This is a genomic window from Lysinibacillus sp. K60 (genome assembly GCF_019731275.1).
Classification (GTDB): Bacteria; Bacillota; Bacilli; order Bacillales_A; family Planococcaceae; genus Lysinibacillus; species Lysinibacillus capsici.
Window position 1 is genome coordinate 633688 of record NZ_JAASJR010000002.1, and the last position, 57671, is coordinate 691358.

The 57671-nt window shown below is 37.3% G+C and carries 55 protein-coding genes and 4 pseudogenes (1 of these 59 running past the window's edge); 37 read left to right on the plus strand and 22 right to left on the minus strand.

Annotation, left to right across the window (positions count from 1 at the left end; genetic code table 11):
- On the plus strand, nt 1-1698 hold the 3' portion of the coding sequence (locus HCH28_RS06935; RefSeq protein WP_221680347.1) for a cation-translocating P-type ATPase. The gene continues 909 nt to the left of window position 1, outside the view; the window shows 1698 of its 2607 coding nt (coding positions 910-2607); its start codon lies beyond the left edge, outside the window; the stop codon is at nt 1696-1698.
- A gap of 46 nt (nt 1699-1744) precedes the next feature.
- On the opposite strand, the gene HCH28_RS06940 is transcribed toward HCH28_RS06935, so the two are convergent.
- Together HCH28_RS06940 and HCH28_RS06945 are read right to left on the minus strand one after the other, a co-directional pair.
- Nucleotides 1745-2227: a DUF3231 family protein gene (locus HCH28_RS06940; protein ID WP_255600825.1), complete on the minus strand. Its 483-nt coding sequence runs from the start codon at nt 2225-2227 to the stop codon at nt 1745-1747.
- 97 nt (nt 2228-2324) lie between these two features.
- Nucleotides 2325-2981: a cupin domain-containing protein gene (locus tag HCH28_RS06945; RefSeq protein ID WP_370635343.1), complete on the minus strand. Its 657-nt coding sequence runs from the start codon at nt 2979-2981 to the stop codon at nt 2325-2327.
- A 239-nt stretch (nt 2982-3220) separates the two neighbouring features.
- Between HCH28_RS06945 and HCH28_RS06950 the strand changes: the two genes are divergently transcribed.
- The 4 genes from HCH28_RS06950 to HCH28_RS06965 are packed head-to-tail and all read left to right on the plus strand — an operon-like array spanning nt 3221 to nt 5382.
- A complete protein-coding gene (locus HCH28_RS06950; RefSeq protein ID WP_221680349.1) occupies nt 3221-3442 on the plus strand; it encodes a WYL domain-containing protein in 222 nt (73 codons plus the stop codon).
- On the plus strand, nt 3439-4698 hold the full coding sequence (locus tag HCH28_RS06955; protein WP_221680350.1) for a Y-family DNA polymerase: 1260 nt from the start codon (nt 3439-3441) through the stop codon (nt 4696-4698). The genes HCH28_RS06950 and HCH28_RS06955 overlap by 4 nt, the downstream gene beginning before the upstream one ends.
- A gap of 11 nt (nt 4699-4709) precedes the next feature.
- The gene (locus tag HCH28_RS06960; protein ID WP_009370357.1) at nt 4710-5045 is read left to right on the plus strand and encodes a YolD-like family protein; all 336 of its coding nucleotides are present in this window, start codon (nt 4710-4712) and stop codon (nt 5043-5045) included.
- Nucleotides 5029-5382, plus strand: coding sequence for a YhjD family protein (locus HCH28_RS06965; RefSeq protein ID WP_221680351.1), 354 nt, complete (start codon nt 5029-5031; stop codon nt 5380-5382). Before HCH28_RS06960 ends, HCH28_RS06965 begins: the two co-directional genes overlap by 17 nt.
- 61 nt (nt 5383-5443) lie before the next feature.
- Here the strand turns inward: HCH28_RS06965 and HCH28_RS06970 are convergent, their stop codons facing one another.
- The 5 genes from HCH28_RS06970 to HCH28_RS06990 form a co-directional block, all read right to left on the minus strand.
- Nucleotides 5444-6178 carry a hypothetical protein gene (locus tag HCH28_RS06970; protein WP_221680352.1) on the minus strand — a complete coding sequence of 245 codons (735 nt, stop codon included), beginning with the start codon at nt 6176-6178 and terminating at the stop codon, nt 5444-5446.
- Between the two features lie 204 nt (nt 6179-6382).
- Nucleotides 6383-6859, minus strand: coding sequence for a GNAT family N-acetyltransferase (locus HCH28_RS06975; protein ID WP_221680353.1), 477 nt, complete (start codon nt 6857-6859; stop codon nt 6383-6385).
- An 87-nt stretch (nt 6860-6946) separates the two neighbouring features.
- Entirely contained in the window at nt 6947-7231 is a 285-nt protein-coding gene (locus tag HCH28_RS06980) for a hypothetical protein (RefSeq protein ID WP_221680354.1), read from the minus strand.
- Nucleotides 7232-7594: 363 nt separating this feature from the next.
- Nucleotides 7595-7720, minus strand: coding sequence for a YjcZ family sporulation protein (locus HCH28_RS06985; RefSeq protein ID WP_081011033.1), 126 nt, complete (start codon nt 7718-7720; stop codon nt 7595-7597).
- 276 nt (nt 7721-7996) lie between these two features.
- A complete protein-coding gene (locus HCH28_RS06990) occupies nt 7997-8221 on the minus strand; it encodes a hypothetical protein (protein ID WP_221680355.1) in 225 nt (74 codons plus the stop codon).
- Nucleotides 8222-8420: 199 nt separating this feature from the next.
- Between HCH28_RS06990 and HCH28_RS06995 the strand changes: the two genes are divergently transcribed.
- On the plus strand, nt 8421-9401 hold the full coding sequence (locus HCH28_RS06995) for a DUF2268 domain-containing putative Zn-dependent protease (RefSeq protein ID WP_221680356.1): 981 nt from the start codon (nt 8421-8423) through the stop codon (nt 9399-9401).
- A gap of 675 nt (nt 9402-10076) precedes the next feature.
- Here HCH28_RS06995 and HCH28_RS07000 read toward each other — a convergent pair.
- Nucleotides 10077-11633, minus strand: a complete 1557-nt coding sequence (locus HCH28_RS07000; protein ID WP_221680357.1) for an S-layer homology domain-containing protein — start codon at nt 11631-11633, stop codon at nt 10077-10079.
- 373 nt (nt 11634-12006) lie between these two features.
- Here HCH28_RS07000 and HCH28_RS07005 point away from each other — a divergent pair, with 373 nt between their 5' ends.
- The 8 genes from HCH28_RS07005 (at nt 12007) to HCH28_RS07040 (ending at nt 19426) form a co-directional block, all read left to right on the plus strand.
- Nucleotides 12007-12729, plus strand: a complete 723-nt coding sequence (locus HCH28_RS07005; protein WP_221680358.1) for an SDR family NAD(P)-dependent oxidoreductase — start codon at nt 12007-12009, stop codon at nt 12727-12729.
- A gap of 335 nt (nt 12730-13064) precedes the next feature.
- A complete protein-coding gene (locus HCH28_RS07010; protein ID WP_221680359.1) occupies nt 13065-13613 on the plus strand; it encodes a hypothetical protein in 549 nt (182 codons plus the stop codon).
- A gap of 380 nt (nt 13614-13993) precedes the next feature.
- A complete protein-coding gene (locus HCH28_RS07015) occupies nt 13994-15055 on the plus strand; it encodes a suppressor of fused domain protein (protein ID WP_221680360.1) in 1062 nt (353 codons plus the stop codon).
- 65 nt (nt 15056-15120) lie between these two features.
- Nucleotides 15121-16782, plus strand: coding sequence for a DUF6138 family protein (locus tag HCH28_RS07020; RefSeq protein WP_221680361.1), 1662 nt, complete (start codon nt 15121-15123; stop codon nt 16780-16782).
- Between the two features lie 13 nt (nt 16783-16795).
- Nucleotides 16796-17491, plus strand: a complete 696-nt coding sequence (locus HCH28_RS07025) for a DUF4274 domain-containing protein (RefSeq protein ID WP_221680362.1) — start codon at nt 16796-16798, stop codon at nt 17489-17491.
- Between the two features lie 17 nt (nt 17492-17508).
- Nucleotides 17509-18309 (plus strand): hypothetical protein, encoded by an 801-nt coding sequence (locus tag HCH28_RS07030; RefSeq protein ID WP_221680363.1) that lies wholly within the window; start codon nt 17509-17511, stop codon nt 18307-18309.
- A 160-nt stretch (nt 18310-18469) separates the two neighbouring features.
- Nucleotides 18470-18937, plus strand: coding sequence for a DUF4259 domain-containing protein (locus tag HCH28_RS07035; RefSeq protein WP_221680364.1), 468 nt, complete (start codon nt 18470-18472; stop codon nt 18935-18937).
- A gap of 21 nt (nt 18938-18958) precedes the next feature.
- Nucleotides 18959-19426, plus strand: a complete 468-nt coding sequence (locus HCH28_RS07040) for a hypothetical protein (RefSeq protein WP_221680365.1) — start codon at nt 18959-18961, stop codon at nt 19424-19426.
- 61 nt (nt 19427-19487) lie between these two features.
- Here HCH28_RS07040 and HCH28_RS07045 read toward each other — a convergent pair whose 3' ends face one another.
- Entirely contained in the window at nt 19488-20522 is a 1035-nt protein-coding gene (locus HCH28_RS07045; RefSeq protein ID WP_221680366.1) for a YdcF family protein, read from the minus strand.
- Nucleotides 20523-20637: 115 nt separating this feature from the next.
- Entirely contained in the window at nt 20638-21804 is a 1167-nt protein-coding gene (locus tag HCH28_RS07050; protein WP_221680367.1) for an immunity 26/phosphotriesterase HocA family protein, read from the minus strand.
- A gap of 183 nt (nt 21805-21987) precedes the next feature.
- Here HCH28_RS07050 and HCH28_RS07055 point away from each other — a divergent pair, with 183 nt between their 5' ends.
- From HCH28_RS07055 to HCH28_RS07070, 4 genes are all read left to right on the plus strand, one after another.
- The gene (locus tag HCH28_RS07055; RefSeq protein WP_221680368.1) at nt 21988-22422 is read left to right on the plus strand and encodes a GNAT family N-acetyltransferase; all 435 of its coding nucleotides are present in this window, start codon (nt 21988-21990) and stop codon (nt 22420-22422) included.
- 12 nt (nt 22423-22434) lie between these two features.
- On the plus strand, nt 22435-22926 hold the full coding sequence (locus tag HCH28_RS07060; protein ID WP_221680369.1) for a nucleoside 2-deoxyribosyltransferase: 492 nt from the start codon (nt 22435-22437) through the stop codon (nt 22924-22926).
- Entirely contained in the window at nt 22926-23240 is a 315-nt protein-coding gene (locus HCH28_RS07065; protein WP_221680370.1) for a YbjQ family protein, read from the plus strand. Before HCH28_RS07060 ends, HCH28_RS07065 begins: the two co-directional genes overlap by 1 nt.
- A 366-nt stretch (nt 23241-23606) precedes the next feature.
- Nucleotides 23607-24569 (plus strand): helix-turn-helix transcriptional regulator, encoded by a 963-nt coding sequence (locus tag HCH28_RS07070; RefSeq protein WP_221680371.1) that lies wholly within the window; start codon nt 23607-23609, stop codon nt 24567-24569.
- A gap of 31 nt (nt 24570-24600) precedes the next feature.
- On the opposite strand, the gene HCH28_RS07075 is transcribed toward HCH28_RS07070, so the two are convergent.
- On the minus strand, nt 24601-25032 hold the full coding sequence (locus tag HCH28_RS07075; protein WP_221680372.1) for a hypothetical protein: 432 nt from the start codon (nt 25030-25032) through the stop codon (nt 24601-24603).
- A gap of 93 nt (nt 25033-25125) precedes the next feature.
- On the opposite strand from HCH28_RS07075, the gene HCH28_RS07080 reads away from it, so the two are divergent.
- The 6 genes from HCH28_RS07080 (at nt 25126) to HCH28_RS07105 (ending at nt 31468) form a co-directional block, all read left to right on the plus strand.
- Nucleotides 25126-26814 carry an AAA family ATPase gene (locus tag HCH28_RS07080; RefSeq protein ID WP_221680373.1) on the plus strand — a complete coding sequence of 563 codons (1689 nt, stop codon included), beginning with the start codon at nt 25126-25128 and terminating at the stop codon, nt 26812-26814.
- A gap of 198 nt (nt 26815-27012) precedes the next feature.
- A complete protein-coding gene (locus HCH28_RS07085) occupies nt 27013-27522 on the plus strand; it encodes a TetR/AcrR family transcriptional regulator (RefSeq protein ID WP_054550387.1) in 510 nt (169 codons plus the stop codon).
- Between the two features lie 92 nt (nt 27523-27614).
- Complete coding sequence (locus HCH28_RS07090; RefSeq protein WP_221680374.1) at nt 27615-28034, plus strand: DUF3995 domain-containing protein; 420 nt, start codon at nt 27615-27617, stop codon at nt 28032-28034.
- Between the two features lie 45 nt (nt 28035-28079).
- The gene (locus tag HCH28_RS07095; protein WP_221680375.1) at nt 28080-28697 is read left to right on the plus strand and encodes a histidine phosphatase family protein; all 618 of its coding nucleotides are present in this window, start codon (nt 28080-28082) and stop codon (nt 28695-28697) included.
- Between the two features lie 78 nt (nt 28698-28775).
- On the plus strand, nt 28776-29612 hold the full coding sequence (locus tag HCH28_RS07100; protein ID WP_221680376.1) for a D-alanyl-D-alanine carboxypeptidase family protein: 837 nt from the start codon (nt 28776-28778) through the stop codon (nt 29610-29612).
- Nucleotides 29613-30205: 593 nt separating this feature from the next.
- Nucleotides 30206-31468, plus strand: a complete 1263-nt coding sequence (locus tag HCH28_RS07105; protein ID WP_221680377.1) for a polysaccharide deacetylase family protein — start codon at nt 30206-30208, stop codon at nt 31466-31468.
- 48 nt (nt 31469-31516) lie between these two features.
- Here the strand turns inward: HCH28_RS07105 and gltS are convergent, their stop codons facing one another.
- Nucleotides 31517-32701, minus strand: a complete 1185-nt coding sequence (gene gltS / locus HCH28_RS07110; protein WP_221680378.1) for a sodium/glutamate symporter — start codon at nt 32699-32701, stop codon at nt 31517-31519.
- Nucleotides 32698-33663, minus strand: coding sequence for a formimidoylglutamase (hutG, locus tag HCH28_RS07115; RefSeq protein ID WP_221680379.1), 966 nt, complete (start codon nt 33661-33663; stop codon nt 32698-32700). Before hutG ends, gltS begins: the two co-directional genes overlap by 4 nt.
- A 140-nt stretch (nt 33664-33803) precedes the next feature.
- On the opposite strand from hutG, the gene HCH28_RS07120 reads away from it, so the two are divergent.
- From HCH28_RS07120 to HCH28_RS24955, 6 genes and pseudogenes are all read left to right on the plus strand, one after another.
- Nucleotides 33804-34691, plus strand: a complete 888-nt coding sequence (locus tag HCH28_RS07120) for a LysR family transcriptional regulator (RefSeq protein ID WP_048392528.1) — start codon at nt 33804-33806, stop codon at nt 34689-34691.
- A 150-nt stretch (nt 34692-34841) separates the two neighbouring features.
- Nucleotides 34842-36077: an acyl-CoA dehydrogenase family protein gene (locus HCH28_RS07125; protein ID WP_221680380.1), complete on the plus strand. Its 1236-nt coding sequence runs from the start codon at nt 34842-34844 to the stop codon at nt 36075-36077.
- Entirely contained in the window at nt 36074-36850 is a 777-nt protein-coding gene (locus tag HCH28_RS07130) for an SDR family oxidoreductase (protein ID WP_221680381.1), read from the plus strand. Before HCH28_RS07125 ends, HCH28_RS07130 begins: the two co-directional genes overlap by 4 nt.
- Nucleotides 36851-36863: 13 nt before the next feature.
- Nucleotides 36864-37907, plus strand: a complete 1044-nt coding sequence (locus HCH28_RS07135) for a phosphotransferase family protein (protein ID WP_221680382.1) — start codon at nt 36864-36866, stop codon at nt 37905-37907.
- 275 nt (nt 37908-38182) lie between these two features.
- Nucleotides 38183-38416, plus strand: a complete 234-nt coding sequence (locus HCH28_RS07140; protein ID WP_221680383.1) for a DUF3955 domain-containing protein — start codon at nt 38183-38185, stop codon at nt 38414-38416.
- 237 nt (nt 38417-38653) lie between these two features.
- Nucleotides 38654-38803, plus strand: a pseudogene (locus tag HCH28_RS24955) (alpha/beta fold hydrolase); the annotation flags it as partial.
- 80 nt (nt 38804-38883) lie between these two features.
- Here the strand turns inward: HCH28_RS24955 and HCH28_RS07145 are convergent.
- The 3 genes from HCH28_RS07145 to HCH28_RS07155 all read right to left on the minus strand — a co-directional run bounded on the left by HCH28_RS07145 (nt 38884) and on the right by HCH28_RS07155 (nt 40907).
- Nucleotides 38884-39306, minus strand: coding sequence for a hypothetical protein (locus HCH28_RS07145; protein WP_221680384.1), 423 nt, complete (start codon nt 39304-39306; stop codon nt 38884-38886).
- Nucleotides 39307-39448: 142 nt separating this feature from the next.
- On the minus strand, nt 39449-40024 hold the full coding sequence (locus HCH28_RS07150) for a GNAT family N-acetyltransferase (protein ID WP_221680385.1): 576 nt from the start codon (nt 40022-40024) through the stop codon (nt 39449-39451).
- A gap of 16 nt (nt 40025-40040) precedes the next feature.
- Nucleotides 40041-40907, minus strand: a complete 867-nt coding sequence (locus HCH28_RS07155; protein WP_221680386.1) for an AraC family transcriptional regulator — start codon at nt 40905-40907, stop codon at nt 40041-40043.
- A gap of 267 nt (nt 40908-41174) precedes the next feature.
- Between HCH28_RS07155 and HCH28_RS07160 the strand changes: the two genes are divergently transcribed.
- Entirely contained in the window at nt 41175-41930 is a 756-nt protein-coding gene (locus HCH28_RS07160) for a class I SAM-dependent methyltransferase (protein WP_221680387.1), read from the plus strand.
- 47 nt (nt 41931-41977) lie between these two features.
- Here HCH28_RS07160 and HCH28_RS07165 read toward each other — a convergent pair.
- Nucleotides 41978-43171 (minus strand): annotated as a pseudogene (locus tag HCH28_RS07165) (Ger(x)C family spore germination protein).
- Nucleotides 43172-43312: 141 nt separating this feature from the next.
- Between HCH28_RS07165 and HCH28_RS07170 the strand changes: the two are divergent.
- Nucleotides 43313-43696, plus strand: a complete 384-nt coding sequence (locus HCH28_RS07170) for a VOC family protein (protein ID WP_221680388.1) — start codon at nt 43313-43315, stop codon at nt 43694-43696.
- Between the two features lie 161 nt (nt 43697-43857).
- Here HCH28_RS07170 and HCH28_RS07175 read toward each other — a convergent pair whose 3' ends face one another.
- Nucleotides 43858-44772, minus strand: coding sequence for a class I SAM-dependent methyltransferase (locus HCH28_RS07175; RefSeq protein WP_221680389.1), 915 nt, complete (start codon nt 44770-44772; stop codon nt 43858-43860).
- A 135-nt stretch (nt 44773-44907) separates the two neighbouring features.
- Here HCH28_RS07175 and HCH28_RS07180 point away from each other — a divergent pair, with 135 nt between their 5' ends.
- A complete protein-coding gene (locus HCH28_RS07180; protein WP_009370377.1) occupies nt 44908-45372 on the plus strand; it encodes a hypothetical protein in 465 nt (154 codons plus the stop codon).
- A 1369-nt stretch (nt 45373-46741) separates the two neighbouring features.
- Here HCH28_RS07180 and HCH28_RS24965 read toward each other — a convergent pair.
- Both HCH28_RS24965 and HCH28_RS07185 read right to left on the minus strand, forming a co-directional pair.
- Nucleotides 46742-47008: pseudogene (locus HCH28_RS24965) on the minus strand (class I SAM-dependent methyltransferase); the annotation flags it as partial.
- A gap of 38 nt (nt 47009-47046) precedes the next feature.
- On the minus strand, nt 47047-48471 hold the full coding sequence (locus tag HCH28_RS07185; RefSeq protein ID WP_221680390.1) for a VanZ family protein: 1425 nt from the start codon (nt 48469-48471) through the stop codon (nt 47047-47049).
- Nucleotides 48472-48896: 425 nt separating this feature from the next.
- On the opposite strand from HCH28_RS07185, the gene HCH28_RS07190 reads away from it, so the two are divergent.
- A complete protein-coding gene (locus HCH28_RS07190) occupies nt 48897-49058 on the plus strand; it encodes a hypothetical protein (protein WP_004225101.1) in 162 nt (53 codons plus the stop codon).
- A 468-nt stretch (nt 49059-49526) separates the two neighbouring features.
- Here the strand turns inward: HCH28_RS07190 and HCH28_RS07195 are convergent, their stop codons facing one another.
- Entirely contained in the window at nt 49527-49988 is a 462-nt protein-coding gene (locus HCH28_RS07195; protein ID WP_221680391.1) for a DinB family protein, read from the minus strand.
- Between the two features lie 162 nt (nt 49989-50150).
- A complete protein-coding gene (locus tag HCH28_RS07200; RefSeq protein ID WP_221680392.1) occupies nt 50151-50354 on the minus strand; it encodes an RNA polymerase subunit sigma in 204 nt (67 codons plus the stop codon).
- Nucleotides 50355-50588: 234 nt separating this feature from the next.
- Between HCH28_RS07200 and HCH28_RS07205 the strand changes: the two genes are divergently transcribed.
- The 3 genes and pseudogenes from HCH28_RS07205 to HCH28_RS24970 all read left to right on the plus strand — a co-directional run.
- Nucleotides 50589-51098, plus strand: a complete 510-nt coding sequence (locus HCH28_RS07205; protein ID WP_221680393.1) for a ClbS/DfsB family four-helix bundle protein — start codon at nt 50589-50591, stop codon at nt 51096-51098.
- 800 nt (nt 51099-51898) lie between these two features.
- Nucleotides 51899-56032 carry a chitobiase/beta-hexosaminidase C-terminal domain-containing protein gene (locus HCH28_RS07210; RefSeq protein WP_221680394.1) on the plus strand — a complete coding sequence of 1378 codons (4134 nt, stop codon included), beginning with the start codon at nt 51899-51901 and terminating at the stop codon, nt 56030-56032.
- A gap of 1022 nt (nt 56033-57054) precedes the next feature.
- Nucleotides 57055-57431 (plus strand): annotated as a pseudogene (locus HCH28_RS24970) (tyrosine-type recombinase/integrase); the annotation flags it as partial.
- Between the last annotated feature and the right edge of the window lie 240 nt (nt 57432-57671).

Sequence of the window (57671 nt, forward strand, 5' to 3'; positions counted from 1 at the left end):
GAAAATGCGATCATCCGCAAGCTTTATGCTGTGGAGAGCTTGGGGAGTGTATCGGTCATCTGTTCTGATAAAACAGGTACTTTAACAGAAAATAAAATGGTGGTACAGGAAGTTTTTGTGGACCAGAAGAAAATTCCTCATGATTGGCTCAATCCAATAAATCCAGTGGAAAAAGAGCTAATGGTAAAAGCGCTTTTATGTAGTGATGCTGTCGAGCGTGACCAGAAGGAGATTGGTGATCCTACAGAAATTGCGCTCGTGAAATTGGGGAAACAGTATGGTTTAGATGAATTGAAGATACGTGAGCAATATCCACGATTGGCTGAAATTCCATTTGATTCGACGAGGAAGCTTATGAGCACTGTCAATCAGATGGACAAGCAGCCCATCATGATTACCAAAGGGGCTCTGGATGTACTCTTACCAAAAGTGACGCGAATCAAAACATCAACAGGTATTTTTGAGATAACCCCGCAGCATCGCCAGAAAATCGAGGCGGTGAATCGCGATTTTTCTATGAATGGTTTAAGGGTGCTAGCCATTGCTTATAAGGAGGTATTGCCTCTACAAAAAGTCGATCCACAAGCAGAACGAGATTTAATCTTTGTCGGCTTAGTAGCGATGATGGACCCTCCAAGAAAAGAGTCGAAAGAGGCTGTGGAAAGCTGTATAAAGGCAGGTATTAAACCCGTCATGATTACAGGAGACCATAAAATTACAGCAACCGCGATTGCCGAACAAATTGGTATTTTGCAAAATCCAGCTGAAGCTATAGAGGGACATGCGCTCGAAGGCTTAACGGATCAAGAGCTGCAAGATAAAGTACAGGATTATTCTGTTTATGCCCGTGTTACACCCGCCCAAAAAATTCGAATTGTTAAAGCATGGCAGGATAAAGGACATGTGGTTGCCATGACAGGAGACGGTGTCAATGATGGACCTGCTTTGAAGCAAGCTGATATTGGGGTGGCTATGGGTGTAACAGGCACAGAGGTTGCAAAAGATGCCTCATCCATGATTTTAACGGATGATAATTTTTCAACAATTGTTAAAGCAATCGCCAATGGCCGTAGCATCTATACAAATATTAAAAATGCCATTCTGTTCTTATTATCTGGAAATGCAGGCGCTATTTTTGTCGTGTTATATGCAACGGTTCTGGGCTTACCTGTTCCTTTTGCACCTGTCCATCTTCTATTCATCAACTTATTAACAGATAGTCTGCCTGCTATTGCCATCGGTTTAGAGCCAAATAATAAGAAAACAATGAAGGACAAGCCTAGAAACATTCATACCCCTTTATTAAATAAAGCCTTTACCACACAAGTTGTGCTTGAAGGGATATTAATCGCCATTTCCACCATTATTGCGTTTCAAATCGGTTTATCGACAGGCGATACGTTAACAGCAAGCACGATGGCCTTTACAACACTATGCCTGTCAAGGTTAGTGCATGGCTTTAATTCTCGATCCAAACAATCTATCTTTGCGATTGGTGTATTTTCGAATAAATATACGTGGTTCGCCTTTATCATTGGTGTGCTAAGTTTACACATGGTCTTATTTATGCCGATGCTTACAACGGTCTTTGAGGTAGCTCCATTAACACCAGCACAGCTAGGCTTTATTTATAGCCTGTCGGTGTTACCATTCCTAGTCAATCAATGGTATAAGCTACTGTTCGTAAGAAATCGATAAAGATTAAAAAAAAGCTTCCGTTAGGTATTCAAACGGAGGCTTCTTTTTAGTGTGTAGAGGCTAATAACCAGCCTTTACTCTTACTTAGGTCAATCAATTTCGCTCCAAGTAGGGCATAACGCATATGGAGTTCACCATATTTGGTTAGATGTGTTTTCTTTACTGCTAGTTCTAAAGCTTGGCTTACGGCAATCAAAGAGGAGGCAATATTCATCGATAAAATAGCACTTATTTCGCCATCATTAATGAAAGATTTTCCACGAATATCCGTTATTTTCATTTTACTGTATTCTATCGATGCTGTTGGTGCCAGCACACCGTTTTCCTTTAATAGCAGGGTTAGCTGTTTATTTTCCTCTTTTAAACATTGAATAAATTCCAATGTAAGGATTTTTAAGTTTTTATCACGCGTATGCTTAAAAAAAGCATGACTGGAAGCAATATAGCCTTGATTGATCCCAAGCTGTGACCAAAGCTTGAAAATCTCCTTAAATTGTAGCGATGCTAGATTTTCATTTATCATTGTCATCCTGACACTTCCTAACTCTTAGTTTGATTTAAGATTAGGATGTAGCAGTAAATGATATTCTATTCATCTTTTACAATAAAAAATGAATAAGAGGTCGCTAATAGTAGGTACCATAAGGGTACAAAGGAGGGTAACGGTAGGGATAAGGGTATGGACATGGTTTCATATATTGCTGTGGCATGGTTGGTTTATAAGGGGCTTGATCCGTTGCTGACTCGATTCGATTACAGCTTTTTGCTGGTCCAATATAAGTCGTAGGAACAATCGGTGCAATCGTTTTCTTCCATTGTTCTTCATCTAAACAATACGTATGGGCCATCATATGGGCTGGTGTGAATTTTAAGATATCAGAGCCTAAAATGACCTCAGGCGTTGGCGCATCAAAAATAGCAAGTAGATGCGTGTCATCTTCTGTGGCTACTTCATAATGCCACCAGCCCTGTGGGACATTGGCAACCTGCCCAGGCTTGATAGGATAGTGTTGAATTTTCTTGGTAAATGGATTCAATAGAGAAACCGTTGCTGCTCCTGCAATACAATAGACAAGCTCTGCTGCATTTTGATGGTAATGTGGCTCGATGACATTGTCTTTACTTAAAAAAATATCAAGTAAAGATGTATTTTCTAATGTATTTAATTGTTCCACACCGAGAATATTAATGTAATTTCGGGAGTCTTTTTTAAAAAGCGTACTTTTATTGACATCAAAAGTGAACGCTGCAGAAGGGGAGCTATAATCGATGTTTGAGCTGATACTTACATCCTTTCTCATATAAATTGAGCTATTCATCATCATAGATTATGTTTTAGGTGCTCCTAGACTTACACAAATGCCTAGCTACAGCTAGCCTCTGTCTGGATAAAAATTAGCTAAAATTACCACTTCTATTTCAGAACATACGTGCGTATAATAAAAACACAAACGTTTGTTCTTGGTTGTTAAAAACTCTGTTCAACATGAATGAAAACAGAGTCAGTAAAGGAGCATTCAACATGAAAGAGCAGTTGAGAAAAGCCATGCATCGTCACCAAATCTTCCACATGATGTATATAGCGGAATCAGGTGCCATTACGAAAAGGCGCGTGAAAATCATCCACATTAAAGGTGATTCCTTTACCGCCTTTTGTTTTACAAGGCTAGCGAAGCGTACGTTTCGTATTAACAATGTTCTAGCCCTTCTGCCCATTCTCCAACGGGAGTCTGAGGTAATATGAATTACAACGATTTCCCACAGAAAGATATTTTTTGTATTGATATGAAGTGCTTTTATGCAAGTTGTATTGCCATGCTAGAAGGGCTAGATGTGCTGACAGATCCAATTGCCGTCATCGGTAATTTTGAACAACCTGGCAGTATTGTGCTGGCTGCATCACCAGTGATGAAAGAAAAATTTAACATTAAAACAGGGAATAGACGTTATGAAATTCCCAAACATCCAGATATTAAGTTGTTTGAACCAAAAATGTCCTTTTTTCTAGAGATGTCCATGGCCATTACGCGTCTGATTGCACAATATGTCCCTCCAGAGGCGATCCATGTTTATAGTGTGGATGAAAGCTTTATAGATCTAACAGGCACGGAGCAACTTTGGGGTTCGCCTGAGCAGGTAGCCAAATTGATTCAGGAAGACATCTATGAAAAGTTTCGCATTCCGTCCGCCATTGGCATGGGACCAAACATGTTGATGGCTAAATTAGCATTAGATTTAGAGGCAAAAAAAACAGGCTTTGCCAAATGGACCTATGCCGATGTGCCAACAAAGCTTTGGCCCGTGCGTCCTCTGTCTGATATGTGGGGGATTGGGAAACAGATGGCAGCCAATTTAAATGCGATGGGCATCCAAACAGTCGGTGGATTAGCCCATGCCGATTTAGCCGAATTAGAAAAGCGCTTTGGTATTATGGGTAATCAATACTATTACCATGCATGGGGCATTGATCTCTCCACATTAGGTGAGCCATTAGTGAACAATGCGGCATTAAGCTTTGGGAAGGGCCAAATGCTCATGAAGGATTATCACACACGAAGGGATATTGCGGTTGTACTCCTAGAAATGTGTGAGGATGTGATGCGACGTACACGGGAAGCAGGCTATGTCGGGCGGACTGTTAGCTTGGGGCTCTCTTACAGTCGCAATGCGATGACGAAAGGGTTCCATCGCTCAAGAACCATCGAAAGTCCAACCAATGAGACCATTGTTATGTATCAGGCTTGTCTGGCCTTACTAGATGAGCATTTTGCGGGTGAGCCAGCGCGTCAATTATCTGTTAGACTGACAAACTTAGAGCCAGAACGTAGCATTCAGCTTGATTTATTTGATGAGCGTAAGGACCAGCGGCAGGTCATTGGTCATGTCATGGATGCGATTCGTAGAAAATATGGAGTGGTGGCCTTATTACGAGCAGCCTCCTATACCAGCGCTGGTACGGCTATTTCACGGAATCGCTTAGTGGGCGGGCATTTAGCATAAGGAGTGGAAAAATGATAAGAGATAGAGGAACGATGAAATGGACAGCGATGATGCTACCAGAGCATTTAATGCTTTTGAAGGCATGGAAACAAGAGGTGTTGACAGAGTTGCCTCGGGAACATGCTGAATGGGAGCTTGAAGAATTACAGCAAATAATCACACAAGCATTCACACAGCATAACTATATTATGTTGACTATATGGGAACATGGTAACTATGTGCAATGGGGAGGTACCATTCAAGCGATGAACGAGGACCAGCTGCTACTAGAAACCATTACCACAACGAAGCACATCCCATTAAGATACATTTATGCTGCTCGTATAGAAGATGATGGATGTGATTAATGGAGAGCAACGACGATTATTACATCAATTTTTGCTGCTTGATTTAGCTGTGAAATCCTTGCAGCACGATCTAACAGTGGCGGAGCATTTTAAGATGAAGCGTGTATTTTTACCTGCTATGGATGCTTTATTAAAGCAGCTACACAATGATTATTTTCAATTAAAACGTCAGCTCGCTCAACAAAAAATACGATTAGTTGGCTGGCATCGAATTGATGATTACTTTAGTGATGTGCAGGTGGCTACCGCAGGCAATGATGAGGTACTACGCTATGCCAATCAAGCGTTAAAAACCCAAGTCGAAGAGCTAATGAATAAACATTTACACAATGCCTAGGCTTACGTCTACGACGAAAAAGCCAAAAGCTGATGACAGGAGTGGTCAGCTTTTGGCGGCTTTATTTCTCGATAGGTTTCACATCAATTTGCTCAACAAGAAATTCATTGTTAGTACGATTAAATTGATAGGTAATACGAACATCGGCTACATAAATAGGTGAGATGCCAATCGATCCAGGGATGTTTAACATTATTTTTTGATTTTCTACTGTATAAATGACCACACCACCGAAAGCAAGTTGCGCTTGATTGATATCTGGTGCTGGATCAAAGTCATAATCAAATGTAGATTCTTTTCCCTGTGCTTTCATAGTAATCGCTAATGTGCCATCATCTTTTTTAGTAATCGTTGATTCAATAGTATGTGCAACGATGTCTTCATAATGTTGGACATTCATCTCCGATAAATCCTTTCCATTTACAACATGGATCTCATAGTGATTGAGGCCTGTCCCTCGTCCAGTTTGGATAATCATAACAGCCTCTTCCTTATGATCATTCGTCAGATCTGTATAGAATAACTGAGGTTTAGTTCCTGTCTCAGGAATTGTCCAGTCAAAATTTTTTCGCTTACCATCAATATCTAAAGTTACCTCTGTAATTTCATTTTGTGCTTCATTCTGTGCAAATAATTTCACCTTCTCATCATCGGAAACGGCAATCAATGGAGCCTGTATATCCAGCTGTGATGAGACCTGTTCAGCAGGGGGGATTACTGTCTCGTTTGGAGCAGTAACACTACATCCAGCTAGTAGAGAAATTCCTAATAACCATAGCCACATCTCTTTTTTCAATGTCTAGAGCCACCTTTTCTATAGCTTATTGACTTTATTATACTGTACAAAAATGACCCATAGCAGTTGAATTCGTGAAGGAAAAGCTTATATGCCAGGGAGTGGAGGTGTAACAATGAAATTCTTAGAGATGGTAGGGGAAAATAGAATTCCGTTGTTTGTAAGGCGTCTCTCATTTTGAAAAGCAAATGAGTGACAATTTCTTTACAGCGGCAAATTCATAACGATCTGCTCACCAATAGGTCCCAATCTTCTTTCTCCATGATCCACAAAGCCTACTTTGATATATAAATTCTGTGCAGCTATATTTTTATGATTGACGACTAACACTACTTCATTACATTCTTTAAATTCCTGCTTCACAAAATCCGCAAGTGCAGACATAGCCTTTTTAGCATAGCCCCTACCTTGCTGCTGATGGTCGATGGACAGGGCAGTTAGTAACATTGCCTGAGGATTACTAGAATATTGTTGGACTCTGTCCGTTGCATGAAGAACAAAAAAGCCGACAGGTACGCCACCACTTAAAATCACAATTGGATACTGTCCGACCTTCTCGATTGAAATCTCTTGAGGAAGTGCTGTAAATTGGTGTTGTTCTTCAGGTAATTCAAAACGATTTAACTGCTCTACATAGCTTTCAGAGAAATGTACTAACTCAATATTCGTTGTTTTTTGCATAAAAAAGCCTCCTTTTCTAATAGTTTAACCATAGAACAAACGTTCGTCAAGGAGGCTTGTATTAAAATAATGTGGGGGTAGGTCATTTTAACTTAAAAGGGTACCAAAAAGTAAAATAAAAGAAATACTAATCATCACAATAAGTGTAATGACCATTGTTAAAATTCCTCGAAGCAAGGTCGTTAAATTTTTAACATTTTTCATACCGACCAGGCTTAGGTAGAAACAGACAATAGACAAGAGTAGTGTCAACAGTAGTGGATGGAAATGAAGATATGTGTCAAAGAAGTCTTTCATTGAACCTGATAGAAAAAATAATAGAATACAGCCCAAAGATAAGATAAATGACCAGAGATTTAAATTAATTCCCATTGTTTTCCTCCTTCCTATAAAAACGAATTTGTTGTAGGAATGTTCCGATGATTCCGCTTGATAGGGAAAAGGAGAAACTAAATGTGTAGTTGCTACAACAGGGTCACTCGGACGAAAGTGACCCCAAGTATCAAAAGGAGTGTAAAGTAAAGTTGAAAGAACCTTACACTACTATTATTATGTGAAGCTAGCGGTTTAAGATAGTTATCTATCTAAATTACTAGCTTTTAATTGTGAGTAAAAATAAATGAGCTAGAAAAAACGAAAAGGAAGGAGATTAGACAGAATAGCTGTGGTAGCGATTCATTGTAAAAAGGCTTTAGCTTCTGTAATGGAACAGAGGCTAAAGCCTGAGACGATCAATTAACACATGAAGCTAGCACCAACGATAATAAGAAGGATGAATAGTACAACAATAAGCACGAATGTAGAGCTATTGCCGCTTCCATTGTCCCCGCCACAGTAACTATTGAAATTACAGTAACTCATGAAACACACCTCCTTTCTTTCTTCTAAAGTATGTATAAGACAAAAAGGGGGGTAGCGAGCCAAGCTACAACTAGAGAAAAAATGAGTTGTCCCTTCATTCGGGAATAAAACGGTGAAAGCTTTACTTTATTATTATGATGGAATAGTAGCTTGAGCTAGTTGTTAGCCTGTATAGCACTAAAAATGTCAAATAGCATCAAGAATAATGAAACAAATTCTACTAATTGTTTTGATATTCAACACGATGTAAAAAAACATCCGTTCTAGGATGTTTTTTTAGTATAACGGCTGCTGCGTATGACAAGGGGGGAAGCCGTTCACATCATGAATCATTTGAAGGTCGTACTGCTTTAAGGCAAATTGACTTTGATACAAATATTCAAGAACAAGAAGTTTTCCTCCTGATACGCCACAGAGGACACCAGAAGTTCCTTGACCATTTGTAAAAGAAACACCAACAGGCTGACCGATTAAATACGGAATTTTATGTTGCCAAGGCACAATAGCCACTCCTTTCATTATAATATATGAAAGAAGTGGCTAGAGGTTCTTACCTTCACAAAATCGTACACTCTGTTGTTGGAGATGCTAACTAAATACTGACAAATCGATCATTCTTTCATTACTATTTATATGGTAATATAATCTATAAATGGGGTTATAAAGAATTGCTAGTTATTAACGATCGGGAGGAAAATGGATGAAATTTAAAAAGGGAATCACCTTTATTCTAGGCTTCTTACTACTCATGCTTACTGCCTGTACACCAACAGAAAAAAGTGAGAGCCAACTTCATGAGAAAAAGCAAATAACAGATGATGAAGAGATGGCGTTCTCATTTGAGCACCCTCAAACCAAACAAAACTACAAAATCATTCATGCCAATCAACTGTTTTATCCATATATGGAAAAGGTCAAAGAGAATCCGAATCTTTCAAGCTCGGAAACTCTGGAACTGTATAATAAGGAGGTTATTCAACCGATCTACAAGGATTGTTTTGAAAATGGGGAATATTATCATATGGCAGAAAACCTGCTTAATACGGTTCCTAGCAGGCTAACAGAAATACAAATGGTGAGTGAAAAAATGGAGACGCATAAAGCAGAAATCAATCAACTTATTCAAGAATCGCTATTGAAATCCGCAGACCTCTTACCCTCTCAAAGCGATGTAGCCGTTTGTGTATTCCCTTCCGCAACCAATAATAGAATACCCTTCGCAGTTGGAGCGGGCAAAATAATCCTCCCGCTTTATCTAAATGTTTTGGATGATGGTATAAAGTCAACTGTTGCCCACGAATACCATCACAGCGTTTGGGCGGAAAAATATTTTAATAAAGTTGTCGGAGCTTCGGTATTGGATAGTATCGTCTTTGAAGGAAAAGCGGTCATGTTTGAAAAAAATGTTTATCCCGACTACGGCTATACAGCAAAGAATGTAACTTACAACAAGGAATTATGGTCTAAAGTAGAACCTGATTTACATAAGTACGACAGTAATCTTACCTCAGACATCTTATATGGTGGAAAAGGGTTACCGAAAAATTATGGTTACAGTGAAGGCTATAAGATGGTTAAATCCTATCTTGACTTGCATCCTGATCAAACACCAGAGGATTGGACAGCCTTAAGTGCACAAGAAATTTTCGAACAAGGAAAATACTTGGAACACTATCAATAACTATTTTGAAGACACTTATTTGTGAGGGTTCAAAATTATAGACAGAGCACTTTTACTGATTACAATATGAACTCGTAAAACATCAACGTAATAATGATAGGACTTTCTCAATCGAAAAACGACAAACAATAAGTCACGACGGTTTTAAATCGCAGTGGCTTATGTAATGAGGAGAACCTTCCCAAGAATAATGCAACGGCTTATTAATGAATTAAATCTTGGGGAAATTTCCAACTAAACAGAGTATGTAAAAAGGGATAGCATTGTACAAAAACATCTTGGGGGCGATGTTAAAGGTGCTATCCCGACATTAATGTATGTGAAAGAACTTAAGAACATTACCACTGTAAGTAAATTGAAAAGTAATTGAAATAAGGGTGTAAAGCTTTTATTATAGGTATCATCTGAGGCATCATGAATAAATAACAGGTGGTTTTTCCTTGTGTGCTATGGTTGAATTTATGTTTTCATTCTAATAGAAAATTTTTGGCACATAATTTAAGTCTTTCAATTAAACCATATTATGTCAATTGTTGGCGTAAGACCACCTTATTATAGCTACCCAATCTACGAGTCATATTATCCGATTTGGGACAATGAATAAACTGTAATCGAAGAAGCCATCTGGTGTTGAAAAAATAACAACACCAGATGGCTTCTTTATTTATAAGAATATTAATAATTTTTAATCTCTTCGAAAGTCCCGAACGTTGCATCCCGTAGATTAATTGTACCATATATATTTTTCTTCCCATCAATCACTAGCACCTTTGGATGCATGTATTGTCTTGGAATACTTGATTTTTGTCCGTCCGTTTTATGGAATGCTAAAATTTGTTGCAATGTCACATCATCGGTATACGTAAATCCACTGAAATCATCATTATAGGTATGAAAAGGTACAGGTCGAATGATAGGTAAATAATAGAATGTACGATCTTTTAATACTTTTCCTTCAAATAAAACGTCTCCATCATTTGTTACTGTGTAACGCTTATCACCGATATGATTCATGGCATCTGTATCAAATACCATGACACCTTGATAGTCGAAATAATATCGGTAATGCACCGTCCTTGGTGTTCTTATAATTTCTTCATTATCAATAGATAATACATTTCCATTAATTGTATGCTCTATTATGCCAGAATCACTGTTTATGAAATACATAGATACACCTTGTTGATCGATATATCCTGCTTCTGATCCATATTCTCTTCCTGTATCTAATAATTTGTAATGCGCATCTGTAAAACTATGCATTAAGAAAAGATTCATATTAATATATCCATGTTGACCTGGAATGTATTTATTTACAATGGAGAAAGCATTTGATTGCATAAATTGATTTCTTAGCTGTAATCGTGATTCGTGAGGGCGACCAAAAAGGCTAGTCCCTTCAATTAGCACTTCTTCGTCGATGGCAAAGTTACCATCATAGCGTGCATAAATATGAAGAAGAGAATTAGAAAAGGATACTTGTAAATGGGATTTATTGACCGTTGTTACATTTGAAATTTTTTGAAATCCTAGCTCTTCAGCTGTTTTTTCAAAATGAATAACATGGTGATTGCGCTCAATTAATTTGATTGTTCTTGATAAAAAAGAAGCAAACTGCACACGTGTCACACTGTTTTTGGGATTGAAAGTATCTACATTGGAAATGCCTAAAGCATTAAGTGCCTCTATATAGGGTCTAGCTTCTTTATTTGCTTTCTGTATATCCACTACATGACTTTGCAAATCATAGGCGTAGTCAATCAATGAATATTTACGGGCTAATACCATAAGTCGGTTTAAAGTTAGTGCCATTTGTTCTCGTGTCATGTGATGATATGGATTTAGACGTCCATTTTCTCCCTTAAAGATGCCATTATCGTAAAGTAAAGTTGAATACTTTAGCAATTCACGATCCTTCACACGAAGGGGCATATCCATAAAACGATCCATTTCCTCCCAATTTTTATCAACCTTCGCTATGCCAGTCTGTTCGATATAGCGTCCCATCATGATGACAACTTGACCACGAGTAATTGTAGAGTTTGGGGAAAAAGTTGTCGGTGTTGTCCCCTTAATAATATTTCTTTTTGTTAAATCCTGTACTTCTTGTTGCATTTGATTCGGCAGTTTTTTTATATCATCAAAGCCACTTGCAGAGACAGAAATGTGATTCATTAAAAAAACGAAACAGAATAAAACGAACATTATTGTATAAATAAGCTTTCTTTTCATCTTTCACCTGCTTTAACCAATATCCACAAAATGATAGCATGTTTAAACAGATAAATTCTATTGGTAATGAATAACAAATATAAAGTGACCTAGAGCTAACTAGATTTATAGATGCTACTGCAACTACTTTAGGTTCTCTTCACAATAATTATCATATGACAATCATAAAAGAGGCAGTGGCAAGTTCAAGTGATAAAAAGAGATTAATAGCATTAAATACGTTAAGATCAAATAAGGTGAAAGTTATTCATTCTTTTCATTATTAGCGATAATTTTGAAAGGCAGAAATTCCTTTCACGTAAGGATATATTGATCGGCATAGGGTAAAAGATATAGGTTTTCATTACATTTTGTCATGAGAAAGGGTGGTAATATGAGTAGGAATTTTATTATCTTTGGAGCTAGCCAAGGATTGGGAGATGCATTTGTTAAGGGTTTACCTGTCAAAGGAGATAAAGTATGGATGGTAGCACGAACAAGACCTAATAGTTTAGAACTAAATGACGGAGTAAATCGTCACTGGCTATCCATTGATCTGTCTAGCCAACAACAAATTTCCACTTTAAAAGAAGTGTTACAAGGCATTCCTCTCGATGTATTAATTTATAATGTGGGTGTATGGGAAAAGCATGGTTTTGAAGATAATTATACATTTGATAAGGATGAAGTAGAGGATATTTCGAACTTAATCAATATCAATCTAACCTCTACTATTACATATATACAGGCACTTATACCCAACTTAAGACAAGCAGAGCATGGAAAGATTATTTTAATTGGCTCTACAGCAGGCTTAGACCACACAAACAATACACAAGTTTCATTTGTCACATCTAAATTCGGCGTAAGGGGTATTACAAATGCACTACGAGAACATTTAAGGAAAGATAAAATTGCTGTCACATGCATTAATCCTGGTGAACTGGCAGCAGAAGTACCCTATGAAGAAGGGGCAGAGAAAGCCATTCATTTATATGAAGGTACACGAATCCCCGTACAAGATATTGTATCTCTTGTGCAATGTGTAATTAATCTATCAGCAGTCTCCTGTGTAAAAGAAATTAATGTCCCAGCCATAACGGATTTAAATGCATGATTACTCAGTGAACGCTACTCAAAATTGAGTAGCGTCTTTTAATAAAAAGGACAAATAGATTCCGTGCCTTAGAAAAAATTTTTACGATCCCTTCACACATAACACTACAATTAAGCTCATATAAATAAAGGTAGTAAAAAAATCAACATCCTTTCATCGTCATAACCAATTCTAAAAATACTTTCAGCCTATTAAATCTTAAGAAAATCTTCAGGTTCTACTAGGAAATATTTAAGATTCGCTGTGTATAATTATAAAAAAAGGAAATTAACGAAACCATTTGAAGATTTAAAACGTATTGGTAGTAGGAGAGAGAATATTAAGTAGGTGAAGATATGGCACATACGATTTACATAGTATTAACCAAAACAGGGACGTTATTATCAAAAGCGATCGGCATGTATACGGGCAAGGAGATGAATCATGCATCCATAGCCTTTGATGAGGGGCTTTTTGAGATGTATAGCTTTGGTCGAAGGCAATTGAACAATCCGTTAAGTGGTGGCTTTTTACGAGAGGATGCAGAAAGAGGGCTATTTGAGTGTGCGGATTGTGTTATTTATCGCTGTCGTATATCCCATTATCAATATTTAGATATGATGAAAATTGTCCGTTATATGTATTGGAATCGAGATCGCTATAAATATAATTTTATCGGACTTTTTGGTGTGGTGATGCAAAAGGAAGTGAGACGTGAGCGTGCTTATTTTTGTTCCCAGTTTGTAGCGACGCTACTAAAGGTGGGAGGGCTAAAAATAGTTCAAAACCCAGCATTAATGACGCCTCATTGTCTGGCGCAATTACCATATTTAGAGAAAGTATTTGCAGGGAAACTGTCAGATTATTTACAAACGGTTCGTGAACCAGCTATGCTATATGGTTAATGTATAGATGCACTACCTGACGTTTAAATAGTAAAATAGACACTCACGCGACAATCTTCTATTTTGCAAGAGGATTGTCTTTTTATCTTTCAACAGAAAACGCCCTTCTTTATCAGTGATGAGATGAATATACAAATTGTAGTTTTTTATTCAATGGGTTTCTCAATACTTGTCGAGCCAGCTCGAAAAAAACTTAACGCAATTACGCTAAGGCGCCATCAATATTAGTCATATTTACCCCATATAGAATGTCAATAAACCTAGTTACTGGAAAGTGGAAAATGAGTCCTATTCCTGTTAAAAGAGTCACCATAAAATTGCTATCATAAATAATAGATACGTACGTTCTACGAGTGAATATCAGCAAGGAGGATATGGAAATGAGTGATGAAATAGCAGCAGTTGGCTGGGATGCGATTGATCAGGCATTAGCACAGGTATATGGTGAGCAGGAGCCAAAGCATTATGGAACTTTAATTCCCTATTCACTAGGAGGACAAGATCCTTTAGATGGAATTAGTGTTTATAAAAGCGAAACATCCATCCCACATTGGCATTTTGTTACATATGGCTTTTCGGAACTATATGAAAAAGAATTTGAAAACAAGGACTATAGTGGATATGGATTTGAATTAACATTTCGTCTAGTACGTCAACTAGATGAGGAAGAGCCACCTGCTTGGGCATTGAATTTACTACAGAATATGGGCAGATATGTGTTTAATAGTGGAAATGTTTTTAGAGCGGGAGATTATTTGGATGCAAATGGTCCGATTTGCCTTGATGCTGACACGCAATTAACTGCACTAGCCTTTACACATGATCCAGAGCTTGCTGAAATCGATACACCAAATGGCAAGATGGAGTTTATCCAAATGGTTGGTATTTCAGAGGATGAGTTAGAAGCGATGCAGACGTGGAATACGCTTGGTGTACTACAGGCTGGCATGAAGCAAATACCAAGCTATACTACGGATTTAACAAGAACTTCTCTCTTACAAAACCCTGAAGTCGCCGAGGCAGTTGTGCGAGGAATGGAGGAAGATGGCTCTAATACGGGGTTTCTTTTCGTAGATCAACTCGCTTGGGAAGTAGAAAAAAAGAGCTGGTTTAACAAACAGTCTAATGTTGTTCAACTTGGGGCAAAGCAAGCAGCTGTCATTAGTAAATTATTACGTGGACGCATTCTGAAAGATAAAGATCTTACCTTAGTCGGTCAACAAATAACGATCATATTTAGAGCAGGCCCACAGGTAGGCTATTCTGAGAATGGTCAAGAAATTACGATTACATTGAACAAGACAGCAGTAGAAGAATTAAGTCAGAGGCTGATACCGCAAGAAAGTCAATTCACTATTTCTTCTTTAGCTGGCGTGAGCTTTCAAATTTTGAAGACACATATTAAAAATCAAGAAGGAGCGGTTGTGAAAACAATCGGATAAGATGAATCTCTCGCTAAGGCTTTAGCGGGAGATTTTTCTCTAACAATAGAAAGGGAAGATGTACAGTGAAGCAGTGTGTAGAGCATTTTCTAGCGGCTGTGTGGGAGCAACTCACGGCTGTTTATCAACAAGAGAGTAAACGAATAGCAGAGCTGAAAGAGCAAAGTAGGTTACAAGCAGGCATCCTTCAATATTTGAAAGTTGCCTGGAAAAAGGGGAAAAGTCCTAATGGCACAATCTTTATAGATGTTTATGAGCCATTTAGTTGGAGTGATAGTTCCTATAAGGTGGAAGCGGGTCCATACATACAAGAATTTACAGATGTCCAGCATATTGAAGAGCTTTTTAGCGCTTTATGTACTAAAACAGAGGAAGTATTTCAATCTGAGCAATACGGTCACCGATTTTTTGATTACCGCTTTGAGGTTGTGCTGGAATTTGAACATGATAAAACGGTGCTTCATTATCAAAAGGAGCTATTGAATAATCGTAAACTAGCGTCAACGAAACAAGTGCTGGCAAGCTTTATAGAAACAAAGGTGATGGCAGAGCTACCAGTCAGACCAAGTGACAATGATGAATTTTTCCTTGCGAAGCATTTGGTCAATTCACATTTTTTCCATCAAACAGCTGAGGAAGTTGAACCACTTATTCACCGGCTTCAAGAAAAGCATCGGGCGAATAAAGAACGTTTAGACAAATGGATATATTATTATACAATGGCCTTTAAGCAGTGGGCAGAGGAGCATTTTTTAACACACTATTTTGAACAAGCAGGCGATTATAGGAAAGAGTGGGTATTGAAAACAGAGGACTCGGTACAACAACTAGAGCAGGAAAAACTAGATTTCTTTCTTTATGTCGCGTTGAAGATTGGTCAAAAAGAGCCAGCCACACGATTAGAATACTTGGAACTTGCGAAGCAGCTTGGCTCGCTGCAGGCAGCTAATTATTTGGAAAAAGGAAGCGGGCGTTTTGAAAGTATTAGAAAGCGGGATGTATGCCAAGGACAGGCAAATGATATTTTACAAACGATTGATATACGAGTGATGATAGAAGAGGAAAACGCTTATCGTGAAGTCCTTTACTATATCATTCAACTGCTACAAGAAGGTTTTCCAAAGGGCTATAAGCTGACTTTAAAGAGTAAAACGAAAAATTATCTTCCTATTAAAAAGTTAGCTAAATCAAAGCTTCATCAGTTTTTCGCCAATTGCCTACAGTATCCAAATCTTTTCCCTTTATTAGCGGACTATGCCCAGCTCGCTATGGAGGAATTTGCTTGGTATCAGGATGTTGAGCCGAGCGAAAAATCAGCTATGCCCAGCACCTATGCGGTTTTTGGATTAGGGCTTTATAGTAAGGATTATTTTCCGCTTGTTCAACGATACATGTTACTCATTGATACAGAGCATCAATCCGTGCAAGATGCTTATGCGGAAGCCTTTCTTGAAGCTCATGGCTTATCAGTAGAGATGATGCCTGTGTTTGTAGCTATTTTACTTGGTGCAAGTGAATCAGCTAAGCCAATAAAGGACATTGACATCATGGATTTAGATTTACTCGTGGCACTCGGACAAGAGCTTGAACAGAAAGCAGATTATCAGCGTCCATTTGTTTTGTATCGAATATTCGGTAGTTCCAAGAAGCTTGCTCAGCGACTAAAGCAAGAATCAGCACCAATAAGGGATGAACTTGAGAAATTACTGCAATGGATGGATTCCTGAAGGGGGTAGACGAATGGAATGGACGGAAGTGAGTAAATCCAAGGATTTAGAGGTCGTTCGTGAGGCCATTAGTATATTAGATGTAAATGAGCGAGATGCACGTGGGAGAACACCATTAATGCTTTTTATAACAAATCGAATGCCACATGCAGGAATCAAGCTTCTTTTGGCACAGCATATAGACTTGGAGGCACGAGATAAGCTTGGTGATACAGCGCTTAAAAAAGCTGTAAAGTTTAAGCAGAAAGAAGTGATTTCTTTACTACTTGCAAAGTGTGTAAATTTATCTGAGCCAGAGGGGATTACCGCGACAGCTTGGTTTGCGGCAAGGGAGCATGCAAGAATAGCTGATTTATTGGTAGATACACCAGGTGCAATCCGTCTAACTTTGAATGCAGAAGAACAACAGCAAGTTGATGCCATTTTATACGAGGATTCTCTCAATACAATGTGCCAGCGCATAAGCAAGGTATCATCAGCTGTTGTTTTACATGGCATTGTCAATAGCTATAACTGGGATGATGGCCCCGAGCCTATGCTCACAGCATTAGCTAATCCAGTTTGTGCTCCTATTACCATGCTAGACATGTTTGAGCTAATGGAAGGGGAATATTGGCTAGCACTAACAGAGGAAGAGATAGCGAGTTCCGATTGGAAGCGACCATGGAAAGAGATGGCAATAATCTTACAAGAAAAATTAAAGTGCTAGCTAGCGAGGAGAGAGTAATGGACCAAAAAGCAAGGAAAATATTAATGCAAACCTATTGGCAATATGGTCGATGGCGTTCAGGTGGTTATACCTATACAGAAGAAGATTTTCAATATGCTAAAAGTAAGGGCTTGATGTTTGATCGATTAACGATTTCCCATGATGAATGTGTACAAAGATTGCAGCAGCTTCATGAGAAATTTTTAACAAAGGAGCTTGTGGTAAAGGCATTTTTGCATAGCTTATCGACGCGCAAAGTACATTTACGCAGTGCCTTCTCGAGCTGGGCTCTTACGCATGATTTACCAATGCATACGTATGACGAACAACCTGTGGCATTGGTCTCCTATAGTGGCTGTGGCTACTGTAATGAGCGGAAAATCATGTCCAATGATACGTATGTCAATGAAGATTTAAATGTGCTTAATTTTGAACGCATCAAGTGGGGAGGGGTTCGCCTCAATTGGCTTGTTTATTGTTTACTAGACTTAGAATGCCTAGTGAAAGAACAAGAAGCATTGAATGTAAGTGAGGATGACGTAGCCATCTTAAAACAGATGGTAGCAGCAATAGAATCCTGTAACGACACAGATGCAGCTAGACAGCTTGAAAAGCGCTGGAAAGATGTTTTCAAGTCCAATCAACATGAACGAGATGTGGTCATGGAAATCTGGGGTTACGCGGGACTACTCGTATCAAAGGATGATTATCGCAAGGAGCGTGGACGTGGAACTGATTTTATGTCAATGGCTACTTGGAGAGGACAGGATGGCTATTTACAGGAAAAGATGAAGTTTTACTTTGGCTCCTACCTATAAAAAGGAGCAGTATTCGATCAAAAAACTGACCAAAGGATGCTGAGAATTATTGATATAGCGAAGGAATTTTAAGAGCGCATATCATAATGGACTGCTGCCATGGTCATGCACTAATAATGTGCCAATTTTATGTTTACTTAAAAAAGAGAGGTGCAGTGAGATGGGGGCTTGGGGATACAAAGCATTAGAAAGTGATGAAGGGTTAGATGTAGTGGCATTTTTACAGGAGTTTATGGAACAGCATAAGGAATCCAATCAGCTAACATTATCGGGTATTGTAGAGGCAATGAAACAGCAAGGCTTTTTTGGTAAAACATTGGAGGATATTGATTTTTTCTATGATATAAGTGCCCTGGCTTTGGCAGAACTTTATAGTCAATATCTGCATACGGGAACCATTTATGGTCAAGAAAGTAAGGATAGGCAAATACAATGGATAGTAGATGAAAGCTCTTTGACATTTATATTGCGGTATTTACAGGACATTAGAGATGAAGTACCTGATCAACATGGTAGTAGAGAGATTGTAGAATTATGGCAAGAGTCCAAGAGTTGGCCAGAATGGCAGTCCAACTTAGCCTATCTTATTCAGACGGTGGAACAAGCGATTAACCGTTTGCCACAATAAAAATAGTTGGAGTGATTGGAAATGACCTATGATTTTTGGATGATGGCTTCCATCATGGAGTTGGTTGAATATCCAGATGAGACAAGCGATGACTATATAGCACATCCAACTTTACAGACGATCATGGATGTGCTTGAAATACAAGTACCAATAGCAGAGATTTACGAACGTTATTTTGGTCAATCCATTCATACAGGACATGTTTTAGTATTTGCGAATAAGAAGCAGCCACATGTCTGTGTGGTACTTGATACTTATCGAGATCCGCTCGATCAACTGGATTTAATTCAATTTGGCTGGAGAGTGAACACAAAAGATGTTCACCTAGTAAGACAACTGACCAGAAAACTATTTGATAATTGTGAGGAGAGGATTCGTTATGAGGAAGGGCAATCCATTCTCTACCAGGTATTACAAGAACAACACTATCCTCGAAAACTTTACTATGAGACATTATATGAACAACAGCTGAAGAAATTTTGGGTATGATAGCATCAAAAAGGATTCGTAACACCTTCTATAAAAAGTGTACGAATCCATATGCTAGAACCTATACAAAGAAAAAGCTGAATAGAGATAACGCAATCGAAATGATCACAATAGGTCCAATCATTTTCATATGTCGTTTTCGTGCCATTACAACAATCGCTACATATTCACGAATCATCGCATTTGGCCAATAATAAAAGGCTGTCTTAGAGCCAATGCCCTGACTATCTAAGCCTGCGAGTCTTGCATAAATACCCGCACGAAAAAGATGAAAATTATTCGTGGTGAAAATACTGTTGTAGGCTTCACCCTGTTTCTGGGCATCCATAAGCTGCTTAGAAAATAACATATTTTGATAGGTATTCACAGAGCGGTTCTCCTGAAGTGTATGCTCAATGGGTATGCCTTTTTCAATCGCATATCGTTGCATCGCTTCAGCTTCGGGTAGATTTTCATCAGGACCTTGTCCACCAGAGAAAATAATGGTAGGTGGAGTAGTTACTGCTGCTTGCTTGTGATAGAAGTCAATTGCCTTTTGAATTCTACTAGCTAAAAGTGGAGGCACCTTATCATTAATTAATCCACTGCCTAGTACAATAATAAAATCTTGATTCAATCGAGGGCGATTGAATTGGTAAAGAAAATAAGCAGATAAAAAATTGGATAAATGGATAAAAAAATAAAACGTAATGAGTGAAATTCCACCGAAAATGGGCTGGAGGTGGACTGAAAACAAACTTGCTGGATTGATAATCGGTAATAGGATAAAAAGTAAAATGCCAATGGCCACAAGTAATGTTAAGGAATTGGCTAAACGTCTACCTTCTCGCTTCATTAATACTCTCGCATTTAAAAATAAACCAAACATTAAAGCAACAATGCCAAAAGGAATTAAGATGAAAAGAGCAATTAGTGGAATAATGACAATAAGCCTTAAAAAGTAATGGTCAGATGCCAAAGATAGAATGACGCAGAATAGCAGAAATGAACAGACAAATAGATTAAATAATAGCCCGTTGATCATTTTTCTTGGGTCTTTGAAGTAAGAAATAAGAAAAACGATGAAAAGAATCAGTGGAATAATGCCAAAATACATACAAAATGCACCTCTAGTGATGGAGTTGGTTAATGATATCTCTATATTATAAGTAATTATTGGATGAAATCAACCATCGATGAAAAAGTGGAGGGGGAGCATCTAGAAGCTCCCTCTATTTTTTTTGTGTACGATGATAGGTTTTATTGAGGTAATGAATATATTGGGTGCGGGTCAATCCACCCGTTTGGCGATTAAAGTCATCGTAGGAGATATCTTCTGGAAAACTAAATTCAGCGAGTGCCCGCTGACGATCTTCGCGGAAGTGAGGATGATCTAGCGACTCTGTTACAATTCCTTCCTCTTGCTTCAACCAATCACTGGCAACACCTGCATAGACACCATGATTGGTAAAACGGCTAGCTGTTTGATAGGAGGTGGAATGTGCAGGTTTACTAATTGTTCCTGTCCCCCAGGATAGACGATATCGAGGCTCTTTCCCATAGTTTAGTGTCACACCATAGCCCATTGGAAATACAATATCGGATTCTGTTAACATTTTATGGCCTATCTTTTCATAGCATCCTCGCATAAAATGGTCATCCATCACAATATGGGTTTGAGGGGCCAATGGAGCAGATATGATTTCCTCAAGAGAAGGCTTGCGCTCTGTCGTTGTCAACAAATAGGGCCGTACAAACAATGGCATTGTCATTACATTATGCCAAATACTATCTTCTCCAAATAGATGATCCTTTTGCATTTGACGTAAATCGCCAATGACGAGTACATAGCCATCTACAAATAAATCGATTTCTACACGAAAAATATCACCTGGCACAGTCTTATAGCGTAGACTTTTCATCTTGGTTAGCTTTTCTAGCTTGTCTGAGTAATCAGCAGGAAGCTGGGAGGGAAATTGCTCTAACCAATTCAAGAGAGCCGACTTAGTCGTTAAATGCTCAAAGCCTGTTAATGGTAGCTGGTAATATGTTTTAGTGTTACGAGCTGTAATATAGCTAGATGGATGGTTTTCATTACCTAGACCAGCAGAAAAAACAACGCCTGCAGCTTTCACAGCGGAGATATTGGTATAATTCAATTTCTTTTCTTTTCCACGCGCGGTTTGAGGGACAATGACTTCACGATTACGTGTTAAAATGTCGACATCCGCTTCTTGGTAGCTATGCTCATTCACGAAAATTCTTTTTTTAATGAGATCACCTTCAAGGCAAATAAAATAATCCTCTCGAATCGGAATCGTTTCCCAATGTGCTTCTAAAGTATGTAGGCCGAAATAGGGGCGCAATGAATTCGTTAACCAACTAGTAAATGGTGCCAAGCGGATTTCCTCCTAGCTATTGTTTTGTATTTTGGTCAAGTATACTGAATTTGGTGGGTGTCGAAAATAGTTTAGATGGAAAATAGTTACTTTTATGCAGTAGTAACAATTGCTTTTGGAGCAGATGCCTACCTTTTTCTTCAGGCTATAGAACTGCTATAATGACAGACAGAGGTGATGAATATGCATATTGTGACGATTGAAGGCATACCCTATGCTTGGCTTGAACAATTACAAGAAATCCACGCTCACGTTTTTAATGGAGCAAGTTTGCCACTCGAAAAGCTAGAAAAGAAAGAAGGCCTTCTTTGCATATTGGCAGTGGAAGGTGACACATTGATCGGCTTTAAACTAGGCTACCCACATCCAGATGACATTTTTTATAGTTGGTTAGGTGGCGTTCATGTGGCACATCGAGGTCAGGGAATTGCAAGTCAATTAATGAAACAACAGCATGAACATATTAAGACATTAGGCTTTTACAAAGTTCGTACATACGGAAGAAATACATTCAAAGCCATGCTCATTACCAACCTCAAACATGGTTTCGATATACTATCAACATTTATTGATGAAAAAGGCAGACATAAAATTATATTTGAAAAAACAATTGATTAAGGAGTTTTATACATGAAAGCATATTTAGCAAATGGGTTATTTTCGTTGGGCGATCGTTTTGTAAATGAACAATTAGCAGCAGCTATTCGCGAGGCAGTGCCAGGCATCGCATTATACGTACCCCAGGAGAATGAAGCCATCAATGATAAATCTGCCTATGCAGATAGCTTAGCGATTGCTCAAGCAGATTTAGAGATGCTACAGAGTAGCGATGTTCTGATAGCTGTATTAGATGGGGTGGAAATTGATTCTGGCGTTGCCGCAGAGATAGGTGCGTTTTCGATGCTGAATCGTCCTATTATTGGTGTGCTAACTGATGTTCGTCAGCAAGGGCGGGACAATATGCAAAAAATAGAGGCATTGATCCGAGATGGGCTAGAGAATCAGTTTGTTTATCGTAATTTATTTGTTGTGGGGTTAATTAAACGCAATGGCGTGATTACATCTTCTATTGAAGAGGCTGTAAAAGCAATACAAAAACTACAGAACGGGGAGGCATCATGATGCTATTAGCTACATCAGACATTGTGGCAGGAAAAGATATAATGGAAACATTAGGGCTAGTGAAAGGGAATTCAGTTCAATCTAGGAATATTGGTCGTGACATGATAGCAGGACTTCGCAATATTGTAGGTGGAGAAATGAAGGAGTATGCGGAGATGCTTGTGCGCTCTCGTGAAATTGCCACAGAGGCAATGGTAGAGGAAGCCAAACAATTAGGTGCAGATGCAGTTGTAGGCGTTCGTTATGCTACTTCATCTGTAATGGATGGTACATCCGAAGTATTGGTATATGGAACAGCTGTAAAATTCAGATAAAAGAGTAGCAGGACTTTCATTCAATGAAAGTCCTTTTTCAATGGTTAAAAAGTGACACATTCATCTAAAATGCTGTAAAATTTTAGTTAATTATGTCAAAAATACAGTCTATTGTGCTGCTTGAATGGTGATTTATTATAGGATGCGTATAGTACAAATTATACCAATAAAGTAGAAGTTTTATCTTGATTCAGTTTATAGATAAGAGATGAATGCACAAAATGGTTCTCTTTGATTTAGTGGGTGTTAACATACCAACTGAATCAAGATAAAAGCCTTAGCGGATGTCACAGATTTTGAAGAGGAGCTTTTTGAGCAACTCGCAAAAAATCAGGACACAATCTGTGGGAGGGCCATTTATGGCCAATGTATTGCAAGCTGGGCATGATAGAAGAAAGAGTGGGATATATGGTAGATTCACAACAAGGCAAAGGCTATCGCGTTCTATCGATGTTTGATCGATTGATGGATGGCCAAGGAATCAACAAGAAGCAAGAAGCATTGACACATCAGGTTGGTGAAAAAACCATACAACGGGATATCGATGAAATTCGTACGTATCTAGAAAAGGCTAAGCTAGATTACCATTTACAATATGTGCGTTCAGAAAAAGTGTATAAATTAATAAATACAAAAAACAATCGTTTATCTAAAGAACAGGTACTAGTCATCGTTAAAATTCTGATTGCCTCAAAAGCTCTCGTAAAATCGGATATTGGTGAGATCGTTAATCAACTTCTCTCACATGTAGCAGTCGATCCACTGTTATTAAATGAAAAAGTTGTATATGAAGATATTCATCAAAACAAGTCATTATTGTCCTTGATATGGGGAATTTCCACAGCCATTCAAAAGAGAAAGGTTATTACCATTGATTATTTACAGGAGGGTGAAGCGATTCCAACTGCAAAAATTTTAAAGCCGCTCGCTGTTATCTTTTCAACACATTATTTTTATTTAATAGGAAATAATCAAGACACCCCAACTGTTTACAGAATGGATCGTATTCAGCATTTTCGTGAAATGGCTATCCATTTTGAATTTCCATCTGTACATCCATTACAAGTAGAGGACGCTAATGACCTTACTCATATACGTCTTCTCTATAAAGGTCGTTCTCCTGAAATAGTCTACAGTCGTTTCCCAACAGCCCACCTAGTTTCACAAAACAATCATGAATATGTTTTTGAGGCAGAAGTGTTAGAATATGGCGTGAAAGAGTGGTTGCTAAGTCAAGGAGCCGATATGGAGGTATTAGAGCCAATTGAACTGAGAGAAGAAATCATTGAGACCGTACAAGCTATGCAGCAAAATTATCGTTACATATAAAAACCCGTGCGTACATGCACGGGTTTTACGCTTACTGAAACAATTGTTTGATAAATGTCATATCGATATCCTTAGTGAGCTTATAATCTTTCATATAATTTTCCTCATATAAATAAACAAATAAATGCTGGTCATCATCTAAACGCAAGCCAATTTCCCTGTTGTCATTAATTGAGAGTGTTAGCCAGTATGCTTCATTAGAATCAGAATTCGAAAACCACACTTTTTTTAAAGGTAGGTCCTTGAATGGCTGCATAATTTGATTGATTTCTGCTGCGTCAGTAATCGTTACTGTTTTTTCATCTGAGGAACGAATAATTTCAATCTCATGAATTTCCTCCATTTCGAGACGTTCTGTTACCTCTGTTGTAAAATCGGTGTCTCGTGTTAACAGCATTGTCGAGATATACAGAATAAGTAGTGGTAGTAAAATGCCTAGAAGTAGCTTGTATCTTTTTTTCATGCTCGTCTCCTTAAATTCTAAAAATTCGCACATATGTATTCTTTTCCACGCTATAATTGAGCATATACTGAAATGATGAAGGAAGGCAATTAAATGACACATAATCATGAAGAAAAAGAACTATTTTACCCCAGTGGAATCATCATGTATCGAGGTGGCGTCAAAAAGAATGATTTCGGTCACGATATTTATGACGGCAAAGGCTCGCTATTTGATCAAGAGGGAGAATTATTATTCGAGGGTGAATTCGTCAATCATATGAAGCAAGGCAATGGCATTATGTATTTGAAAGGACAACTCATTTATCAGGGTGAATTCATACAAAATAAAAAACAGGGTCATGGCATTTTATATAAGGATGGGCATATTCATTATGAAGGTCATTTTCGCAATGATTTAATGGATGGCTATGGTGTTTTATACTATGAAGAAGAAGTAATTAGCCCTTATCAAACACTACGAGCACAGTATCCACATTTAAATCAACCGCAGTATGAGGGTGACTTTGTCCATGGCATGAAAAAGGGCAAAGGCAAGCAATACTATCCAAATGGATTTTTACAATATGAGGGTGATTTTATTTGGCATCACATGCAAGGGGCTGGGAAGCTATATTATCCTACGGAATCACCAACAGCTGAGGAGCTTGCACGTGGTGTAACTACACTTCACTATGAAGGTCATTTCTTTGAGGACTTAAAGCATGGTAAAGGCAAAGTATATTCTAGGGATGGAATTCTAGAAGCGGAAGGGCAATTTAAAGAGGATATGATGACAGGGCAAGGAACGCTCTATTATGCCAATGGGCAAGCTTCCTATATTGGTGACCTCGTTCAAGGCAAAAAACATGGACGAGGTGATTATTTTAATGAAGAAGGCAAAATTATCTATAGTGGTGAATTTATCAACGATGAACGGTTGCGCATTACACCTGAAGTCGAGCAAGAGATTGCCAAGCTACAAAAACAATTAGATAGTCTTGTAGGTCTTCCGAATGCAAAGAAGGAATTACATAATTTAATAAACTTTATTAAAATTCAAAGTCTGCGTGTGGATCATGGTTTAACAAGCTTTCCTATTACGTATCATCTTGTCTTTTCGGGCAATCCAGGCACAGGTAAAACAACAGTGGCACGCATTATTGGCCAAATCTACAAGCATCTTGGCGTCCTTTCAAGTGGGCATTTTGTGGAAACAGATCGTGCAGGGTTAGTCGCTGGCTATGTTGGACAAACAGCATTAAAGGTTCAGGAAGTCGTTAACAAGGCAAAGGGCGGGGTACTTTTTATTGATGAAGCCTATTCATTAATGAATGATAAACAGGATGCATTTGGGAAGGAAGCTATTGATAGTTTATTAAAGGCAATGGAGGATCTACGTGATGACTTAGTAATTATTGTTGCGGGCTATACAGAGCTAATAGAAGAATTTTTACAATCTAATCCAGGCTTTAAATCTCGCTTTAATCATTTTGTACAATTTGATAATTTTAGCACGGATGAACTCTATGATATTTTTGCGATGCTTTGTCAAACGAACGATTATCAATTTGGTGAAGCATTTGCCCAACATATGAAAACACAGCTACGTCATATGCCGATTGAAACCATCCCTAATTTCTCGAATGGTCGTTATATTCGAAACTTGTTTGAAAAACTAGTGACGATTCAATCAAACCGATTGATTCAACAGGCAATAATCTCGAGAGAAGAACTCATGACATTTGAGGAGCAAGATATTTTACAGGGCATTGCAGAAAAGTTGTTTGACAATACTTTTTAAGACAAGGAGTAGACGCATGAAAAAGCTATTAGTGTTTATTTTAGTATGTGCATGTATTTTACCACGTCTAGTAACAGTTCATGTTACAGTGAATAATAATATTAATGTACGCCATAAAAACGATAAAAGTTGATGAGAGATGTATAAAGTGGTAATATAAGACAAAACATGCGCTAACGTATTTTTTGGAGGGCAATTATGCAAGTAACGAAAGAGGATTGGATTAGAGCGGGTCTAGAGCAATTAGCAGAAGCGGGGATTCATAAAGTACGTATTGAAGCACTTGCTCGATCATTAAACATTAGTAAAGGTAGCTTTTATCATTATTTTCGTGATCGTCAACAACTTTTAGATGCCATGCTAGACTATTGGGAAAACCACGCAACAAAGGCCATTATTCAAAATATGGAGCAAGTTGATGCTACTTTAGAGCAGCTTTTACGGATAAGTTTTCACAAAAATAAAAAGATGGAGATAGGCATTTATGCTTGGGCCAAATATGATTCAGATGTCGCAAAGCGTATCGTTCAAATAGAGGAGCAGCGAATAGCCTGTGTGGCGACACTCTATCAAAAAAGTGGTATCAGCATAGACGAATCCACTGATCGTGCAAGATTAGCTTATTTAACCTATATAGGCTGGATGACACGATTTGAAGCCAATCCTCATTTCGATCTTGAAAAAATGATTAAGCTGTTAATACAGTAAGAAGGTCTCTCAGAGCTAACATGGGCTTTGAGGGACTATATTTAACGCTAGAACATACGGTAGCGTATGTAAATGTGAAGAGGAGGTAGAACATGTTTATTTTATCAATTGTCGCAGTGGGACTATTATGGCTCATTAGTATCCTACATATTTATTGGGCCTTTGGTGGTCGATGGGGTACAGAAGCTGTTATTCCTATGAAAGAAGGCAGCCAACAAGCTGTTTTTACGCCTAGAAAATGGGGCACGCTCTTTGTTGCCATGCTGTTGATGCTAGCAAGTGGTATCATCCTTGTTCAAGGAGGCTTCATGCCATTTTTTCAAGCCTCTATTTTTTCAAAAGTAGGAAGTATCGTTTGTGCGCTAGTATTTTTGCTACGAGCAATTGGTGATTTTAAGTATGTTGGTATTTTTAAAACGATTAAGCATTCCACATTTGCTCAAAATGATTCAAAATGGTATAGTCCTTTATGCTTGTTTCTTAGCTTTGTGTATGTGCTGGTGCTAGTTTAACAGCAATTTTACTTTAACAAGGGGAGCAGAACGGGGGAAATAAAAATGGAGCAAATGATTTACTTACTTCGTCATGGTGAGACGAATTATAATACGCAAGGAAGATATCAAGGACAGCTTGATTCACCACTCACTGAGCGTGGTCGGGAGCAGGTTCAGCAAAATGCACGCATGCTGAAATCACTTATTGGCGATGCAGATGAATGGACCATCCTATCAAGTCCAATGGGAAGAGCCATGCAAAGCACAGCCATACTTTGTGAAACTCTTGGCTATGACAGCAGCAAGGTGAGGCAGGATTCACGTTTAACAGAGGTTGCTGTGGGACAATGGGCTGGATTAACCATGGCGGAAATACAGCAACAATGGCCTGCCTTGTTAACGAACACGGATGCCTTCAATTGGTATTTTCGTGCACCAGATGGGGAAACCTATGAAGCTGTTGTAAGCAGATTAACTGCTTTACTTGAAACGATTCAACCACTTTCAAAAGTGATTGTTGTCTCGCATGGCTTGACTGGTCGTATTTTACGCGGCGTCTATGCGGGTCTAAGCAAAGAAGAGACACTCAAGTTAGAGGTTTCTCAAGATGTAATGTTCAAATTAACAAATAAAGAGATTACAAGAATTAGTTCAAATTTCGATGATGATTTTTACCTGTGAAAATATTTGAGCTCATCCCATTTTTCTCAAGGAATATTCAGAAATGCCGCCTCTTATAATGTGTAGGAGGCGTTTTTTATGAAAAAATGGATGTTATTAGGCTGTATTTGTATTATGGTTTTCTTATTTTATTATACAAGCAAAACATATGAATTTACGCATCTAGAACTGCCATCATTACATAGTCAAAATGCTTTGTTACTCAATGAACAGGGCGATGTATTATACGAAAAAAATGCGGATGCTATTATTTATCCTGCATCCTTAACAAAGATCATGACAGCCATCGTTGCCATAGAGATGACAGATAATTTACAAACACAAACCATTGTAGAGCCCCAAACGATTGCAAACTATACGGCACAAAATGCTTCGATGGCAGGCTTTCAGGCAGGAGATTTTGTCACGATGGAGGATTTATTGTATGGTACACTCCTTGCCTCAGGTGCCGATGCAACAGGAACACTTGCAGATGCTGTCGCTGGCAGTGAGGACAAATTTGTCACGTTGATGAATAACAAGGCGCAAGAATTAGGCATGCATAACACACATTTTGTTAATACCAGTGGCCTACATGATGAGGCACATGTATCCAGCGTGCGGGATATCAGCAAGCTTCTGGGATATGCATTAGAAAATCCTACCTTTTATCAAATATTTACCTCAAAAAGCTACACAACCTATGTACCCAATCAATTAATCATCACAAACTCATTATTTACAAAATTACCGGGTCTAGACAGTCCGATAATAGGTGGAAAAACAGGCTATACCCCAGAAGCAGGACTGTGTCTGGCGACCATAATCGAGAAAGAGGGGAAATCTTTTTTATTCATTACAACCAATGCTCCTAGCTATATATGGACCCCACCCCCACATATTGAAGATGCCCTAACTGCTTTTGAAGCATTATAGGAGGAAAATAAATGAAAAAACCTCAACTTTTTCATGGTTCCTAACGTCTTAATAGAAAGGGGGGATTATATAGCTGAGGTTCAGTGGTGGATAACCAGCTTTTTATAGGTAACCATCAAATACGGGGAGAGCTATTCCTAAAAGTGAGGGAGCAGCTACACAGGGATGAGAATCCGCTCTTGAAGGTGTAGAACCCGCTCCAAATTGGAGGGGAGCCGCTCCAAGAGGTGAGAGCCCCCGCTCCAAAAGAGGGTGAAGCCGCTCCAAATGAGAAGGAACCCGCTCCCAGTAAGGAGAAGGTCGCTCACCTAAGTCCGTAGTCCGCTAGCAGCATGAAAAAAAGGAGCTATCAAAAAATCTACAAAATAAGCCACCATCATTTAATTAGCATAATATATGCATAGTTTCTCAGTAAAAAGGGAAGGAGGAATGTAGAAGTATTTACTAAAATACGGATTTTAGCAGCATCGTAAAAGGGAATCTAGTTGATTATTACTATTTTATGGCAGGGTTGTTTACTCTATAATGAAAGTTAAATCTTAGCAATTTTATAGCAAACAGACATGGAAGACATCTAAGGGCGGTGTAGAACAATGAAAAAATTTTTACCCTTTGCCATCGTTTTGACGTTTATGATGTGCATCTTGGCAGGGCAACTTTCAGTAAATGCTGAAGGGTCAGTGGTGATTCACAAGGTAGTCAAAGATACGGTTATTTTTGAAGAAGCTTCTACGAATAGTGCGGAGATCGGGGAACTTTCGAAAGGTAGCTTTGTTTCAGTAACAAAAGTAAGTAAAGGTTGGACACATATTCAAACGCCAGAGCAGGAGGGCTATGTCACATCTGATGCTTTAGTCAAGTTGAAGTCTGAGGGATACCTAGTGATTCAAAAGGGAGGTACAACATTATTTACAGCCCCAAGTCAACATGCCCAGCATGTAGGACAGCTCTATGAAGGACGAATAATTTATGTATATGGCACAGCACCTGGTGGTTGGTCTTTCGTTCAATATGGCGAGGAGATAGGATATGTAGCGACAAACGCATTAAAAAAACCAGCTCCAACGAAGAAAAAAATTAATGCTGTTGCTGGTGCTGAAATGCGTTTAACAGCTAGTCCAAACGGAGAAGTACTTGGTACACTTCCCAATAAAACAACTGTCCAGTATTACATAACACTTGCTGGTTGGGCTTATGTAGAAGCAGGCGACCTAAAAGGGTATGTCAAAGCTTCTGAGCTAGCAGATATTCAGTTAATAGATAATAAAGTTTATAATAAAGGTGTGCCAGTAGCGAAAGGCGCAAAAAAACGGGTAGCCTTAACATTTGATGATGGGCCAGATGCTAAGGTCACACCACAAATTTTGGCAACGTTAAAGAAATACGATGCCAAGGCTACATTCTTTATGGTAGGTAAAAATGTGTCAAGAAATGCTACAATCGTTAAACAAGTCTATGAAGCAGGACATGAAATCGGAAACCATACCTTGAGCCATAAAAAATTAACGACCTTATCAATAACAGGCGTTAAACAAGAAGTCAATGGCACAAGTAACGCTATTTATACAGCCATCGGGCAGTATCCAACTGTTTTCCGTCCACCCTATGGAGCGACCAATGACCAAGTACGTTCTGTCATGACAATCCCCTCGATTTTGTGGTCGATTGATACACTGGATTGGAAACATCACAATCCAGATAAAATTTTAGCGTATGTCAAAGCCTCTGTAAAAGATGGGAGTATTATTCTAATGCACGATATCCATCAAACGACAGCCAATGGTTTAGAAAATGTTATTCTTTATTTACAAAAACAGGGCTATGAATTTGTTACAGTAAGTGAGATATTACAATAATAGAAAAGCTTTGCAATCGTCTACTCAGTACGAATGCAAAGCTCTTTTTTATTTAAATAAATTGATAGTTGTAATAATAATAGGAATCCCAAATACGTCAATTAAAAATGCGCCAACAATCGGTACGACAAGAAAGGCTTTTTTAGAAGGCCCGAAGCGTTGCACAACGGCTGACATATTGGCCATGGCATTTGGTGTTGCGCCTAGACCATGTCCTGCAAAACCTGCTACCATAACAGCAGCATCGTAGTTTTTGCCAAGTAATTTAAATAACACAAAAATACTAAATACAACAATAAAGAATACTTGCGCAAAAACAATGATGAATAATGGTAGTGCCAAATCAGCAATTTCCCATAATTTAATACTCATGAGTGCCATGGAAAGGAATACACCTAATGTGACATCTCCAATTAATGAGATGCTTTTCATATTAATGGCTTCAGGTTTGAATTTATCCATAATATTGCGCACTAATACAGCCACAAACATTGCTCCTACATAGCCAGGTAGAACGAAACCTGTTGCTTCTGAGAATAGTGTGCCGACATACGTACCAACAGCCATACAGAAAGTAATTAATAAGACTTGTGTAAAGAACGAATCCGATGTAATTTGCTCATTTTTATTTTCATATTCGACTTCTTCCGATTCTTGTTCATCTGGTGTTAAATTATATTTACCTACTAAATATTTGACAATTGGTCCACCAATTAAGCCACCAGCAACTAGACCACATGTTGCGGCAGCAGCACCAATTGTCATAGCTGAAGAAATCCCTAAATCTTCTAAGGTTTGGCCAAATGCAGCTGCAGCGCCATGACCACCCTCCATAGAAACGGTACCCGCCATCATACCGATTAAAGGATGGATCCCCATAAGTGAGGCCAGAGATACTCCAATGACATTTTGCATTAACGCTAGGAAGCCACATGCTAGCCAGTAAATAATCAGTAATTTACCACCGAGCTTTACAAGTTTAAAGCTTGCACCTAAGCCAATTGTCGTAAAGAAAGTAATCATAAATAAGCTTTGTAAAGAAGTATCAAGTGATATTTCTAAAATACCCGTTGTTTTTAAGATGGTAGCAAGAGCAGCGAACAATAACCCACCAACCACTGGTGCTGGGATACAGAAACGCTTTAAAAAGCCTATTTTATTGATAAGAAAGCTTCCAAATGCAAAGAGTGCAACAGCTAGGAATACCGTTGTAATTTGATTAATTTCGATCATGAACCTTGCCCCCTAAGTAAGTTGTTCAGTGCCTCATACACAAAATAGGCACCTAATTTCACTGTACGTCCGTTTTCATCTAATAACGGATTGACCTCACAAATATCAAATGAATGGGTGTGAGGGTGTGAAGTGACTTGTTGCAAAATTGAGCGTACAGTCGATGGGTCAAGCCCAAACGGTGATGGAGCACTTACACCTGGAGCAAATGCTGCGTTCAATACATCCATACATAATGTTAAAAGAATATAATCATGCTTATCCATAAAATGGTGTAATGCATCCGTTAATTGTTGTTGATAGGCTACCGTCATTTGATCCTCATAAACATACTTCACGTTTAATTCATCAGCTTTTTCGAAAAGTTCTCTTGTATTGCCGTAGCGTTGAATACCCACAACAAAATAGTCAGCATGTGGATCCTGCTCTAAAATTTGACGGAACATCGTACCTGACGAAGGCTGTTCATCATATGGTCGTAAATCAAAGTGAGCATCTATATTGATGATTCCGATTTTAGCTTCCTTTGGTAGAGCAGAACGAACGCCTAAATAATGCCCATACAGCGTTTCATGCCCGCCACCTAGCACTACACATGATAAGTTTTTTTGTAGGATTGTTGCTACGACTTCACCAAGCTCACGTTGGGCCACCTCTAAAGCATGGTTTAGACAAACGATATTGCCAACATCAATAATTTGCTGATCGTCCTCAAATGTCCACGGTAAACTGGCTAAGCCTTCTCGTAGGGCGTTTGGACCATTTGCTGCCCCTATACGGCCTTGATTTCGACGTACCCCTTCATCGCAGATAAAACCAACGAGAGCTGCACTTTTCTTATCTGAAGCGCTTACATCATTAATCGCGACTCTTTTTACTTGTTGATGTAAACGAAAGCTGCTTGTATTTGTCGTTGAATCTATTCGGCCTTTCCATTGTTTTTGATCTGTCATTGTGTACATAAACTTATCAACCCCATTGTGAATATTATTGTAGTAAAAGTATTGTTGTAATTCATTATATATTCACATAATTATAATTACTAATATATAATTAATATTAATCTATAGCTTTTAGCTATAAATATAGGAGGTATCTATAGGTGGACATTAAACAATTACACTATTTTATCGCTGTTTCAGAACAGATGAATTTCTCAAAAGCCGCAGAAAGACTGCATATTTCGCAGCCTTCGTTAAGTAATGCGATCAAAAAATTAGAACAAGAGATTGGCTCCCCTTTATTAGAGAGAAATACTAGAAATCTGCAATTAACAGAAGCTGGAGAATTACTTTTTGAACGAGCAAAAGTTATTGTAAAAAATATGGAAGTGCTAAAAATCGAAATGGATGAAGTGATTGTTCATGGCACAAGGGACATTACCATTGGTGTCATGGAATCTATTAAGCATTGGCTGCCAAAGGTAATCGCCAACTATAAAAAAGACTATCCTCACATGAAAATTCACTTAGTCGATATTTTAGGTAGTAAGCGGGTGAAAAAATCCTTGAAAAGCTATAAAACTCATTTAATCATCACCAATCAGCTAATGGATGATCCAGAGTTGGAAGTTCAAACTTTATATGAAGAACGGTTGGTCGCAGTATTACCTTTACATCATCCGTTAGCCCAAAAGGATACTTTAACCATTTCAGATATTTGTGAAGAACCATTTATTATTAGTACCGAGGGCTTTCAAACAAGACGAGATATCTTAACGTCATTTGAACAGGCTGGTAAAAACATCAATATTCAATTTGAAATTGAGCGTTTTGAAACCGCTGTATCACTTGTACGAGAACATTTAGGAGTGACCATATTACCTGAAAATTACTTGCAAGGACCGACTGCCAAAACGATTGTAAAAAAAGAAATAGAGGGTCTGAATTTAAGTCGCAATGTCTATCTAGTGTACTTAAAAAACCGTCATTTACCATTAGCCATCCGACAATTACTGAAGGATATCGTACAGTTTTTTGAAAATAAATGATGTAAGTCCATAGTAATGAATTTTCTCTTTTATTAGAAAATTCAAAAATAGAACATTGCTTTACTAGAAAAATAGCGGTAACATTTATTGTAAGAATGAAAATGAACATTCATTCATTTTGCGAAGTTCAAGCAAAGGGGGTATCTTCTAATGAATTTTTCCTATAGTGAAAAAGTTGAGAAGTTACAGGACAAGCTGAAGAATTTTATGGCGCAATACATTTATCCAAATGAAGCCGTTTATGCTGCACAGGTTGAGGCAATGGAGGATCGTTGGGGAGCGATTCCACCGATTATGGAGGAGCTGAAGCAGAAGGCACAACAGGCAGGTTTGTGGAATTTATTTTTACCAGATAGTGAATATGGGGCAGGTTTAACCAACTTAGAATATGCACCTTTATGTGAAATCATGGGCCGCTCACTTCTGGCCCCCGAAGTGTTTAACTGTAATGCACCTGACACAGGCAATATGGAAGTACTTGTACGCTATGGATCGGCACAGCAAAAAAAACAGTGGCTTGAACCATTATTACGAGGCGAAATACGGTCCTGCTTTGCGATGACGGAGCCAGCCGTTGCATCCAGTGATGCTACAAATATTGAGGCAAGCATTGAACGCGATGGAGATGAATACATTTTAAATGGCCATAAATGGTGGACAACTGGTGCTGGGGATCCTCGCTGTAGGGTGGCTATTTTTATGGGCAAGCATAAAGATACAACGGCCCCTATCCACGAGCAGCAGTCTATGATTCTCGTACCGATGGATACACCAGGGGTAAAAGTGGAGCGTATGCTAACGGTTTTTGGCTACGATCATGCACCAGAGGGACATGGTGAGGTTACATTTACCAATGTGCGTGTACCTGTGGACAATATTTTATGGGGTGAAGGAAAAGGCTTTGCCATTGCGCAGGGCAGACTAGGGCCAGGGAGAATTCATCACTGTATGCGTCTTATTGGTGCCGCAGAGCGTGCATTAGAGGAAATGTGTGTGCGTGTACAAGCACGGCAGGCATTTCATCGACCACTAGCAGATCAAGGGGTAATGCGGGAGCGCATTGCGGAATCTCGGATGGATATTGAGCAAGCAAGACTTTTAACATTGAAGGCTGCTTATATGATGGACACGGTAGGCAACAAAGAGGCAAAGGCTGAAATTGCCATGATAAAGGTAGTTGCTCCAAATATGGCACTCAGAGTCATTGATCGAGCTATCCAAGCATTTGGTGCTGCTGGGGTAGGGCCAGATACAACGCTTGCTGCACAATGGGCTAATTCTCGTACATTACGTTTAGCGGATGGACCGGATGAGGTGCATCGTAATACCATTGCTAAACTAGAATTGAAAAAGCATGCCAACAAACAAGAGGAGCTGGTGAAATGACGGTCCTAGAGTTATTTAGCTTAAAAGGTAAAACAGCGATTGTGACTGGTGGCGGACGTGGGCTCGGCGCACAAATTGCACAAGGATTTGCAGAGGCAGGAGCCAATGTGGTCTTATGCTCACGAAAGGTGGAGGCGTGTGAGGAGGTTGCCGCAGGACTCGAAAAGCTTGGTGTTCAAACATTAGCCCTAGCCTGTGATGTCACAAAGCCTGAGGATATTGCCAATGTGGTAGCCCAAACGATTACAACATTTGGTAGAATTGATATTTTAGTCAATAACAGTGGCGCATCATGGGGAACACCTGCCATTGATATGCCCTACGAAGCCTGGCAAAAAGTATTTGATGTCAATGTCAACGGAACATTTTTATTTAGCCAAGCCGTTGGCAAAATTATGCTAGAGCAGAAAAGCGGCAAAATCATTAATATTGCTTCTATTGCTGGGCTAGGTGGTACGCTACCAGCCTTTATGGATACGATTGCCTATAACGCGAGTAAAGGGGCTGTCATTACTTTAACGAAGGATTTAGCTGTCAAATGGGGGCCACAGGGAGTCAATGTCAACGCCATTGCGCCAGGTTTTTTCCCTACAAAAATGTCCAATGTCTTAATCGAACGTGGACAAGACTATTTGATGGGTGTTACACCGTTGAAACGATTAGGCTCCGAAAATGATTTAAAGGGTGTGGCTTTATTTTTAGCAGCACCAGCTTCGGACTATGTAACAGGGGATGTCATTGTAGTAGATGGGGGCATGAGCTCCATTATTTAAGGAGGGAAATAGAATGGATACGATGCAAGTAAGGTCAAGTGAACGTTTAGATATGGATAAACTACATGCCTTTTTAGACAGTTATTTCACTGAGCTTCCACAGGGGAAGCTTGAAATAGCACAATTTAGTGCGGGACATTCCAATTTGACGTATTGTTTAAAAATAGCTGATTTTGAAGCTGTTCTACGTCGTCCTCCTCTTGGACCAGTTGCCAAAAAAGCGCATGATATGAAGCGGGAATTTACGATTTTATCGGCACTGCATCCATTTTTACCATCGGTTCCAAAACCATATGTCTATGTGGAGGATCGAGACATTATCGGTAGTGATTTCTTTTTAATGGAGCGCAAAAAAGGTATCGTCCTTGATACACATTTTCCAAAAGGCACAGAGCCAACAGAGGAGCTAGCACGTCAATTGTCTGAAATGATGGTCGATTCTTTAGTTGCATTACATGCTATTCCTTATCAGGACACACCGTTAAAGGATATCGTGAAGCCTGACGGATTTCTTGAAAGACAGGTGCATGGCTGGATTGAGCGCTATGAAAATGCGAAAACAGCAGAACATGCAGAAGTAGCAATGTTAACAGAGTGGTTAAAAAACAATCTTCCATCCAATCAAGAGGCAACCATTATCCATTATGATTATAAATTGAATAATGCAATGTTCTCCGAGGACTATACCGAAATGATTGGCCTTTTTGATTGGGAGATGGCAACAGTAGGGGACCCACTTGCTGATGTTGGTGTAGCAATGAGTTATTGGATGCAAGCGGATGACCCAAAAATGCTATTATATGCACTTGGTGAACCACCAGTAACTGTATTACCAGGCTTTTATACCCGACAGCAATTTATTGATCGTTATGCGGAGAAGAGTGGGCGAGATGTGTCAGCTATTCATTATTACTGCACATTTGCTTATTTTAAATTAGCCGTTATTTGTCAGCAAATCTATTATCGCTATGTTAAAGGGCAAACGCAGGACGATCGCTTTGCTCAGATGGATAAAATGGTCGCTGCCCTCATACAACAAGCCTCTAAATCAATATGATTTTATGGAAAAACGGTTACTTTTAACAAAGTAGCTGTTTTTTAGAGCTCATTATAACAGATTATCCGACATTAATTTATATAATTATTTATGCTAACTCGCACAAAATTTACTCAAAAAACATAATAAATCACGTACAAGAAAATAAAGGAGGGGGAACGTTTGTTCTTTTGGTTAGGAGTTTTAATCAATAATAATTTATTGTTTTTCAATAAAAAATAATTGACTTATAATAAAAATAACGCTATCATCAATACCCACAAGGATTTAATAATATGGAGGAAGAAATAATGAAAAAATATTTACTTGCCACAATTCCGATGATCATGGGGATCGTCTGTTTATTAATAAAAGGCCTTATAGGAGATGAGATACTAGCAGATGGGACGATCGTAGAGAAGAACTTCTTTTTAATACCATTGAGCTATTTATTTATCTTTAGCGGCATACTTACATTCGTGATTATGGCGTTATCTTCTACATTCAAAAAGCAAACTTCCGTATCATAATGCTAAAAACAGGCCCTGAATAGGAGCCTGTTTTTTTATAACCATGTTTGATCTAGCTTATCACTGTAGTCGTGAATAGCTTTTTTATAATCTTGAATGCCTTGATGTTTGGCTGTGCGTAATATAATCATACTTGCCTAGACCTACAAAAATTGGCTTGTTAACTTGTAGCATTTGTTGTAAAAGGTTCTGCTCCGCAAAAGCTACTCCCCATAGATAATCACTAATTTCCATATATATTTAGTAGCCCCTATCTCATTATGGGATGCAGTAGATCATATTCTCAATGTAAAGAAAGTCATTTTTGAAAAAAGTGGTCATAATCCTATGTTTGAAGAACCTGTATGTTTTAATGAACAGCTAATTCAATGGATAAACGAAGGGTAGTCGAATGGCTGGTTATGCTGTATAGCAATTAACCAGCCTATTTTAATAATGAAAAGAGAAAAGCCAGAGTATCAACTACCTCAACAAGCTTTACGTATTGCATCAATGTTTTGACAGTCCATAATGACAGGCCGTGCCCTATCATCGATTTGAAGGAAGTACCCGCAGCAGCTTTGCGGAATAAGATAAATGAAGTATAATCCTAGAAATTGGCTACCATCTGAGAGGTATACATCTACTAAAGTCCCTGGTTCAAAACATTCTAAGTGACTACAAATACAGCTTTGACAATGCTTTTTAACTTGATTTTGTTTCTGATATTTTTTTTCAAATTGGGGACTATTATAATATTTAATTTTATAAGAATCTTCCTCAATAATAGGATGATCTACGCTGGGAGAGTGACCAAAGTAAACATTCTTTGATTCACAATAGCATTTAGCAAATTTATGATAATTGTTAAATTCCCAATTCATTCGTGTTAAATATCTGTTTCCATCCATTTCTAAAACGCTCCTTTATGATGACAATGTCATGCTAGCATGAGTCATCTATTTCTAGTCTATGTGAAAGAGCCCTTTAGGAGATGGTAAAATGTCCATTTATCTGTACAATATAAGAAAAGACTAAACTCATTAGTAGAGTTTAGTCTTTCAAGTCGTAATCGCCTTTCAATAAACCGTATATCTCTAAATCAACAACACCCTTGCCAGACCATAATGAAGCTTGTCTCAAAAGGCCTTCTTTTAAAAATCCACTTTTTATCAGAACCTTTTTCGAGGGTTCATTTAAAGGCATGACTTCTGCCTGTATTCGATTAACATTTACCTCTTCCAATAAAAATTTTACGATTGTTGCAACTGCCTCTGATGCAATGCCTTTTCCCCAGGATGCTTCAGCTAAATAGTAACCAATTGTTACCATATTTGCTTTTTGATTAAAGTCCATTGCTTCGATAATCCCTACTAGTTTTTCACTTTGTGATTTTTCGAAGATTCCCCATTTAATCCTGCTTTTCTTTGTATAATCACGTTCAAAATGGCCAATCATTTTTTGAACGGTTTGAAGGTTGTGTTTTGGGATGATGCCACAATACTCAAATACCTTGTCATTATCATAAATAGCAAATAGCTCTTGTAAATGTGATTCTTCTATTTTTTTAAATTGTAAATTAGCTGAATGTAAGGTTGGGAATTGCTTAAATACTTTCTCAATATTCATCGACCTTGCTCCTTTATTATTCTTTAATGGGAATGTAGATTTTCATTTTCATCTCATGTGGATAAATAGATTGCATGACATCGGTTATTTCAAAATCAGGACCCGTATCGCGTTCATAATTAGAATTCGGCAACCATACTCCGTAAATGAAACGTCTTGTATTTTGAATTCCTTCCGCAGTGCCATTCAATGTAAACTCTGCATATTTACCAGCAGGAATTTCTAGGTGGGTGAAGCCTTTCTCTAATTGCTCCTCAAAGATTTCGACTTCCTCTCCTACAATAAAGGAAAACCGGCCATCCTCCTGAAAGTTTGTAGAAATGCCATACGCCATATTAGGGGCTACCTTATAGGAGATTCGCTCATAGTATTGCTGCTGACCAAAATCCAAATAAAAGCCTGGGATTTCTGCATAGAACTGTTCGTCTTGTAAGGACGTTTTGTATTCATAGCCTGTAATACGTTTTTTAGATAAGTGAAGTATTTCCGGTCGTTGCATAGGGAGTTCTCCTTCCAGTTTATAATCCAAAAAGTTTATTTTGGTTTGAAATGGTATGGAGTTGGCTCCTTTTCGGTATTTAGCAGGTGTGACACCAAAATACTGAACAAATGCCCGTGTAAATGCCTCCTGAGAACCATATTGAAAGTTGATTGCAATGTCAAGTATATTCTGCGTTGTTGTTGCTAATAAGGAAGCTGCTTCAGAAAGCCTCCTGTTGCGAATATACTGTTGCACAGAAAAACCTGTAATGGCTTGGAAAAGCCGTTGGAAATGAAATGCTGAAAAGTAAGACTGAGAAGAAATATCTATAATCGATAACTTTTCATGTAGGTTTTTCTCAATAAACTCTATGGCGTTTTGAATTCTTTCAAAATAATCCATACCATCATCCTTTCTTAACTCAATGGTACCGTTTAATGGGAAGGGTTTTTTGATAATTTGTGCTAATTTGTACATTAAATTGTACTGTATAGGAAATCAATAGAAATATTGATTAAAAAGGAAAATAAATGTATAATTTATCTAAATATACAAGAAAGTGAGTGATAGATAATGATAGTCAGCTCTGTTTTCCCATTGAATATAATAAAGGTGCGGGAGAATAAATAGATTAGTTGATTTCTTCCGCAAACAATCGGAGGAGAATATATGTACAAAAATTACGGACCGTTAAGCACAGCACTTTATGATTTTACAAAACCAGTTGGATACTCGCTTGGTGGAGATATTGAATATTATCTAGAACGACTGCAAGGTGTAAAGGGGAAGATTCTAGAAGCAGGGGTTGGTTCTGGACGTTTCTATATTCCTTTTATGGAAAAAGGCTTTGATATAGAAGGAATTGATCATTCCCCAGAAATGCTAGCATCCTGTCGAAAAAGATGCCAAGAACGAGGATTGACGCCAGTGCTGTATGAAGGAAATATTTGTAAATTCACCTTAGGTCAACAATACGAAGCCATTGTTATGCCTACAGGCTCATTTTGTTTAATTGAAAATCATCAAGAAGCACTATCAGCATTAACCTCTATGTATCAGCACCTTGTCCCTGGTGGGAGACTCCTAGTAGATTTATTACTTCCTACAGACTGGAAAACAGGAGAAATTACGACATCTTACCATCAAATTTCACAAGATGAAGGAATTGCCCTTGAAAGAAAATCGATTGCCATGAATTGGGTGGAGCAATATACGTTGATGGTTTTAAAATATGAGAAGTGGCAACAAGGTACATTAAGTGATACGGAACTGCAAAAGTTTTTATTACGCTGGTATGGGATTGAGGAATTTAAGCTCCTATTACAAAGTGTTGGCTTCTCTGCAATTACTTGTTCTGCGAATTATAAGTTCCTTCAACAACCAACTGAAGAAACGTCACTCATAACGTTTGAAGCGGTACGTTAATGAAAATGACCAGTACTCCTTAAAAGAGTACTGGTCATTTTTACGAATTAGTCAAGCTTTAATTTTGTTGCAGTTCCTATTCCTTTTGTATGCACATCGACTTCAATTTGAACTTCAAGATCAGGATAGAGGGTTAGCCAGTTCTTTTTAATTCGATTCCATGCTTGATAGTCCTCTCGGTGTAGGACATTGCTAAATTTTAACAAATCGGCTTGATAAGTTTGTTGAATCGTTTGAAGTGTACGTTCTAACCGTTCCTTGATTTGTCTGCTCGTTTCTTTATTTAAAGCATCGATGGTTTTTGATTTTGTTAAATCCAATGGGCAACTTATCTCTGCAACGTTTTGCTCAATCTCGAGTTTGATGGAAATCGAAGGTATATCATTTTGAAAATGACCTGTCACTTTAGTAGAAGAATTAATAATTTCTGTTGAGATTTTCCCTTCTTCAGGACAAGCAATAATTTCAAAAGTACTTTTTATATTATTATTTAAAAAATTATAGTCTCTGCTTTCTTGTTCTGTTAAATAGCCGATGAGTTTATAATTTTTAAAAATAGCCAGTCCACCATATTTTAATTGTGCAGGGCTATCAATTTTTTCTATATTCGAGCTAAAATCTCCAGCATCCGCATCACCATGTATATGAATAGAGGGTAAGACGGCACTATGATCAATACTGCCTAAAGATTGGATTAAATCATCAAGAATAACAGATTCTGTTGTCCCCCACACTGCTTCAGAAACCTTTAATGATTTAAACATTTTGCTAGCAGGCACATCCTCTAAAGGGGTTAAAACACTTAATATTTCTTGTGCAGTAAAATCATGAGAAACAATAAAGTTAAAATCACTTCGTCCTTCTGGGTCTCTTTGAAATAAATCTAAAACGCTATTCATACCTTCCTTAGCCATTTCTTCACCAATAATAATAATTTGGGCATGCGCATAATAAGGCTTTCTAGGTGTTAGCGCTGTTAATTTTCGAATGGCATCAAATAAAGATTTCCCTTAAGCATGGTAGGTAAAAACAGGGACTTGAATGCCAGTTGCTTTGTTCGAAGCCACTTGACTTGGATTAACAATCTGAACAGAAATTTCGAATAGCTCGTCCGATTTATCCACTCCAACAGCCGTAACAATAGCTAGTTCGTTTAACTCCCGCTTATTCCAGCATCCACCTAATAAAAGAAGTACTGACAGCAATAGGATGAATGATACCTTGTGTTTGATGGTGGACACCTCCTCTAGGTAAAGAAGACATTTCCGATACTATTAAGGATAAACAAAAGACATGCAAAATAATCAATAATAGAAATCTCAATGAATCTTTTTAAAGGAGAATAAAATGAAGAACACAAACTGTGAAAGGGAGGTAAGAAAATGAAACAATCCTTATTTAAAGGTGTAGAGGCCATTTTTATTCCAATAAAAGATCCCAAATTATCGGCTAAATGGTATGAGGAAATACTTGGATTTAAGCTTCTATATATAGAAGCGGGCGCAGCAGTTATGAAGATCACTGAACAATCTCCGACGGTCATTTGCTTAGTAAAAGCTAAGGAGCATCAGCCATGTCATTTTCCAGACAATCACTTTGGTGTGGGGAAATATGTGAACTTTCTCTCTCAAAATATTGAAGAGACTTATTTATTTCTAGTGGAACATCATGTTCAAGTCGAGGCTTTAGAAGGAGAAGAGGACACCAAATTTTTTACCTTCTATGACCCTGATGGGAATCCTTTAGGTGTTTGTCAATCATTATAAGCGGGTCACTGCGTTAACAGTGACCCTAGTAACAAATCTAGGAGGTGTAAGGCTAATTAGCTTTACACTACTATAGTATACTAATTCTCTATATTGAAATAGTTAATTGCCTGGGTAATAAAAAGAAAATTTAGAATTTTGGAAAATTAAATAGGGTGAACCTATTTTTTAACAATATGCATGTAGTGGATAGTTTCAAAAGCACACAAGTAATCTGTCCGATTTTGAAAATACAGCTCTTGAATCGCTGTAGGAGATAGATGTTCATATATAAGCAATCCTAATCGATCTAACATCCTCTCCATGTCCTCATAAGCATAGCATGATTTCATTGGTTCACCACCAAGTGCGGCCATTTTGACCATGTTTTCTACTCTTTTGGAGAGTCCTTTTTCCGTGAAGAGAGATTCATCAGCATAATCCAAAACAATGGAACTACCTGCTGGAACTAAGGCAAATAGATGATTGAGTAAACTTGCTAATTCATCTTTTGTTAAATAATAAGAAACACCTAATAGACTAAAAAATGTTTTTTTAGATTGGAAGCCTTGCTCTGAAAATAATTGTGATTGAAATTGCTTTGTAAAATCCATCGGTACAAAATGCAAATGATTCATGAGGGGGAGAGAGGCTTCCTGTAATCTTCTCATTTTCGATGCCTGCGTAGTGGGATAATCCACCTCAAAAATTTCTAGCCTGGATTGTCCTTGTTGCTGACGATACGGAAAAGTATCGAAGACAGCACCTAAGATGACATATTGCTCGACACCAAGCTGTATTTCGCTATGCAAGACTCTTTCACAATAAGCAGCACGTGCCAAAGGAGTTGGTGAGAGTTGAACTTGTGTAACCCATTTTATTAATTCCTTTGAATTGTCTTTAAACTTTGTAGCGATATCTTTATTAAAAAATTCAATGCCTTGTATCATAGTAGCTTGAATATTTTGATATTCTTCTTGTGAAATCAATTCTTTGGCTATATAATCATCAAAAATTTTCGGTGTATCAAATTGGCTATGGTAGGCTCTACTAAAGGCAGCCACTAATGAAGTGATACTAGATTCCTGTTGATTCATACCAACACTCCTTAACAAAAAAATAGGATTCCCCTGGCCAGAAGAATCCTATTATATATAATATTTATTTAAATGTAAATTTTAGCATAAAAACATTTTTTTGTCAAGTTTTTGATACTGAGAAAGAGGAGTAATATGAAAAAATTTATAATAGCCTTATCTTTACTCTTAGCAGTAATTGTTAGTGGTATGCTCATTATATGGAAAGAGCAAAGCTATTCTGCTACAGATCTGTTGGAAAATGCTAATTTTCAAGTGGAGAATGCCACTATAACGCTCCATCGTATAGATACAGATAAAGAAGATATCTTTTCTGAAATGAAAATATCAAAAGAAACACAGCAAGAATTGATACAGTCTTTTCAACATGCAACATTCAAAAAAACAACTATAAAAACTATTGATTACGATTATCGAATGACAATTTCACTCAATACAAGCTACCCGATGTTCATTGATTCTAAAAATAAAATATTGGTTCTCCTTAACACAAATGAAAGCTTTGAGCTGATAAAAGATAATGCTTTTTTTAGTCTTTTAGAAAAAGCAAGGGAAGATTCACAGAAATTAGTTAGTATCCAACACAAGTTAAATGAGTAGGGATACTCCCTGTGAATTATGTAGATGGACCAATTGGGAATGGTAAATTTCACCTCTCCTTTTATAGTGACCATTCTGATGGAACTCGGTATCCGATAGGAAAATAAAGGCACACAATTATTTAGCTGGAGTGTCACAGAGTCAAAAAAATATGGGCTAAAGGTACAGTAGCTGCTGAAGAACAAACATCATTACTGGAAAAAGAAGCCTATATGAGTCTGAGGGAGCGTGTACTATTCAATTAGTTGGTAGATGGAGCTGACGGCGTGTTTGATTTTGCGATTTAATTTGTAGCGTAAAAAATTTTTAAGAATGTGTAACTTTTTAAAACATCAGCCGTCTAACTCATCAGTAGAATACAAAGAACTAAAGCAAACTAGTAACATTCACTTTTCACAAAAGGGCCAGGATTCACATTTTTTCGTGTTTCCTGGTCTTTTTGTGGTGGTGGTCCTATATTTTAAAGAAAAAATAAAGAATTTATGAAACCTTTAGCCTGTTCATTCGTATTGTAATTTGAATCTAAAGCTAGACAAAAATTTAGTAAGATTCACTTTCACTTAAAAGACTAGAGCTTACATCATCATGTGAGAATCTAGTCTTTTTTGTATGGTTGTTTAGATATTGTTCAGTATAATATGTTAATCTATGAAAGAAGATTTTTCATAGTCTTCAACCTAAACGCAAAATGACCAGTTCTCTTTAAAAGAGTGACTGGTCTTTTTGTTTAATGTTCCTTTAGCAGACTGTGCTTCTTCAGCATGTTTTATTAATAGCACGAAAAAGTTATGAAAGGGAGAAATTAATTTAAGTATAGTTGCTTCACCTATCATAGTTAAGATCATAGAGACCTATATGTTTGTAACAGAGATGTCAAGCTTGTATTGCTTTCGGTATCACCATGCGAGAATAAAGAAGTAAATTTCATTAATTATTCAGTTAGAGTAGGGGGAGCATTGTTATCAATTTCAGTTTGTAGAAACATAATTTAAATTATGTGAAAATAGCAAACAGTCATCCACCTATTCAATGGGGCTGTCATTGGTAAATGACCATGTGTCATTAGCAAAGGTTAGTCATTTATGAGATTTCATTATTTCTTTTTTAATGAAAGTAAGAAAACTATAAAATTTGATAGAATGATTTATTTTCTCGAAAAAGCATTAATTTCCCCTAAAATCCTATTGGAAAATATTTTAACTTGTTCAGCGCCTCAAGTTGTCGTAGTATTATAACGAATCAAAACTAAGTAAGTTAGTAAGATTCACTTTCACAATAAAACCAGATGCTCTCTTTTGGGGAGCACCTGGTTTTTTGTTTATATGTGATATTAGCGATACCCAATACATATTGCCTGAGCACACTGTGATTATTTTTTCTCTGCTGCAATGATTAAAAACATAGGTCTCCGAAGTTCATCCTGCATGTCCGGAATATTTTTTAGCACTTCCTCTGAAGGCATAGGTTCCTTCACCGTACTTATCGTATAGCTAGCTTGTATTAAGACATTCATATAGGTAGACAGTGTGCGATGGTACTTAATAACATTTTCGGTAAGGTAGGTTGTTTCCTGAATGCCTTCTGTCTGATAGTGATCAACTGCCCAATGCAGGCGGTTGCCATTCTCATCGTAGTATCAAGTCTGGCTTTCCTTAGTAAACAGTATCAAAAAAGCTATTTTCTCGCCTGAATCAATGTGAACCAACTTTTTCCATTGAGTGTGCCAGAAACTCTGTATATGGGTTGATAGAAATCTTTTGTATCGTACATATAAGAGAGCTCTATTAAATCGACAGTAAGTTGATCGCCTTTTTTTATCAATAGTTCTTCTTCCGTTACAAGTGCATTATATTTTATCTGTGGAAACTTGCCATTCTTAATTCGCTCATACACCTCTGCAGGTGACAAAATATTGACTTCACGGATCAATTGATGCTCATGAATATTATACGATAATGAATACAAACTACCATCTGGTTTCAAACCGAGCTCTACTTCACCAAGCCAATAATCTTGGTTCAATTCAGCTTGGTCAGGAAGCGTCCATTCAAATATGCCATTATCTAAAGCTGTAAACGCCCCATCTTTAGGAAGGAGTGAAAGCTCATCCATCATGCTCTTTGCCTTCTTCATTAGTGTTTCTTGCACAGCTAAAGAAGGTTGCACTGGCGTATAAAGATCGTCTGTTAGCGACCAATTTCCCTCTGAATTAATAAATAACGTATAGGAGTTCTCTGCTTTATCTTTTAATAAGAGCTCACGATCACCACTAATATCCTGCTGATTTAACTCTGCTAAATCAAATTTCTTTTGCAACAAAGTCTCAACTTCATCTGTATGAATAATTTTTTTATACACGGGGGCAACGGTAGATGCTGTATGTAAATCTAATGAGGTGGTTACATCAACATCCGACATATTTGATTTTGTGTAGGCGTTTATTGCTAAATGACCAAATTCCTGTTGAGCGTAGACAATCATCATGCCAATAAAAATCAAACCCATCATGAGAGGAATGGCTAGGTTTCCGATCAAGCTTTTCACTTTTATTTTTTTATGCTGAACAATAGAAGATCCTAGTCTATATAACTGGTATCCAATAATCCCACCAAGCGAGTTGTTGATTAAGTCATCAAGCTCGAAAATCCCTGCTCCTGTAAGTGTTTGATACGTTTCAATGGATAAGGTTGCAATCACCACTACAGGAAGAAGCCATTTAAACAGTTTGAATTTAGAGAAAAGTAAAGGTAAGAAAACGCCTAGCGGTACAAACATTAAAATGTTGAAAATACAATTTTGAAGATCACGTAACGAGTATTTCTTCCATGCATCTATATAGCCACTAAATGGTTGAAGATTCATTTGCATGAAATGGGAAGAACCACGCCCAAAAATCGTTAGTTCACACACAAAAACAATATAGCCGATAAATAGTGCTACAAGTATCAGTTGCTTAAAGTTTATTTTTTTTCGATTTGTCTGTTGGTTTTTATGATAGAGGAAATAATAAAGTCCAATAAGTAAGAACTCAGCACCAATAATAAGGATGACTGGCAACATTAAAATCCGAATGTTATTCATAATATCTGTAACGCCCAAGACAAGATGCTCCTAACTATGTTAATCTATTGTCGACTTTTCTTATTGTAAATGGTAATTATTAATAATTATTGAGAAAAATTATGAAGATTTCTTAAGATTTTGTAGCATATCTACTTGAGGGAAAGTGCTTATAGTAAATATGCTTTTATTTTCCGTAAAAAAAGGGGAGGAACAGTTTGGGGATTATCAACAAAGTTTGTGGAAATTGCACGTTTAGAGCCGTAGACAAAATAAATAAAACCTCTTGCTGTTCGAATTATCAGCATAATTTTATGGGCAATAAAGTATAGATAGACGTTTTTTATAAGACTTCCGTTGTATTGTCTTGTCAGTCCTTGTAATCAAAATTGACATAAACAATTGTCAGAAAATATCAATATACCCTATAATAAATAAAAAAGCTGAGAATAAGAGGTGAACTTATGGGGAAACCAGTAGATTACAATCTATTTCCGGGTTATCAAAACACACTTGACTCCAGACTTGATGAACGTAAGGAAGAATTTATTGAAGAACTAGAAAGAGCAAAAGTTGATGGACATATACTTGAATTTGAGAAAACACCAGAAGAATTGCCCCAATAGTAAGATCAAAGCATCTTGAAAAGAGATGCTTTTTTCTTTTACTTGGAGCTTGTTTTTATATGTATAAATTGGGCTTTTCACTTCAAGGAGCTCTTCCTTTTTAAGCGATAATAATTGATAGAAATGTCTATAATCAATAGGATGTAAATTACACTAAATACATTTAAAGTTAACGAAGGCAGAGGGAAAATGACATCTCTGATCAATATTAACCAAATGGTGGTTGATATTAAAACAAAAGCATCCAATACAATAACCATAGTATGTTTGTAGGCTTTAAAAATAAAATTAAATACAATTAATCTTACTAAAATTGGTGTCGTGAAGAAGTAAAATGAATAGATCTGTGTAATTTCTTCTAGGCTCACATGCATCTTCCTTTGGTGTTATTTGTGTTAAATAAGCGGCAGCAAACAAAAATAGGACTATTAACAATAGTCCCATTTTAAGAGTATAGCATATAAATGTCTATTTTTCCATTTTACGTAAATAGGCGAGCTGTCCAATATGATAGGCATTATGAGTAGCGGCATTAGATATGATAGCCCACCATTGCGCTTTCACAGGGAACCCATTTACGATAGATAAAAGTCGCTCTTCCTCAATTAATTCTTGCCACTTAAGTAGAATATGTAATAACTTTTCTTTTAATTCATTGAAAGTTACCTTCTCTTTAACTAGAAACGTATTCGCATTATTTGTTTGCGAAGGGGCCTTCACTTGATTTTCTCGATACCGTATTTGCCAAATTTCATTCCAATAGATTAGATGCTGGACAATTTCAGCCATACTATGGCTAGAAGAATCGGGTTTCCAAAAGGCTTCTGCTTCAGATAGCCCTTCTACGACTTCAGAAAATGAGATATACCAACTTGGGTCATTTGCATTAGCTAAAAGTTGATCTAACAAAATGGTCTTAGCCTCCATCATTCACGTTTCCTTCCTCAAAATATTTTTTGAATAGTATAACATTTTAAGTTTGAATGTACGGATAAAATACTAGTTTGGTGCAACAATAAAAAAGCTGCAGCTTATTAGAGCTACAGCAAATATAGATGAGGATTTTAACACTAGTCAGTTAAAACAGGCAAATCAGCTTCTATTTTCAGCTTTTTTCGGTTCTTCTTTTTTACTTCTAAGTAGTAATGCCATGAATAAGAAACTGGCCACCCAAAAGGCAAAGAATAAATTTTCTAGCAAAGCCCAATGACCATTTTTAATATAATTCCAAATGGTTGTAAATAAAAAAATGATGATAAAGAATGCGATATATAAGCATTTTCCGAATGTAGTCACTTCAAGCACCTCTGTTATTAATCATCACACATAAGAAATAAAACCCTCTGTTTCATTCATTATGGGTAATACACTCAAGGTTAGTGTGTGTAAATTTTGGTTACTTATACATCCACCGAAAAGATAGAAGGTAATACTTACCGAATAACAACTTTTTAATAAAATGTAAAAATTAGTGTATTCGCATTATGGTAGACTGAACATGAAGAAGTAGATGGAAGGGAGGGAAATAGAGTGAGACAGTATGCGAACAAAGAAGAATTAATTAGTACGATTGACGAAAAGTATAAAAAATATATTGCCGAATTTAATGATATACCCGAAATCTTAAAAAATAAACGGATTAAAGAAGTTGATAAAACGCCGTCTGAAAATCTTTCTTATCAACTTGGATGGATAAATCTATTGCTTCACTGGGAGCAAAAAGAACAAAAGGGAGAAGAAGTACATACACCTGCAGAAGGCTATAAATGGAATAATCTAAGTGGATTGTATAACTCTTTTTATAAACAATATGGAGAGTACTCTTTGAAGGAACAACAATCCATGCTTAATGAAGCTGTCAATCATTTATGTGAGTGGTTAAATACCCTTTCAGAAAAGGAGTTATTTGAAGTTGACCAAAGACGATGGGCAAAAACACAAGCTAATTGGCCTGTTTGGAAATGGGTTCATATTAACTCAGTTGCTCCATTTACAAATTTCAGAACCAAAATTCGTAAATGGAAGAAGATGAACCTTTAAAAAATTGAATATTCCTTACTATAACAAACCAAACGAATTTACTTTAGCCTTCCACAAATGGAAGGCTTTTTATTATCCACTATGACAACAAGTGATGAGCTATGGTACGTTTTACTGTATCTAGATACTTCATATGAAGGAGGAGGTAGGGAATGAGCAAGAAACAATCTTTCTGTATTTATGCTTGACGGAGCTGAGCAGGTACATTAGCGCTTTTATTCAATATAAAACTACTATTCTAATGACTATTGTAAAAGATTAATATGTACTATTTTACATAGAATTTAGAATATTCATATTAAATAACAAAGTATTTATTATTTTTCTGTTAAAATTACTATGTTAAACAATATTTTGGTATTGTTTGATAATTACAAGTAATTGTGTTAATAGGATTTAAAACTTATCTTTATTAAACAGGGAGGGATTACTCTAAGTATGAGTAAATGTATTTAAATGCATTAACAGCTTCAGCGGTAGTAGTAGCACCGATTACAAGGATGTACTGCGCTCGCCATAAGCTTATAAAAAGATTAATAATTTAATGATCGTCCATGATGGTAAATTTAAACTCGAAAAAATCTAATCATCTGTATGTTGGAGAAGCTTTAAATACGAATTTCTTTAATGCCATCTGGTAGTACAGGTACTATTTAGGGGGATTTAATCATTTATGCGCCAAATGTACCCTCTCTTTAAATGGGTTAACTGTTGAAGGGAATACAGTAATTGAATAATAACTTCCATGTAAAACCTAAGGAAAAGATTATTTTAGATTAAAATCATAAGGAGCTGAGCGAATGAAGAAATATGAATGTAATGTCGTTACTAAAATAGCGTTATCATTTTTACTTGTAATGTCTATGATTTCACCTTATTTCACAGTTGTAAAGGCCGAAACCACAGAAGCTATTGGTGTGGGGGAAGCGGTCAATCAATTTGTTCCTACTTCAGTTATTAGTAATGTTACTGTAGAAGGATATATAGTAGGGTTTGTCAAAAGTGAAACTTCTTATTCTGTGATAGCAGATAGTGATACAAATATTGCCATTGCCGATTCACCAGATGAAACTGATGTCACGAAAATGCTATATATTCAATTACCAAGCTCCTATAGAGCCAATTTCGGATTATTTACTAACCCAAGTAATCTTGGGAAAAAAGTTAGAATAACAGGTTCACTGGAAAAATATTTTGGCAACCATGCAGGGCTAAAATCGCCAACTTCAATGGACTTTGTTGGGGACGATACAACTGAACCAACTATTCCTTCAGTGAATGAAGTAACCATTGCCGAAGCTCGTGCAGCTGTTGGAACAGACAGCACAGTAAAAATTCAAGGGACGGTTACGACAACACCTGGTAGCTGGGGAGGCAAGGCCTTCTATGTACAAGATGAGACAGCAGGGGTATATGTCTTTTCAAGTTCTGCAGAAGCAGGGAGCTTAGCTGTTGGGGATATTGTCAGCATCACAGGAAAAACAAGTTTATATAGTGGAGAAGTTCAATTTAATTCGCCAACAATTGAACGGATTTCTACAGGGGCATCACCTGCACCGCAGACAGTAAATTTACCGATTGCAGATGATAGCACACAAGGTAGATTAATCACACTTGAAAATGTGAAGATTAAAGATTTAGCGCCATCTGGTACGTATGGTACATTTGAATTTAAAGCAGTCGATGCAGCAAATAACGAACTGTTAATTCGCCATGATAACCGCACAGGCTATCAGTTTTCACAGTTTGAAGCAGATGGCTTCAATAACAATGATGTCATTAATGTGACAGGAGTTGCTTCAATTTTTAACGGGGTTTATCAACTCAAAACATTAAGTACAGAAAGCTTCCAATTGGTACTAAACTATGAGCCAACACAAGTAGAGAAAGTTAAGGCTTTACCAGCAACAGGCGAAGTTTATGCAGGAACAAAAGTAACACTGTCTACAAATACCCCAAATGCAACCATCTATTACACAATCGATGGTTCTGAACCGTCATTAGCTAGTGAGGTTTATGATGCAGCAGCGGGGATTATTGTAAATGAAGCCATGACTATAAAAGCATTTGCTACCGCAACAGGTCTAGACGATAGTGACATTGCATCCTTTAATTATACAGTTAAAGAAGAGCCAACCGTTATATCCATTACTGAAGCTCGTAATAAAGAAATCGGGCAAATTGTTATCGTATCAGGGATCGTGACAGCCAAATTAGAAACAGCTACAGCGCACATTCAAGATGAAGATGGTGCGGCGATAGCCATTTATCCTGTGGATAGTCTTGCCGCAAATGTCGGTGATCGGGTGACGGTGCAAGGACGCGTAGATGAATATAGCGGTCTAAAGCAATTAACGAATATTTCACTTGCCGGTATGCCTGTTCCTTCGACAATACCAGAGCCACATCTTATTAAAAGTAATGAGGTCGCAGAAGACAATGAATCGAAACTAGTTACACTTAAAAATGTTACCATTACTGGTTCGGGTCAAAACTTTACAGGTACTGATGAAGTAGGCCCATTTGCTATTTACGATAAAACACGAGACTCTGGTTTAGTGAGTGGAAAAACGTATGGGGAAATTACAGGAATTGTTGGTCAGTATACAAACCACCAATTGCTCCCACTTCGCGTTATTGAAGATGTAACAAAGGTGCAGGATATCAAAGCTTCTCACGTAGGGGGCGTAACAGCTGGCACGAAAGTCTCCCTTTCTACAATGACTGAAGGAGCTACGATTTATTACACAGTGGATGGCTCAACGCCAACAACAGCTAGTGCAAAGTATACAGAGGAAATCCTTGTTAATAAACCAATGACGCTTAAAGCGATTGCAGTGAAAGAAGGTTTAACGAACAGTGCAATTGCTACATTTGTTTATGAAATTATTGATACTAAAAATGCCAAGATTAGCGATATTCAAGGGGCAAGCCATAAATCACCATATGTCGATTTAACAGTAAATGATGTGGAGGGAATTGTAACCTTCGTTTTAAATTCAACTAGCTTTATTATGCAAGAAAACGAGTCGTCATTTGATGGCGTAAAATCAACTGCTATCAAAGTAAATAAGACAGGACATAATGTAGCAGTAGGGGATGTTATTAACGTATCAGGAAATGTAATAGAAGCTGGTGGCAACTCTCGATTGACAGATACACAAATTGCAGCAACAAATATTACAAAAACAGGTACAGCAGGAATTCCAGAAGCCCTTGTGATAGGGGAGGATCTGTTACCACCAAAAAAAATTATTGATAATGATAGTTTTGCAATTTTTGACCCACAAGAAGATGGCATCGATTTTTGGGAATCTATTGAGTATATGCTGGTATCATTCCCAGATGCGAGAGTGATAGGACCGATTTATAATAACGATTCGCCAATTGTTGTACCGAGCACAACAAATAATACATTTAATGTGAATGGCGGTTTAAATATAGCGGCCGATGATTATAACCCAGAAAAAATTATGCTTGAAGGGGTAGCTGGTAAAAATTATGATTCAGGTGATCGTTTTAATGATGCCCTTATCGGATTTGTAGAAAATTTTACAGATGGCTATCGACTGAACACAAATAAAGTCTTCCCAGAATTAACAAAAGGGAATCTTCAGCAAGAGGTGACGCATCTTGAACCAGTAGCGGACAAGTTAAATGTCGCTTCCTATAATATCGAAAACTTTTCAAATAATCCTGCCAATACATCAAACGAAAAAGTAGCCAGAATAGCAGCGACATTTGTGAATAATATGAAATCACCAGATATTATTACATTGGTCGAAGTTCAAGATAATGATGGACAAACTGATTCAGGAAATGCGGATGCATCGGAAAGCTACATGCGATTAATTCAAGCAATTAAAGCTGCGGGTGGTCCTGCTTATGATTGGATTGATGTCATGCCAATTAACAATACAGTAGGTGGTGCACCTGGCGGTAATATTCGTGTGGGCTATCTATATAATCCAGATCGTGTTTCATTAGTGTCAGGTATAAAAGGGATGGGTGACCAAACCAATACGTGGACAGCAGATGGAAGCCTTACTTTAAATCCTGGCTTTGTTGATCCATCAAAATTTGTAGATACACGAAAACCAATTGCAGCCGAATTTGAATTTCAGAAAGAACGTGTAGTGATTATCGGAGCTCATCTAAATTCTAAAGGTGGGGATGGTTCACTTTGGGGACCAACTCAGCCACCAGTGCTAGAATCAGTTAAGAAACGTATTCAACTTGCTCAAGCCATCAATGATTTTATGGATGAAGGACTTGCTATTAATCCAGATTTAAATATCATTGTAGCAGGGGACATGAACGACTTTGAATTCACACCAGCTCTTCAAACGTTAAAAGGTGATGTTTTAACGAATATGATAGATAAAGCCCCAGAGCAAGATCGTTTTACGTACTTCTTCCAAGGAAACAATCAAGTGTTGGATCATATTTTAGTTTCAAATAATCTTGCTGATGTTACAGAAATTGACTTGATTCATATAAATGCGAACTTTACAGAAGCACAAGGCCGTGCATCAGATCATGACCCAGTATTAGTTCAAATTGATTTGAAGGCAGACAATGAGGAAATACCCACACCAATAACACCTGAAAATGTATACAACTATGATAACTACAAAACAGGTAAATTAATAATGAATCGCCCAAGCATTTCGCTATCGTTAGGGAAAAATACGAAAATTAAAAATGGAATTGCAGTATTTAGTCAATATGCTGAATTCCATGGGGAAGGATTTGCAGATAAAACAGTAACGATTAGTCCCAAAAAAGGAAATGCGATTATTGACTTTAAAGGTACGAAAATTGGTGAAATTATTATCGAAGGAAAAAATATAAAAGAAATACGAAATTTACCTGATGGAGCGACCATTACGTATACTAAAGGGGCTTCGGCAGAGGAAATTGAGTTTAAGTAGAATCTAAAAAACAACCCAGCACTAATCTATATTGGATTTGGTGCTGGGTTGTTTGCTAATTACCTGTAACACTGAAAAGTTGTTGAATAATAAAAAATAACCAAGTGTTTATATGAATACTTGGTTATTTTTTTACTTTTTATAAAGCCCAAATTAGGAAATAAAAATTTTAAACCGATAATTAAACTAACGAACCCTGAAATCTTTAATGTTATATTTGTAGATGTCTCTCCATTCTCAGTGATATTCATTAGTAAACTGCCAAAGGAAATAAAAATAAATCCAATAAAACCAGAAATATATTTCAATTTATCATCCCCTTATTTAAATAAGCACTAATTTTTACTCCACTCAAAAAGCAGTTTCTTTAAACAAAGAGTAGCATCCAACCTTTCTTTCAATACAATTATTTCAGTTGGAGTGAGGGACTCATTGTATGTATAAGAGTAATTACTCATGCTTACTGTATAAAACTATTTAAAAGTGTACCCCACTTAAAAGTATTTATAGAAGTTTAGATGGTAGTAAATATCATGTTAGAAAAATCGCTATTTATATTAACTATCAAGAAAAGCATCCCTCTATTTTTCACCCTTCCAATTTCCTTAGAGCAAAAACCCGACTGAATCATACTTTTGTGCAGATGAAAGAAGGGACTATGGCAAACGAAAAAAGCATCGCAACGAAGCAATGCTAAGTACGTGGGGTTTTTGACAACTTTACTACATAAAAAACAAAGCCTATAAATCCACAAATAAAGAAAATATATGCTACTAATATGGACATTGCTTCTAAGTTGTTAGTGAATATCCTATATCCTCCTAAAGTAAATAAAGCCAAACTGCCAACCGAACTAAGTAATATTCTATTTTTGTCAGTCAACACACACACCTCCAAATAATGGTATGTATATATATTAACATAAAATTTATTTTTAGTTAACATATTATGTTTTCATTGGTGAGTGTCATAAAGTTCAATATATGATCATATATTCTCTTTTTTAATACATATTAGATTTATTAACTGGCACAGTTATAGCAAACTTTTATGACTATTTATTTCGAAATGAAGAAGTACAAAATGACATAATGGAAAAGTTAATGAAACAAGTGTTCACTGGAGGTAACAAACATTACAAAAGCTTCTTACACTATATTACTAAAGATAAGCCCTCCACAAGAAACGTACTTAATTTAAATGAACCACGTAAAAAAGTAAATACACTAAGGAAGGAACAAGCACAACAAGCAACTAAGAATATCCGAGATAAGTTCCTGATTCAATTGTTATATGAAACGGGATTTCGTATTGGAGAAGGTCTCGCTCTTTTCATGGAGGATTTCATTTTGATCATGGCAAGGGACATCGAATTCGTTTCGTGCTTTTTGGACGGGTTTATTAGCATTGTTTGTTGTTACTTAGTTCTACTTAGTTGGTGACTTAATTATAAAAATAGTTCTTCCAATGGCTTTATCAATTATATATCTTGTTGATTTAGTTTTTCGTTTTTAAAAAATAAAACGTATGAAAGTAGAGCTTTAAATTTGTTTGTTTATGCATGTCATTTAACAATAACGTTCCCAAATGAAAGTTTGAAAAGAGACCGAAACCCTTAACAATCGGGTGCGATTCTGTA

Excerpts from the sequence above, each read along its gene's own strand:
- HCH28_RS06940 (WP_255600825.1), bottom strand. The coding sequence starts at position 2,227 with ATGACAATGATAAATGAAAATCTAGCATCGCTACAATTTAAGGAGATT.
- HCH28_RS06950 (WP_221680349.1), top strand. The coding sequence starts at position 3,221 with ATGAAAGAGCAGTTGAGAAAAGCCATGCATCGTCACCAAATCTTCCAC.
- HCH28_RS06955 (WP_221680350.1), top strand. The coding sequence starts at position 3,439 with ATGAATTACAACGATTTCCCACAGAAAGATATTTTTTGTATTGATATG.
- HCH28_RS06960 (WP_009370357.1), top strand. The coding sequence starts at position 4,710 with ATGATAAGAGATAGAGGAACGATGAAATGGACAGCGATGATGCTACCA.
- HCH28_RS06965 (WP_221680351.1), top strand. The coding sequence starts at position 5,029 with ATGATGGATGTGATTAATGGAGAGCAACGACGATTATTACATCAATTT.
- HCH28_RS06975 (WP_221680353.1), bottom strand. The coding sequence starts at position 6,859 with ATGCAAAAAACAACGAATATTGAGTTAGTACATTTCTCTGAAAGCTAT.
- HCH28_RS06980 (WP_221680354.1), bottom strand. The coding sequence starts at position 7,231 with ATGGGAATTAATTTAAATCTCTGGTCATTTATCTTATCTTTGGGCTGT.
- HCH28_RS06985 (WP_081011033.1), bottom strand. The coding sequence starts at position 7,720 with ATGAGTTACTGTAATTTCAATAGTTACTGTGGCGGGGACAATGGAAGC.
- HCH28_RS06995 (WP_221680356.1), top strand. The coding sequence starts at position 8,421 with ATGAAATTTAAAAAGGGAATCACCTTTATTCTAGGCTTCTTACTACTC.
- HCH28_RS07000 (WP_221680357.1), bottom strand. The coding sequence starts at position 11,633 with ATGAAAAGAAAGCTTATTTATACAATAATGTTCGTTTTATTCTGTTTC.
- HCH28_RS07005 (WP_221680358.1), top strand. The coding sequence starts at position 12,007 with ATGAGTAGGAATTTTATTATCTTTGGAGCTAGCCAAGGATTGGGAGAT.
- HCH28_RS07010 (WP_221680359.1), top strand. The coding sequence starts at position 13,065 with ATGGCACATACGATTTACATAGTATTAACCAAAACAGGGACGTTATTA.
- HCH28_RS07015 (WP_221680360.1), top strand. The coding sequence starts at position 13,994 with ATGAGTGATGAAATAGCAGCAGTTGGCTGGGATGCGATTGATCAGGCA.
- HCH28_RS07025 (WP_221680362.1), top strand. The coding sequence starts at position 16,796 with ATGGAATGGACGGAAGTGAGTAAATCCAAGGATTTAGAGGTCGTTCGT.
- HCH28_RS07030 (WP_221680363.1), top strand. The coding sequence starts at position 17,509 with ATGGACCAAAAAGCAAGGAAAATATTAATGCAAACCTATTGGCAATAT.
- HCH28_RS07035 (WP_221680364.1), top strand. The coding sequence starts at position 18,470 with ATGGGGGCTTGGGGATACAAAGCATTAGAAAGTGATGAAGGGTTAGAT.
- HCH28_RS07040 (WP_221680365.1), top strand. The coding sequence starts at position 18,959 with ATGACCTATGATTTTTGGATGATGGCTTCCATCATGGAGTTGGTTGAA.
- HCH28_RS07045 (WP_221680366.1), bottom strand. The coding sequence starts at position 20,522 with ATGTATTTTGGCATTATTCCACTGATTCTTTTCATCGTTTTTCTTATT.
- HCH28_RS07055 (WP_221680368.1), top strand. The coding sequence starts at position 21,988 with ATGCATATTGTGACGATTGAAGGCATACCCTATGCTTGGCTTGAACAA.
- HCH28_RS07060 (WP_221680369.1), top strand. The coding sequence starts at position 22,435 with ATGAAAGCATATTTAGCAAATGGGTTATTTTCGTTGGGCGATCGTTTT.
- HCH28_RS07065 (WP_221680370.1), top strand. The coding sequence starts at position 22,926 with ATGCTATTAGCTACATCAGACATTGTGGCAGGAAAAGATATAATGGAA.
- HCH28_RS07070 (WP_221680371.1), top strand. The coding sequence starts at position 23,607 with ATGTATTGCAAGCTGGGCATGATAGAAGAAAGAGTGGGATATATGGTA.
- HCH28_RS07075 (WP_221680372.1), bottom strand. The coding sequence starts at position 25,032 with ATGAAAAAAAGATACAAGCTACTTCTAGGCATTTTACTACCACTACTT.
- HCH28_RS07080 (WP_221680373.1), top strand. The coding sequence starts at position 25,126 with ATGACACATAATCATGAAGAAAAAGAACTATTTTACCCCAGTGGAATC.
- HCH28_RS07085 (WP_054550387.1), top strand. The coding sequence starts at position 27,013 with ATGCAAGTAACGAAAGAGGATTGGATTAGAGCGGGTCTAGAGCAATTA.
- HCH28_RS07090 (WP_221680374.1), top strand. The coding sequence starts at position 27,615 with ATGTTTATTTTATCAATTGTCGCAGTGGGACTATTATGGCTCATTAGT.
- HCH28_RS07095 (WP_221680375.1), top strand. The coding sequence starts at position 28,080 with ATGGAGCAAATGATTTACTTACTTCGTCATGGTGAGACGAATTATAAT.
- HCH28_RS07100 (WP_221680376.1), top strand. The coding sequence starts at position 28,776 with ATGAAAAAATGGATGTTATTAGGCTGTATTTGTATTATGGTTTTCTTA.
- HCH28_RS07105 (WP_221680377.1), top strand. The coding sequence starts at position 30,206 with ATGAAAAAATTTTTACCCTTTGCCATCGTTTTGACGTTTATGATGTGC.
- gltS (WP_221680378.1), bottom strand. The coding sequence starts at position 32,701 with ATGATCGAAATTAATCAAATTACAACGGTATTCCTAGCTGTTGCACTC.
- hutG (WP_221680379.1), bottom strand. The coding sequence starts at position 33,663 with ATGTACACAATGACAGATCAAAAACAATGGAAAGGCCGAATAGATTCA.
- HCH28_RS07125 (WP_221680380.1), top strand. The coding sequence starts at position 34,842 with ATGAATTTTTCCTATAGTGAAAAAGTTGAGAAGTTACAGGACAAGCTG.
- HCH28_RS07130 (WP_221680381.1), top strand. The coding sequence starts at position 36,074 with ATGACGGTCCTAGAGTTATTTAGCTTAAAAGGTAAAACAGCGATTGTG.
- HCH28_RS07135 (WP_221680382.1), top strand. The coding sequence starts at position 36,864 with ATGGATACGATGCAAGTAAGGTCAAGTGAACGTTTAGATATGGATAAA.
- HCH28_RS07140 (WP_221680383.1), top strand. The coding sequence starts at position 38,183 with ATGGAGGAAGAAATAATGAAAAAATATTTACTTGCCACAATTCCGATG.
- HCH28_RS07145 (WP_221680384.1), bottom strand. The coding sequence starts at position 39,306 with ATGGATGGAAACAGATATTTAACACGAATGAATTGGGAATTTAACAAT.
- HCH28_RS07150 (WP_221680385.1), bottom strand. The coding sequence starts at position 40,024 with ATGAATATTGAGAAAGTATTTAAGCAATTCCCAACCTTACATTCAGCT.
- HCH28_RS07155 (WP_221680386.1), bottom strand. The coding sequence starts at position 40,907 with ATGGATTATTTTGAAAGAATTCAAAACGCCATAGAGTTTATTGAGAAA.
- HCH28_RS07160 (WP_221680387.1), top strand. The coding sequence starts at position 41,175 with ATGTACAAAAATTACGGACCGTTAAGCACAGCACTTTATGATTTTACA.
- HCH28_RS07170 (WP_221680388.1), top strand. The coding sequence starts at position 43,313 with ATGAAACAATCCTTATTTAAAGGTGTAGAGGCCATTTTTATTCCAATA.
- HCH28_RS07175 (WP_221680389.1), bottom strand. The coding sequence starts at position 44,772 with ATGAATCAACAGGAATCTAGTATCACTTCATTAGTGGCTGCCTTTAGT.
- HCH28_RS07180 (WP_009370377.1), top strand. The coding sequence starts at position 44,908 with ATGAAAAAATTTATAATAGCCTTATCTTTACTCTTAGCAGTAATTGTT.
- HCH28_RS07190 (WP_004225101.1), top strand. The coding sequence starts at position 48,897 with ATGGGGAAACCAGTAGATTACAATCTATTTCCGGGTTATCAAAACACA.
- HCH28_RS07195 (WP_221680391.1), bottom strand. The coding sequence starts at position 49,988 with ATGATGGAGGCTAAGACCATTTTGTTAGATCAACTTTTAGCTAATGCA.
- HCH28_RS07210 (WP_221680394.1), top strand. The coding sequence starts at position 51,899 with ATGAAGAAATATGAATGTAATGTCGTTACTAAAATAGCGTTATCATTT.